This window comes from Dehalococcoidia bacterium (genome assembly GCA_025054935.1).
Classification (GTDB): domain Bacteria; phylum Chloroflexota; class Dehalococcoidia; order SpSt-223; family SpSt-223; genus JANWZD01.
This window is the reverse complement of sequence record JANWZD010000001.1, coordinates 286300-343287: the sequence shown is the minus strand read 5'-3', so window position 1 is coordinate 343287 and position 56988 is coordinate 286300. Positions and strand designations below refer to the sequence as shown.

The following is a 56988-nucleotide window of genomic DNA, read 5'->3' as shown; positions in this document are numbered from 1 at the left end:
AATACCTGGAAGTCGTGGTTCCTCATGCGAACGGGCTGGGCGATCCTCCGGATTGACTATCTGTTCTTCAGCGCCGACTTCACCGTGACCGCTGTTGCAACCGACTGCCGCCAGTCCGGGAGCGACCATTGTCTGGTCCGGGCGGTGTTTCAGCTTCCGCCGTCCGGACTGCCTTGAAGCGGGCAGGCGGTCGCGCTATAGTGCCGTCGTGCGAACCGACGCAGATCGAGGGCCTCGATGACCACGCAGGCGCCAATCGGGGTATTCGACTCGGGGGTCGGCGGCTTGACCGTCGCTCGCGAGATCCGAGCGCTTCTGCCGAATGAACATCTCATCTACTACGCTGACAATGCGCATTGTCCCTACGGCGAGCGGCCGGGCGAGGAAGTGACGGCGCTCGCTGCTGCCGCTGCTGCCCGCCTCCTTGATGAGGGCGTCAAGCTGATCGTCGTCGCCTGCAACAGCGCCTCCGGCGCGGCGCTGCATGAGCTTCGCCGCCGCTATCCCGTTCCGTTCGTCGGCATGGTTCCTGCCATCAAGCCGGCGTGCGCGCTCAGCGCCCGGGGGCGGGTCGGCGTCCTCGCCACGACCCTCACCGTCCAAGCCGAGCTGTTCTCAGACGTAGTGACCCGCTTCGCTCGCGACTGCCGGCTGACCATTCAGACGTGCCCCGGCCTCGCCGAGGCGATCGAGCGGGGGGAGATCGACACGCCGGCAACGCGCGAAATGGTCCGCGCCTATCTCCGCCCGCTCAAGGCGGCTGCGGTCGATGTGGTCGTTCTCGGGTGCACGCACTATCCCTACCTGCGGCCGACGATCGAGCGCGAGATGGGGGAGGGGGTCGTGGTCGTTGACAGCGGTGCGGCCGTGGCGCGTCAGGTGCGCCGCGTGCTGAGCGAGCGCGACTTGCTGACCGATCGCGAGGAGGCCGGCACCTTCCGGCTCTTGGCGAGCGGGCATTTGTCGGTTGCTCGGCGCTTGGCCGCAGGCTTGGGATTGGTCGAGACCCCACTGCCAGTCGGATGACCTTCGCCGAAAAACTGGCCGCGGCGGTTCGACGCAACCGCACGCTCCTCTGTCTGGGGCTCGACCCTGACCCCGCTCGGCTTCCGCTCGCCGACCCCATCGAGTTCTGTCGCCGCCTGATCGACGCCACGCGCGACCTCGTCTGCTGCTATAAGCCGAATGCCGCCTTCTTCGAGCAGTATGGGGCCGACGCCTTTCGGCTTCTTGAGAAAATTCGGCGCCTCATTCCGGATGACATTCCCGCTCTGCTCGATGCGAAGCGGGGTGATGTCGGCCATACCGCCGCTGCCTACGCCCGAGCGGCCTTCGAGGTGCTCGGGTATGACGCCTGCACCGTCTCGCCGTATCTCGGCGGCGACAGTCTCGAGCCGTGGCTCGCCTATCCGGGTCGAGCCGTTTTCGTCCTCTGCCGAACGTCGAACCCGGGCGCGCGCGACTTCCAGGACCTCCCTGTCCGCCTTCCCGACGGGCGTCTTCTTCCGCTCTACCGCGTGGTTGCAGAACGGTGCCGCGAGTGGAACAGGGGGGGGAATGTGGGGCTGGTCGTCGGCGCGACCTTCCCCGAGGAGCTGAGCGCGGTTCGAGCCATCTGCCCCGACCAGCCGATCCTCGTGCCGGGGATTGGAGTGCAGGGCGGGACGGTCGAGCGGGCGATTGCAGCTGGGCGCGGCGCCTCCCCTGAAATGCTGCTTCTCGCCGTCTCCCGCCAGATTCTCTATGCAGCAACGGGACCGGACTGGGAGCGCGCCGCGCGCGCGGAGGCAGCGCGCCTTCGCCGCGAGATCGCCGTCGCGGCCCATCTCGAGCGCTAATCTTCGGCGACGAGAACGACTTTCCCAACGACAGTGCGGTCGGCAAGCGCTTGATGCGCTGCGGCGGCCTGAGAGAGCGGAAAGCGCTTCGCAATGTGCACGATAAAGCGTCCGTCGGCCAGCCGCGGAATGACTTCTCGCTCGAAAGCGGCCCGTGTTACGGGATAGAGGTCGTCGGTGACGGCGAAGCCCTGAATGGCGAGGCGCTTGTAGGCGAGGTCGCGGACAGGCACATCGAGCGTGCCGCCTGCCGGCGCGCCGTACACCATCACTTTGCCTCCGACCCCAAGGACACGGAGCGTCTGCCTGATGGTCGGCGCGCCATTGCCGTCGAGCGCGAGCTGGCATCCCTGTCCGCCGGTCACCTCGGCGACGCGCGCGGCAACATCGTCCTGCAGATAGTCGAGCGTGAGATCGGGGGCGAGCAGCGCACGCACGAGCGCCGTCTTTGCGGGCCCGCCCGCCGCAGCAACAACGCGACAGCCTCGCGCTTTTGCGATTTGCACCCCCGCAAAGGCGACGCCGCCGCCTGCCGGGACAACGTACACCGTCCACCCCGGCTGGATGCCGCCGACTGTGACAAGCCCGTGCCAGGCGGTTTGGAAATTCACCGGCGCGGCTGCGCCGACCTCGAACGGAAGCGAATCCGGCAGCAGGAAGAAGTCCTCGGCATCGCCTGCGACCAACTCGGCGTATGTCTGGAGGGCGCGGCCGAAGACGCGGTCGCCCGGCTTGAACCGCGATACGCCCGCGCCGACTGCCTCGACCACCCCGGCGACTTCCAATCCGGGGATCTGGGGGAGAGGAAAGCGAGGGGAAAGCCCGGCACGGTTGCGCGTTTCGCCGAAGTTGACGCCGACCGCCTTTGTCCGGATCAAGATCTGGCCCGGCCCGAGTGGCGGGTCTGGCGCATCTTCCCAGACGAGCACGCTCGGCGGTCCGTGCTCGTGATAGCGCACGGCTTTCACGACGCCTCGTCGGACAGCTGGGAAAGAGCGCGGCGAAGCCGCTCGCGCGCCTCAGTAGCATCCGCCGGCAGGAGCGCGAGCGCGCGTTCGATCTCTTCCCGCGCCGAGAGCGACCGCGGCGCGGTGCGGTCGAGCCATTCCTGCCACGAAGGCAAGATGATGCGCCGCTCAACAAGGCTGGTGACGAATGCGCGGATGGTCGCTGCGGGCTCTCCTTCGCCGATCGCCGTGAAGAGGCCGCGCTCCGCGGCGCGGCGGGCAAGGCTGCGACTTTCACGCTCGGTCGGCGCGAGCGGAGGAACGGCGAGGAGAAACTTTCTCGCGGCGATAGCGCGGTCGAGCGCCTCAGCCTGAAGCTCCGGATCCTCGAAGCAGGCAACGACGGCATGAATATCTCCTGCTTCGATCATCAGCTTGGGGTCGACGCCGAACAGGCCGAGCTTGAAGCGCCGCGCAAGCGCGAGGACATCATCGCGGTCAGGGTTCCAGAGGCCGGCATCGATGATCACGCGCAGCCCGATGGGCAGGACGACCGATGCTTCGGCGTGCAGCGCCTGGATTGCAGCGATGTAGCCCGCTGCCCGTTCGCCGAAGCCGAGAACGGTGATGTTGAGCGTGGGCGCAAAACTCATACAACAATGATAGGTTATCTCGCCGGGCTCGCCGCGTGCCGCCGTCTGGTCGCGGCGGCCGGAACGCCTCCTGCTGCCGCCCAGAGCCCTTTCGATGCGGCCGGGCTACGCTTGTGTCACAATCCCGCTCTTGGAGGGAGACGCACGATGGAAGGGATCAGCGGCCTGTTTGAATACATGGTGGGCGCCTCACGTGACGGCCGGGAGGCGGCGCTCCGCTATTGGGCGGAACTCGGCTTCCGGCCGGTCTCGTGGGGGCGGCTGGACGCTGCAGCTGCTGAAGCGCGCTACGGGCACCGTTCGGGGCTGACATCCTACCGCCTTGCCCATCCCGGCTGCGCCCGCTCGGGCTGCGGCTACGTTCGGCTGATGGTATGGGATGAGCCGCGCAGCGACGGGCTGGGGATGGCTCGCCCGCTCGACATCGGGAGCCGCTGGATGGGCTTGTACACGAGCAATATCCTGATGGTCCGCGACGCGTATGCCGATGCCATCGAGAATGAGGGATGGGCTTTTCAGCTCTCGCCCATCGTTCGCGCTCCGCTCGACCCCGCCGCGCCGCCAGCAGGGTTCTTCAATCGGTGGGTCGGCCTGCGGGAGCTGTTTGTCATCGGCCCGGAAACGCGGCACGCGTTCATCCAGCGGAACAACTTCGACCGCCCGGGCTTTGGGTATTTTTCCGAGGGAACGCCGCTGCCCGTCACCGAAGGCACGCACGGCAACATCGTCCAGAAAGAGCATTCGACCGAGTTCTACCGAGAGGTGTTCGGCCTGCAGTCACTGGGCGGGGCGACGCAATCGGGCTGGCAGCGCGAGTCGACCGCCGCTGTCCTGATGCTCGAAGAGGGACAGACATTCACGGTCGAACGGCTCGGGTCGCCCAATCGGAGCAGCGGCTTCCTCCAGGTGTATGCGCCCCACTGGAATGCCCCGGACTATCGTTCCCTCTCGCGCGTCGGATCACTTGGGCTCTCGCAGTACAGCTATCAAGTCGATCACGCTGGCGGCTTGCGCGACAAGGTGATCGCGGCCGGCGCGACGGAGGTGACCGACCGGCTCCTCAATGAGTTTGGCGAGCCGACATTTTCGTTCGTGGCGCCGGATGGCATCAGCTGGACGATTGTCGGCCGAATCGTCTAGCGCATGCGGAAGGAATATATTTGACATAGTAGCGGCTGTCTGGTACGTTCTGATCTGCCGTCTGACGACAGCCCGACGCGCCGTGGGATTCCTCACAAGGAGAGTTGCTGTGGTTGATCGCCCTATTAATCCGCAGTTCAGCCGGCGAGAGCTGCTGTACGTCCTTGGACTGGTGGGGATGGCGCCGGCGGCGTCGGCACTCCTCAGCGCATGCGCGCCCGGCGGGCCGCAAACCGGCGCAGGAACACAGCCCCAAGCGCAAACGCCAGCGGCACCTCGCGTTGGCGGCGAGGTGCGCATTGATGTCACCGGTGACCCCAGCAGCCTCGACCCGCTGCGCTTCAACGCGACCGACAACCAGCGGATCTATCGCCTGATCACGAGCCAGCTTCTGACGTACAAGGACGATAAGTCGTTCGACCTCGACCTTGCCGCCTCGCTTCCGACCGTTTCCGCCGATGGCCTGACCTACACGCTCAGGCTGAAGACGGGAGTGAAGTGGCACGACGGCCAGCCGTTCGACTCCGCGGACGTCAAGTTCAGCTACGAGGCAGTGCTCAATCCGCAGAATGCCTCAGTCTGGCGCTCCGGCTGGCTATTTGTGGACTCGGTGGAGGCGCCTGACCCAACCACGGTGGTCGTGCGGCTGCGGTCGCCCTTTACGCCGATGCCGCACCTCTTCGCGCTGACGCCGATCATCAGCTCAAAGATCCAGCCGTACCAGCAGAATCAGACCTACGCGACCTCCTTGATCGGTACTGGCCCCTTCAAGTTTGTCGAGTGGCAGCGGGGCACGCAGGTCGTGCTGGAGCGCAACCCAGAATACTTCCTCCAGGGACGCCCCTATATCAACCGCGTTATCTTCCGAACGGTCCCGGATAACGCGGCGCGGGTGACGAATATCGCCAATGGCACAAGCCAAATCGTGCCGTTCCCGCCGCTCAACCAGCTCGACCTCCTGCGCGGACGCGGGGTCAATGTCGCCATCCTCCCAGAGAGCACGGTGCGGGTGTTCATGTACCCCTCCTTTGCCCCGGGCCGGCCGACGAACGACCCGAACTTCCGGCTCGCCCTGCTCTGGGCGATCGACCGCCAAGCGGTTGTCGAGCAGGTGTATGCGGGCGCGGCCGTTCCGGCCTCGACCTATCTCTCCTCGGGGACGCAGTACTTCGATGAGCGGCTGGGCATGACCTTCGGCAGCCGCCCCGACCTGACAAAGGCGCGGGACTACCTCCAACGGTCAAACTATCCCGCCGGGCGCGAACTACTGCTTGTCTACATCAACCAGCCTGACCTCGCCGATGTCGCGACGATCCTGCAAGCGAACTTCCGGGCCCTGGGCCTGAACACGCGGCTGTCGCCGGTCGAGCTTGCAGCAGTGCTGTCGGTGCTCCAATCGGGGGACTATGACTTGCTGCTGCTGAGCGCGTCGGCGCAGGTGTCGTCGGGATATTCGCCGCACTATGTCTATTTGGGCTATCTGAGCGGCGGCGTCTCGAACTTCAACCAATATAGCGACCCCCAAATGGATGACCTGCTCCGCCGCGCGGTCACCGCTCCGCCCGATCAGGCAGCGGCAGCGTGGCGGGCGGTCCAAGAGCGCGACCTCCAAAATCCCGGGCAGCTCCAAGTCGTGACCGCGCGCTACGTCGAGGCGTACGGGAAAGCGCTCCAGAACTACAAGCCGTCTGCGCTTGCGTATCAGCAGGGCCTCGTGGAGGCCTGGATCGGCTAAACTGGCGCTCGACCACGGTTCGCGGAGAGGCCCGGGCGATGGTTCGGTTGCTGGTAACCCGGCTGGCGTTTGCCGTGCCGGTCCTCTTTTTCGTGTCGGTGATCTCTTTCGTCCTGCTCCGCCTCGCCCCGGGCGACCCTGCGCGGCTGCAGGCGGGGTTCGATGCTCCTCCTGAGGCGGTTGAGGTGATCCGCCGCGATCTCGGCCTCGATCAGCCGTGGCCTGCCCAGTACGCCATTTGGATTGGCAAAGTGCTGCGCGGCGATCTCGGCGTCTCCTACACCGCCCGCGTCCCGGTCACCACGCTCATCACGGAGCGATTGCCGGTCACCGCTCAGATCGGCGCTCTTGCGCTCCTCTTCATTGTCATCATCGGCATTCCTCTCGGGATCTGGTCTGCGTTGGAAAAAGACAAGCTTCCTGATCAGATCATCCGCGTCGCCTCATTGTTTGGCATCTCAGTGCCGAATTTTGTCGTCGGCATCATCGCGATTCTCATCTTCGGCTGGTATTTCCCGAATATCCTGCCCTACGAGGGATTTGTGCCGTTTCTTGAAAATCCGATTGCGAGCTTGCAGCACAGTTTGCTCCCTGCGCTTGCGCTCGCCTCGTCGCAAGTGGGGATAATCGCGCGTTTGACCCGTTCGAGTATGCTTGAGGTGATCAATCAGGAGTACATCACGGCGGCGCGCGCCTTTGGCGTACCGGAGACCGAGATCATCTGGCGAGACGCGCTGCGGAACGCGCTGCTGCCTGTGCTGACAGTGCTCGGCGTCATCACCGGGTTCCTGCTTGGCGGCTCGGTTGTGATCGAAACGGTCTTCGGAATAGCCGGTCTCGGCCGGCTACTTGTCGAGTCGTTTACCCTGCGTGACTATCCGGTGACGATCGGTGTGATGATGTTCATCGCCTCGGTCTTCGTTCTCATCAATCTCATCGTCGACCTGCTCTATGGCATCGTCAATCCGCGGATCCGCGCCGGGTACGAATCTGGGCAGGGCTAAGCGAGGAAGCCGTGGCTACCACTACCGTCGCTCCTTCTCCGGCGCTTGCGCGCGCGACCCATCGGCCGAATGTCCTTCAGCGGATGGCCCGCAACAGGCTGTCGCTCTTCGGCATGGCCGGCGTGACGCTCATTCTCTTCTTGGCGATCTTCGGGCCGTTCCTCGCTCCGTATGACCCGACGGAACTGTCGCCCGCTCGCCTCCGTCCTCCGAGCCCGGCACATCTGATGGGAACCGAAAACTTCGGCCGAGATGTCTTCAGCCGGTTTCTGTACGGCTCGCGGATCTCGGTCTTCGTCGGCATCGGCTCAGTCGCGATGGCGTTGGTGGTCGGCGCTCTGCTCGGCATGATCGCCGGCCTCAATAGCGGCTCGCTTCTCGACACGATCATCATGCGCGCCATGGACGTGATCCTCGCGTTTCCTCTGATCGTGCTTGTCTCCGTGCTCTCGGGGGTGCTCGGCACGCGAACGCTCGAAATCGGTCCTATCACAGTCAACAATATTGTCATCGTGGCGTTCGCCATCGGCGTGGTCCTGATGCCGATTTTTGCGCGCGTCGCGCGGGCGAGCGTTCTCGCCGAGGTCCGCGAGGATTACATCCTTGCTGCTCGGTCGTTCGGCGCGCGCACGCGCGACCTCTTGTTCGGCAACCTCTTGCCCAACATCCAAGCGCCGCTCATCGTCCAAGCGGCGTTTGCCCTCGCCGTCGCAATCGCGGTGGAGGCGGCGGTCTCTTTCCTTGGTCTTGGCGTCCAGCCGCCGGAGTCGAGCTGGGGAACGATGCTCTCTGACGCGCGGCGGTATCTCCTTCTTGGCGCGTGGTGGCTCGTGCTCTTTCCTTCTCTTGCAATTGCTCTTTCGGTGCTGTCATTCAACTTGGTAGGCGATGCGCTGCGCGATGCGCTCGACCCCCGCGGGCGCTCCTCTGGAGACGCCGTCACCGCCCAAGAGACGGAGCGCAAGCTATGAATTCCACCGATGTCTTGCTCGACGTCCGCCACTTGCGCGTGGTCTACCCCACGCCGCGCGGTCTTGTGCGGGCAGTCGAAGATGTCTCGTTTCAAATCCGTCCGGGCGAGGCCGTCGGGTTAGTCGGGGAGAGCGGCTGCGGCAAGAGCACCGTCTTGCGCGCGCTTCTTGGATTGATTAAGGAGCCGGGCAAGATTGCGAGCGGCGAGGTGATCTTCAAAGGGGTTGACCTCCGAACGCTCTCCGAGCGAGAGATGCGCGAAATTCGGGGCGGGGAGATCAGCATGATCTTCCAAGACCCGGTCAACGCTTTCAACCCTTCCTTCACCATCGGTGACCAGCTGCGCCGGGTGCTGAAGCTCCATCGGAAAACTCCCCCTCCTGACGGCTATGACGCGGAGATCCTGCGCATGCTGCTGCGCGTCGGCATCGATGCCCGGGGCAAGCTCGACAGCTATCCCTTCAACTTCAGCCAAGGCCAGCTGCAGCGGATCATGATCGCGGCCGCCTGTCTTGCCGGCGAGCCGGCGCTCCTGCTCGCCGACGAACCGACTACCAGCCTCGACGTGACGATCGAAGCGCAGGTTCTGCAGCTGCTGCGCGACCTGCGGCGTGAACTGAACTTGGCGCTCATTCTCGTCACCCACAATCTCGCGATCGTCGCCGAACTGTGCGACCGCGTGCTCGTGATGTACGCCGGGCGGATCGTGGAAGAAGCCGGGATCTACGACCTCTTCGAACGCCCCAGTCATCCCTATACCGCGCAGCTGCTCCAAGCGATCCCCCGCTTTCCTCACGTCGCAGAGCGCCTCTACACGATGCGCGGCGCTGTGCCCGACCTTGCCGCCCCGCCCAAAGGGTGCCCCTTTGCTCCGCGCTGCGAGCGCTACATCGGCGCGGTCTGCGATGAGCAGCTGCCGAAGTTCCTGCCGAGCGGGGCGAACCAGCGTGCCCTCTGCCACTGGTATGACGACGCCGTGGTCGGACGCGAAGCGGCAGAGGCGAGCCGGTCGCGCGCCGGTTCTATCGGAGCTGTCGCATGAGCAGCAACGGCGCCGATCCCCTTATCCAAGTCGAAGGGCTGAAGCAGCACTTCCCTCTGCACAAAAACCTCTTCGACCGCCTCCTCAAAGGCCAGCAGTATGTCTACGCCGTCGACGGCATCGACTTGACGATCTATCGCGGCGAAACAGTTGGCCTGATCGGGGAGAGCGGGTCAGGGAAGACCACAGTCGGGCGAACGATGCTCCGCCTTTACGAGCCGACGGCGGGGCGCATCGTCTTTGACGGCGAGGATGTCACCCATCTCCGCGGCGAAAGCCTGCGGCGGCTCCGCCGCCGGATGCAGATGGTGTTCCAAAATCCGTATAGCGCTGTCAACCGCCGCAAGACCGTGCTCGATATCATCACCGAGCCGCTGCTTGTGCATGGGATCGGCACGAAACAGAGCCGGCAGCAGCGCGGGCTCGAGCTGCTTCACCTTGTCGGTCTTTCGGAGGCGTTTGCCAGCCGCTATCCCCATGAAGTGAGCGGCGGCCAACTGCAACGGGTGGGGATTGCGCGAGCACTCGCGCTCGAACCCGAGTTTATCGTCGCCGATGAGCCGACCGCGAGCCTCGATGTGTCAGTGCGCGCGCAGGTGATCAATCTCTTGTCGGACCTGCAGCAGCAGTTGGGGCTGACGCTGCTGTTTATCAGCCACGACTTGAGCATCGTCTCCTACCTTTCGGACCGGATCGCCGTGATGTATCTCGGCAAGATCGTCGAGCTCGGGCCGAAGGTCGAAATCGAGCGCGCGCCCCTGCATCCCTACACCAAGGCGTTGCTTGCTTCCATCCCGCGCCCCGACCCGCGGCAACGTCGTGAGAAGAGCGCGCCGCTCGGGGAGATCCCCAGTGCTGTCAATCCGCCGAAAGGCTGCCACTACCGCGCGCGCTGCCCGTGGGCGATGGAAATCTGCGGCCGCGACTATCCCCCGCTCGAGGAGAAGCTGCCCGGCCACTTCGCTGCCTGCCACGCCGTGATCCGAGATCCCAAAGGCGGACCGCCGACGCTCGACCCCAGCGTAGGCTCGGCAGCCGACCCTGCGGTTGTCGCCCAAGCCCAAGCCGCACCTCCCCTCTAGCGCTTCGTCCCGCCGGGCGGAGCGGCCGCGTTCGCCGCGTCAGGAAGCTGTTCCCGACCGCGCCAGTCGGACAGCATCCCGCGCCCGCGCAACAAGTCGGCGTCGTTCCAGCAGCAGCAGAACCCCGATGAACGCTGCGGCAGCAAGGCCCGCCTCGAGCGCGAAACGCAGGGGAAGGAAGACCTCGCCGGCCGCGCTCGCCACTGTCGCCGACACCGCCAAGCCGGCGGCGCCTCCCGCGAGGAACGCTGCGGCCGCCGGCACCGCAACTTCGCCGAACGCGATCGGAACGAGCGGCAGGACGAGGCGAGAGGCAAGGGTCGCCGCAACGAGGTAGGCGACTCCAACCGCGACCGCCGTTCCGACCGCGCCGCCGAGGAGAGTCAGGGGGAGACCGGCGCCAAGCAGGGTCAGCGCCCCGGTCCAAGCGGCGAGCGCCGCCCGGCGTGGCCGGCCCACTGCGCCAAGGAGGGTTGCCAGCTCCTCCGTCATCGGCCGGAGCAGCGACATCGCGATCAGCACGCGCAGAAAGAGCGCGGCCGGCGCCCACCGCGGGCCGTAGAGCAGCTCGACCACGCTTGGGGCGGCAGCAAGCAGCACCGTCCCGATCAGGAAGATGGCGCGGAGCATGAACCAGAGGGTAAGGTTCGCGGCGCGCGCCAAGCGGGCAGGATCAGCGTGCAGGCGCGCATAAGCGACATAGGCGGTCCGGCTGATGATCCCGCTCACCAAGACGCTGGGCCAGAGCGCAATCCGGTAGGCGCGGTCGTAGTAGCCAAGTTCCTCGAGGCTGACCGCGGTGCCGATCAGGAAATTGTCGAGCTGGCCGATCAGCGTCGCGGCGAGGCTCCCGAGCCCCCACGTCGCGCCGAAGCTGAGCAGCCGACGCGCCAGCGGCGCCGAGAGCCGCCAGCCGTCGCGCCAAGCGTCACCGACAGGCCCGCGGGCGAGCCACCACATGCCAAGGCAGTAGATCCCCGCCTGGGTTCCCAGTTGGATGACGAGGCTCCAATATCCCGCGCCGAGCAGCGCCGCGGCGAAGGCAGGAAGATACGAGAGCGGCAAAGCGATCGCGGTCATCAAGCTCCCGCGCCCGAACTGCAGGCGCTTGTCGAGCAGCGCTCCTGGGATCCCGCCTGCGCTCTCAACAACCCCTATGCCCGCGAGGGCGACTGCGACCACAGCGACGTCGGAGGGATAGCCCAGCAGAGGAAGGAGCAGCGCCAAGAGGAGGGTCAGCAGGACCGTGAGCAGCGCGCCCGCAAGCTCGAGCGCTGCTGCGGTCCCGAGCCCGGCCCCGTCGCTCCCGGGCCACTGGACATAGCCGCGAAGAACGTCGACTTTCGTTCGGACATGAAGCAGGCTGAAGAAGAAAGTGGCAAGCGCGACGACCCCAAACGCCTCCGGCGCGAGCAGCCGCGTCATCAGCAGGTTGGCGAGAAAGCCGACGACAACCGTGAAATACGATGCCCCCGCGATCCCAAGGCTGCCGCGAACAACCCGGGCCCCAAATCGCTCCGCCGGACCCTGCGGCGTGGGGGGCGTGGTTATGTCGCCCCCCAGGCGGGGTGACCGCATCTGGCCGTTCCTCCGTCCTGAGCACGCCGCGACGGCTGCCAGCCGCCGGAACGCGCCAAGAGGGGCGCCCTCCTCTCCGCACGGGGCCGAGACGAGCAGGGGGTCGTTGCGGGGCGTGTCAGCTCCCGCCGGCGAGCCGGCCGCTCGCCGGAAACCGCAGTTGGGACAGAGAAGCGCGCGGCATGACGCCGCGGCGGCGGCGTACACTTTGGGCTATGCAGCGCCTTCTGCCCTGGATCGCTGTTGTCGGCGCTCTTCTCGCCTGCATTCCGCCCGCCGGCTTTGCGCGGACGCCAACGCCGGCCCCCACTTTGGCCCCCGTAGACCTCTGTGCCGATTATGTTCGCGACACACAGCGAGCGTACCGCGACCTCCAGCAGACTTTGACCGCGCAAATCCAAGACCTGATGGCCGTTGCCGCAAGCGGCCGCCCGCCCGACCAGCCCACCGCCGTTCGTCTTAGCGATCGGCGCGACGACCTGCTGCGCACTGCCGTCATCTACGAGCGTCCCGCGCCGTGCCCGGAGGGCGAGCGCCCCCGCGCTCAGCTCGCAGCCGCCGCCGTTGCGATCCGTCAGGCGACCCGCTCGCTGAACGACGCGCTCGACAGCGACTCTCCTGCTGTTTTTCGAGAGGCGGCGACCGCTTATCAACGCGCCCTCCTCGAGCTGACCCGCGCCACGCCTGCTCCGTGAGGATGTCATGGCCGAATGTCAGATGCTGGCAGCGCCGAGCGGCGGGGACGGCGCGGTGCCGCCGGCTGCGCCGTGCTCAGCAGTCCGGGCGCGGGCGGCGGCAGCGTACCAGCGCAGCTCGGCACGGCGGAGGTCGGCGGTCTGGGCGTTGAGCGAGAAAAGCAGCGCTTCGCGGACCAGCCGCTGCGCCGGGTTGGTGAGCAGGTTCGCGGTGCCGCCTGTTGCCATCGCCGCGCCATGCGCGGCACGCATTCCGGCTTCAATCGCCCAGACGCGGAGACGGTAAGCGTTCTCCAGATAGGCCGGTTCTCCGAAACGAGGCTCCCAGTAGTCGGCGGCCTCCCGGATCGCCGCGCACTCGCTCTCGATTGCGTTCGCCAGCTCCGCGATCGCCGGGTCGTCTCGCGTCGCGTTCAGCTGCCGCAGGAGGGCGCTCGCTGCTGCCGCGACGCCGAGCGGAAGGGCGGTGTAGCGCAGCAGCGCGCGCTGGTCGCGCTCGGCGAGTTCTGCGGGCGTCAGGGTGCGGACATGACGGTCGAGCGAGACGCGGAGATCGTCGCAAAACAGAAAAACGGTCGATGATGCCGACGCAGCCGCAAGGCGCAGCGGCGCTGAGGCCGACAGGCCCGGTGCGTGCAGCGGTACAAGCGCGAAAAGGTACCGTCCATCGGGGAGGGTGCCCGCGAGGACAACGTCGTCCATGATGCCCCACCCTGTGAACCACGGAGCCTCGCCGCGGAAGACAAGGGCGTCGCGCTGCCTTTCGACTCGAAGCGTCGGCGGGCCGGGCCGGCGGACGTGCGAATAGGCGACGCCGCAGAACCGCTCGCCGCGCGCATAGCGCGGCAGCCACTCCTCGCGGAGGGCTTCGTTCTCCCCCCCGACGATCTGATTCACCCCAAGGACATGCTGCATCACGGTAAAGGCGGTCGTTCCGCATGCCGCCGCCAGAATTTCCAGGAAATCGCGCACCACGGTCGCTCCCGCGCCGAGGCCGCCGTAGCGCTCAGGAATGACGAGCCCCAGTAGGCCGTGGTCGCGCAGCAACTCAAAATGCGCCCGCGGCACCCGCTCCGCGCGGTCGGTCTCTGCCGCTTGCTCGGCGAAGACGGCCGCGGCGAGACGGGTCCTGCGCAGCACGTCGGCGTACTGCGCGCGTTCGGCTGCCGCGCTAGCCACGCTCGGCCTCGGGGCAGGGCGCATTGGAATAGCCCGAACGGAAGGGAACTGCCCGTCCTGTCTCCAGGTCATACCGGTGCCGCCAGATGCAGCCAATATCGCCCCCAAGGAGATGGATTGAGATGGAGGGCTCATCAGAAATGGTCGTCACGCTGTGGATATCGCCCTCCGGCGGTATCAGCACGTAGATATCGCCGGGCCCGCATTCGCGCTCGGCGAGCAGCGTCACGCCTCCGCGGTCATCCGCTTTGCGGTAGAAACGCTCTCGCTGGCGGCCGCGATACAGCCCGACTAGCCCCCAGCGTAGGTGATCGTGAACCGGCGTTGCACTCCCCGGCCCAACCACCAAGGAGAACAGCGTCAGGTCATCGTTGAAGGAGCGGAACAGCAGCCACGTTCCGATGCCGCCCCCCATCCCGCTCGACGGGTCGCCGCGCTGGAACCGCTCTTCTAGCCATCCCTCCGCTCGGAGGAGACGCTGAAAAAGCGGCCGCGCCGCCTCGAGCCGCTCTTCGATCGGGCGCGCCGCCGCGAAGATCGCGCTCACCTCCTCGATGAAGCGTCGGAGGAGGGGGCTCTCGGTCTTCCATTCGCTGTCCATAAATCGCTCCTCTCGCCTGTCTGAGCGCCGTCCAAAGAAGACTACCACCTCGGCCGCAGACAGCCGAGCGCGGACCCGTTCTCTGCCGTTTGCTCGACCGCCAAGACCGCAACCGCTCGCGAACACCCGTTCGTCTCTGGTATGCTGGAAGCAAGGAAGCAGACGGAGGACTGATGCGAGCGGTCGGCGAGCCGACACTCGGCGTGATCGGCAGCGGAGAGCCGATCGTCCCGTTCGTGAAGTGGGCAGGCGGAAAGCGGCAGCTGCTCCCGCACCTGCTGGCGCTGCGCCCTCCCCGCTTCGAGCGCTATGTCGAGCCGTTTCTCGGCGGCGGCGCGCTCTATTTTGCCCTCGCGCCCGAGCGCGCTCTGCTGGGCGACCTGAACGACGAGCTGATCGACACCTACCGCGCCATCCGCGACGACGTCGAAGGGGTGATGGCTGCTCTCGACCGCCACCGCTACGACCGCGAGCACTACTATGCCGTGCGCCGCCTCCATCCCTGGGACCTGCCGCCAGCCGAGCGGGCGGCGCGCTTCATCTACTTGAATAAGACCGGCTACAACGGCCTCTACCGCGTGAATCGGCGCGGGGAATTTAACGTGCCGTTTGGCCGCTACCGCACGCCGCCCCGTCTCTACGACCCGGCGAACCTGCGGGCGGCAGCGGCGCTGCTAGCGGGGGCCCAGCTTGTGCACGGTCCGTATGAAAAGACCCTCGCCGCCGCGCAGGCAGGCGATTTTGTCTACCTTGACCCGCCCTATCAGCCGCTCTCTCCGAGCGCGAACTTCACCCGCTACACGCGCTACGGGTTCGCCCCGGGCGATCAGCAGCGGCTTGCCCGTGAGTTCCGCCGGCTGAGTGCACTTGGCGCCTATGTGATGCTGAGCAACTCCAATACGCCGCTCGTCCGCGAGCTGTACCGCGGGTTCCATATTGTCGAGGTCGAAGCGAACCGCCTCATCAACTCGGACTCGCGGCGCCGAACGGGCATCACCGAACTGGTCATCCGGAACTACGCATGAAGAGCAGTGTCCGCCTCGAGCGCTGGCGTGAGATCGTCGAGCGCAAAGGGCTCGATCTCCGACGCCCGCTGAACATCGTCACCGCTAGCGATATCAAGGCGATCACCGGTGAGGAGCCGCGGTTGATGGCGAAGATCGACCGGCGGGAGGATCTGCCGGCAGTGTTCGCGGAAGCCGGCGTCTTTCTCCTCCCGATCGCCAACGGCGAATATGCGATCGTCCGCGGCGAGGGCTATCACGATCTCGAGCCGATCCCTGAGCCGCCGGCGCTGTTTGTCTCGCGGCTGCCGTTTCCGCTCGCCAGCGCCGGCGCGGGCGCGAGCGAGACGCAGCACATTGACTTCGCGTTCAACTCGGGGCTGATCGAGCGCTTTGCCGGCCTCGGCAGCCTCTACCTGACAATCCGGGGGCGGAAACGCGCTCCGGAATTCGAATTTCGCCTTGGGGGCCTCACCCTCCGCGCCGGCAACGTCCAGGTCGAGATTGACGCCGGGTTCGAGGGAGAACGGCACATCGTCGTCCTCGAAGGCAAAATCGGCGCGCGGGACACGTTTCACATCCGCCAGCTCTACTACCCCTTCCGCTTCTGGAGCACGCTCGTTCCCGAGAAAACGGTCGTCCCGATCTTCTTCACCTACCAGCCGGAGAAGCAGCTCTCGAGCTTCTGGGAGTATCGCTTTGCCGACCCGTTCGACTACGGCTCCATCGAACTGGTGCGGGCGCAGTCGTTCGTCATCCGGCCGGCAGACAGAAACGTTCTTGAGCCGCGGACACTGCGCCGTGTCGGGGGGCCGTCGCTCGGGCCGAACGTCATTCCCCAGGCGAACGACATGACGAAGATCATGGAACTCCCCTTCCGCGTCGCTGAGGGGCAGACCACCGTCGCTGCGCTAGCGCGCGCCTTCGAGTTCGATGAGCGCCAGAGCCGCTACTACCGCGAAGCGGGAGAGGCGTTGGGCCTGATCTGGGCGCGAAACGGCAAGATTGGGCTGACTGACACCGGCCGCGAATTCGTCTCGCTCCCGGCCCAGGGTCGGAACGAACTGCTCTTCCGTCAGATCTTTCGGCTTCCCCTCTTTTACGAACTGTTGATTGAGCTGTTTCTGGACCCGGATAAATCGCTCGCCCAAAGTCAGGTCATGGCGACCATCGAGCGCCTCTCCTGCTACCGCGGCGACACGCTCCGGCGGCGCGCGCAGACCGTCCTCGCGTGGCTGCGCTGGGCCGAGCGAGCCACAGGGGCGGTGCGCGTTGACGGTACGACCATACGGCTGATCACGCCGGCCCTCCTCACCGAAGAAAAAACGCCCGGCCGGTGAGGCCGGGCGCAAGGGTGCCGCTAGCGTCGGTTACTCGCCGGCAAGCTCCCAGGGGGCGAAGGTGAGCTGCGCAACGGCCAGCGCGCTCATCGGCGCGGGGGTCGCAACAGCGGTGCGGGGATCAAACGTCAGCTCGAGCCACTCCGCACCGAACGGCTTCGTAGCCGAGAAGAGGCGAACATCGCTCAGGACCCACGGTTCGAACGTCAGCTGATGGAGCATCCGCCAGGTGTCGGGCGACACCGTTTCCACCACCGGGGCAGGCGCCGCGGTCGCCGTCTCGGGCGCGGGGGCAAGACGCCAAGCGAACACTGACGCCACGGTAGCCGCGCCGAGAACAGCCAGAATGCCGAGCGCGACCGTGACCCGCGCAAGCGTGCGCGCAATGCTGTGCTTCATCGAACTCTCCCTCACAGATATCTTGGCAGTGAGGATTATAAACCTTTAGTTCAGATTTAGCAAGGGGTCACGGCCGTCCCACTGTCATGTGCAATCGATCTCCCCCGACCCGCTCCATGATCCAGCGGTAGTGCCGGCGGTCGATCTCCGTGAACTCGCCTCGGTAGTGGTAGCGTCTCCCCCGCTCCCCTCCGCCCCTGCCTGCGATCGGCTCGAGCGCGGCGGTGATGGTGACGGTCGCCCGGAAACGGTGCAGGTCGCCGAAGACCAGTTCCACCTCGAGGCTGTCGTGAACAGAGAGCCGCTCGAGGCAGCTGAAGTACACTCCGTCTGGCCGGATCCCCTCGAGAGCGATCGAACAGACCCGCACTGTCTGCCCGTGCGCTCCGATCAGGCGCGCCGGGATCGCGCTGAAGCGTGCCCGAATGTCCTGAGCGGTCGTCTTGCGCCGCTCAGCGACCTCCTGCATGAAGACAAACTGGACAATCCGCTGGACATCCCGCTCGGCGATCCTGCTGAAGCGGCTACGGTAGTGGCCCGGCTCTTCCCCCGGCGCGAGGACGGTCGCCACGGCGCGGATCAACTGGTCAGGCAGCAGCTGGATACTCACCGCCAGCCGATCTCCTGCCGCCAACGACTCGCTGGTCCGGAAGCGCATGCCGCCGCCCCCGATGTCCAAGATGTCGACGACCAATTCGCCGGCTGGCCGGTCGTCTTCGTCGAGGCGCGTCGCCGGCATTCCGACGATATTCACGCGCACCCGGCGGAACTGGCGGCGCTGCAGCCGCTCTGGCGCGCCAGTAACCCGCAGGTGAAGCGAGGCGCCGAGGCTGTAGAGGACTGGGGCGGTTTCCACCCGGCACGGCGCGACATAGAGGCCATTATCGAGGGGAATGCGGAGCGAAACGGTCTCTCCTGGGCGCGGCAGTGCGGCCGGGTCTCGGCACTCGGGCAGCCAGAGAGCAACGCGGTCGGTGTAGCAGTCGCCGAGCAGGCCGGCAATCACCCGCTCCTGCTCCGCCTCGGTCCAGGCCACTTTTGCCGGCATATTCGGCTTGACCCACGCGAGGTTGAGCACGGCGGCATTCACGTTCGCCTCCCCGCTCTTCAGACGCCGCCCCCTAGTGACTCTTTCGACCGCGTTCTCATGCAACGTAAGGGGGTCGCCTGCCTGTGCGGTGGGAACGTCGGTGCCCGCGCTGAGGCGCAGCCAGCGCCTCAGCGGGCGACGAGCTGGAACACCCGTCCTCCGAGGTCGAGGACATACAATTCGCCGGCGGCATCTTCGCCGAAGGAGCTGATCCGCAGCGTAGGGTCGACCAGCAGTTCAGCCGCCTGCCAGCGGCCGGTGCTCTCCCGCGCCAGCCCCCAGATGCGGCCGCTGCAGTAGTCGCCGTAGAAATAGATCCCGGCGAGCTGCGGGAAGGCTCGCCCGCGATAGACATAGCCGCCTGTCACCGAGCAGCCGAGCGCGCGGCCATATTCGGCGACTGGCATGGCAAGGCTGGCAGTCGCACAGCCGGTGCCGCGGAAGCACTGACTGCCTTCCATGATGCTCCAGCCGTAGTTGACCGGCGGGGGGGTCCCCGCCGGGGTGAAGTTGATCTCTTCGAGCGCGTTCTGGCCCACATCGGCGATCCAGAGGTCGCCGGTGGCGCGGTCGAAGCTAAACCGCCACGGATTGCGCAGACCGATTGCCCAAATCTCCGGGCGCGCTCCTGGCTGGCCGACGTACGGATTGTCGGGCGGAATGGCATAGGGCGTGCCGCGATCGACGTCGATCCGCAGCAGCTTCCCTAAGAGAGAGCCGACATTCTGCGAGGTGCGCTGCGGGTCGCCGGCGCCGCCGCCGTCGCCTGTGCCGATGTACAGCATGCCGTCCGGGCCGAACTGCAGGCTGCCGCCGTTGTGATTGGGAGCAAAATCGGGGATGGCGAGCAGAACGCGCCCGGTCGCCGGGTCGGCGCGCGCCGGGTCGGAACCGACGCGGTATTCCGCCACCGTATTGTCGCCATTCCGGGCGGTGTAGAAGACGAAGAAGCGCCCGTTCTGGGCGTAGCCAGGGTGGAAGGCGATGCCGAGCAGCCCTTGCTCTTGCCCGCTTGCGGTGATCAACGAGCGGAGATCGAGAAATGGGGTTGGAAGCAGCTGCCCGTTCGCGATCACCCGGATCAGGCCCGGACGCTCGAGGATGAACAGCCGTCCAGAGCCGTCCGGCGGAGCAGCGAGGTCGGTCGGCTGGTTGAGCCCGCTTGCGACAAGGCGAAGCGTGATGCCGACCGCGGTCGGATCGGGGCGAGCAGCCTCGATCGGGGTCGTCGACGCAGGGGGAGATGCCGTGGGGGAGGGCAGAACGGACGCAGTCGGCACCGGCGCGTCGCCCGCTGTAAGCGGCGGCGTCCCGCAGGCGGCGCTCAAGAATAGAACAGCAATGACGGCGCGTCTCACTTGTCCTCCGCTCGCACCCTGGTTCATTCGCCTATACGCCAGCAGCGCCGCAGAAGTTGCGGCTCCGCGCCGGGCCGACGCTTCTCAGGGAGGGATCATCAGGCTCGGCCGGTTCCCCGCGCTCGCCGCCAAAAGCGCGCCTGACCAGATTCCTTCCTCGCCGGCCTGGCGCTCGGCTCATCCGTGCGTGGCCCGCCCCCTTCTCGCCTGCCGCGGGACGGACCGAGCGCGCCACAGGTGTGGAGGGGCTTTGGACGGCAGTGCGGGAAGGAGCTCGGCATCCTTTGCCGTTGTCGGTCCTCGGCAGCCAGGGGAGAGAAGCGCCGTCAGTGGCGACCGGTGGCGGATCGTTGGAAGCAGAGGAACTGGGCGATGGCCGCGCGGGTGCTCCGCGGGAGGCCGCTCGCCGTCCTTCGCCCCTCCCAGAAGCATGGTCAATGCCGGCGGACGCTCTCCTGCCGGCTCAACCGTGTACAGTACCCATGACATTCGGGTGCGCAGGGAAGGAGCATGTCGATCGAGCAGAACAAGATGCTCGTCCGCCGCTGGATCGAGGAGGCGGTCAATCAGGGGAAGGAAGAGGTCCTCGATGAGATCATCCATCCCGACATGATCAACCACGAGGGGGTTACGCCCACCGGCGGACGAGAAGGCTTCAAAGAGACGATGGCCGTCTTCCGCACGGCGATTCCTGACCAGCGGATGGAGATCCTCGACCTGATCGCTGAAGAGGACAAGGTCGCCGTCCGTCTCACGTGGAGCGGGACGCCGACCAGTCCGTTCATGGGCCGTCCCGTGAATGGCAAGCCGTTCACGGTGACCCACACCCACATCTTTCACGTGCGCGATGGGATGCTCTACGAACACTGGGCGAACCGGGACGACCTCGGCATGTGGCGGCAGATCGCCGCAGAGTGAGAGGCGTCTGCGGCAGAGCGGCTATAGTTTCCTCGTATGAGCAGTCCGGACGTTGCCATTGTCGGCGGAGGCGTGATCGGCCTCGCCGTGGGGTGGCGCCTGGCGAGCGCGGGGATGCGGGTCGCCGTCTTCGAGCGCGAGCGGGTCGGCGGGCAAGCGTCAGGCGCGGCCGCGGGGCTGCTTGCGCCGGTGAGCGAGCACCTGACGCCGGATGAGTTTCTCGCCTATGGGATTGCCAGCCTCCGCGCCTACCCTGCCTTCGTGGAAGCGCTTCGGGAGGAGAGCGGGGTCGACCCCGAGCTTGTCGCCGGCGGCGTTCTCCGGGTCGCCTTGACCGCCGAGGAGGCGGAGACGCTGCATCGTCTGCCGACTGGTGACCTCAGCGCGGAGATCCTCGACAGCCGGCAGGTGCTCGAACTGGAGCCAGCGGTGGCAGCGGCCGCAGTCGGCGGCCTCCTCGTTCATGAGGAAAGTCATGTCTCCAGCCCGCGCTTGGTCGCCGCGCTCGCCGCTGCGGCCCGGCGGCGAGGAGCGCTCATCCATGAGGGAGTTCCGGTCAGCCAGTTCATTTGGCAAGGCGACCGCGTGGTGGGCATCGAAACCCCGCAGGGGCAGGTTGCTGCGGGCGAGGTTGTGGTCGCTGCCGGCGCTTGGAGCGGGCTTCTCGCCCGCCTCACGCTCCCCGTCACGCCAATCCGCGGCCAGATCGTCTCGCTCGATGTCGGCGCGCTCATGCTGTCGCGGCCGCTCTTCGGCGTCGGCGCCTACCTCGTTCCCAAACGCGATGGCACGATCGCCGTGGGCGCCACGGAGGACCGAGCAGGATTTGCCGCAACGCCCACAGCGCGCGGGGTTCGAGCGGTGCTGACAGGTGCCGAGCGGCTCGTGCCAGCGGTCGCTGACTGCGCGTTTCTTCGCGCCTGGGCCGGCCTGCGCCCGGCGACACCCGACCGGCTGCCTATCCTTGGTCGCATGACGGAGGGGCTCATCCTCGCGACTGGCCACTATCGAAACGGCATTCTCCTCGCGCCGATGACCGCCGAGTGCGTCGCCGCGCTCATTCTTAGCGGCGAGCCTCCCCTTCCGCTCGACCTCTACGCCCCCGGGCGATTCGCGCCGGTTGAGCCGTAATCACTCGCGTTTGCCGGTTAATCTCTCGCAGGGCGCGCCCGTTCATGGTATCGTCTTGCTGTCCCGAGTGGCTGGCACACGTTGCCGCGCCGGCGCGAGGGGGCGCTTGGGCCCGCTTCGCGTGAGGAGGCTTCCTTTCCTTTGCGGGAAGGGCGGCGCAGCACGCCTCTGCGAGCGGTCGCTCGCTCGTCCGAGGTCTCCAGCAGGAGAGCCCGTCACTCGGGACGCATCGTTTTGCGCTTCGGCCGACCAACGCCACCGGCAATGAGCAGCGCGCCGATGGCGACTGCCGAACTGAATGCGAAGGCGAGAAAGGCCGGGGCGTAGCTGCCTGTCAGTTCGCGAATTCCGCCGGCGAGGATCGGGCTCGCCGACGAGACGAGCGCCAAAGGAAGTCCGATCGCGCCGTAGATTGCGCCATACGCGGTGACGCCGAAGCGGTCGGCGACCACCGTTGGCTGCAGGGTCACGGTCCCTCCAAGCGAGAGGCCGTACAGCAGCGCGAACAGCCAGACCCCGCTCCCCGGCCCGGCGAGAGCAAGGAGGACAAATCCGCCGACTTGGGCCAGGTAAGCGGCAACGAGCAGCAGCACCGAGCCGAAGCGGTCGCTCAGCCATCCGAAGAGCAGCTTGCCGCCGATCGAGCAGCCCGCCATCAGGCTGATCGCTGCTGCGCCTTCGGCGCTCGTGACCCCCTTATCCCGCAGCGCCGGGAGGGCGTGAAGCCCGATCGAGTTCGAGCCGGCATGGCCGAGGGTCAGCGCGAGCGCCAGCAGCCAGAACGTCGGGCCCGCCAGCGCGACGGCAAGCGACGGCGTCTCGTCCCCGGGCGGCCGGTGGCCCCTGCCCGCCCCACGCCGTTCGGCGCCGAGCGGCAGTACCCCCCGCTCCTGCGGCGACCCGCCCATCGCGAACCAAACGACGGGGAGGACGACAAGCCAGATCCCTACGCCGAGCGCGATTACAGCGCCGCGCCACCCCACCGCCTCGATCAGCCATGTCACGAGCGGCACGAGGAGCACGCCAGCAAGGCTGATGCCGCTCACCGCGATCCCCATCGCAAGCCCGCGCTTGTCGACAAACCAGCGCGCCACCGCTGCCGAGACCGGCACCTGGCTCATGCCCGCCCGGCCGACCGCTCCCAGCCCGAAAACGATGAAGAACAGGACGATCGTTGTCACTGTGCTGAGCAGCACATAGCTCAGACCGGTGATCAGGGCTCCCACGAGGATGACGCCGCGCGCGCCGTGGCGGTCGGTCCAGCGGCCGACCAGCACGCCTGCCAGCCCCGGGAGCAGCGTGCTCACCGCATACGCGACCGAGATCGCGGTGCGAGACCAGCCTTCTTCGTTCACCCAGACAGGGAGCAGCGCGCCTAGGGCATAGCTGCCCAGCCCGCCCTGAACGAAATAGACCACGCCGGCGGCAGATGCCACCCACCATGCTGGATGCACTGCCGGCAGCGCCAGCGCCCGGAAACGGCTGGCTGCGGGCTTCTCCGTCGCTCCCTCCTGCCGCCATTGTATACGACGGGGTCAGTCCAGCGGCCCAAGGTCGTAGGGAGGCGCGACTGGGATCCCGCTCGCCGCGTCATACACGATCAGGCGGACGCCCAGCGGTCCTGCCGCGTGAGGGATCTCCAGCAGGTGGTAGGTCCGGTGCGCCTCGCCGGGCTGCCAAGCAGAGATGGGGAGGAGCTGCCCGCTGCTGACGATTTCGCGATCGTCCTGGGCCAGCGTCCTGCCAGTGCTGTCGACCAGGCGCGCCGACACCTTCAGCGGACGAGAAGGCGGCTGGTCGACGCTCCAGAGCAGGCTGATCGTGCCGACTGTGTCGCGCCGGGCGCCGGTCCAGCGGCGCAGCCAGACCTCGCCCAGCTTTGCTTCAACAGGCCGGTCGGCTGCGCGCAGCCGCCGGTCGAGGCGATAGCGAACTGTCGTGCCGGCGCTGCTCTGCCACTCTTCTGCTGCCTCGCTCGCAGAGGCAAGCAGCGTGTCAATCGCGCCCTTTGGGTCTGGCGCCGCGCCGAGGGTGAGCGCCGGGTCGGGCAGAACGATCAGAACTTCCCGCGCCTCGCCGACCGCTGCCTCGAGACGGGCGGGAAGGAGTGCGTCGTCGGTGGGGACGATCGTCAGGCCGGAACCGGCGATGAAGCGGACAACCGCGCCTAGGTCGTGGGGGTTGTAGCGGGCGTTGACGACGACGATCACCAAAGGCTCCTCGCGCCAACGCCGTGCCTCCCTGACAACGTCGGTCCAAAAGTGCAGCCGCAGGTCCTCGACTGCTGGCCAGAGCACAGCCATCCGCCATGCCGACCAGAGAAAGACCCCGGCAACAAGCGCGCCTGAAGCGAGCGCGGGCAGCACTGGCGGCGCCCCGCGGCGGATTGTCCAAGCTGCTGCTTTGGCGAGCCCAAGCGCCGGAAAGAAGAAGACTGCCGGAGCGAGGATCATGGCGTGGAGAAAGTGCGGTTTATGCTCGCGGGGCAGCGCGGCAGCGAGCGTCCCGATGGCGAGCCAGAGGAGGAGGAACCCGTAGGGCGGGCGATACCACTGCCGGAGGGCGAGGAGGAGACCGAGGAAGGCAAACGGCGCAACGGCTGCGCCGAACATCGGCTCGCCCGGCAGGTTGTGGACCGGTTTCGGGTCGCCGGCGACCACAAACATGCCGACTGTTTTCAGAAGGCGGTCCGGGAACGGCTCAACAAAACGGCTGAGAAGCTGGACGGTCCGCTGGAAGAAGAGCGCGGGCTGAGTGAGGGCGACAAGGGCGAGCGGCAGCAAAACGATCCCGGCTGCGGTTCCGAAAACCGCCCAGTTGCGTCCCCAGCGTGCCCGGGACCCGGGTGGAGCGCGGAGGAAATCGGCCAGCAGCGAGAAGCCGAAGAGGATGAGCGGCAGGAGCCGGGCGCTTGTATACGCGTACTGAGCGATCCCAGCCGCTGCGCCGGCGACCGCCCACGCCCTCCAACTCCCCTGCTCGCGAGCGCGCCAGAAGAGCAAGGCCGCAATGGCGGCGAGCAGCGGCAGCAGACTGACCCGCACGCCGAAGCGGTTTAGGAGAGCGGGAAAGAGGGAGACGCCCATGAGCGCTGCTGCGGCGACAGCAACCCCCGTTCCTCCCTCGATGGAACGGAAGAGCCGGCGGCCGAGAGCGAACGCTGCGGCGACCGACAAGACGCCGCAGAAGGCCATCGGGAGCCGAAGCGCCAGCGGCTCGCGCCCGAGGAGTGCCACCGAGGGCGCGAGAAGGAGCGCGAACAGCCCCTCGCGGCCGTTGTTCGCTGGATAGAAGGGAGCGATAACGCCCGAGAGCGCATCAAGCCCGTCCACAGCTTCGTCGGAGTGGAGGCCGGGCGGGAGCGTGCCGAGCCCCACGACGCGCAGAGCGAAGGCCGCGAGGAGCGTAACGACGAGAGCAAGGCGGACGAGGCTGATCACATCAGCTGGACGAAGCTGCGATAGGCTTCCGCTCGGTCTGGTTCCGAAGAGCAGGGGGCGAGCAGCGGCACATCAACCCCTGCCTCGCGCCATGCTGCCAGCCGCTCCCGCGCGTAGTCTGGCGGACCGCAAATCGCGACCGCGTCGAGCACCTCATCCGGGACCGGTCCCGTAAACTGCGGCAGTCCCGCGCGCGCAAATTGGCGCTGGTAGAACGGCAAGCGGGCATAGCCGAGCCCATGGCGGGCAACCTCGCGCGCCTCGGCGCGGTCAGCTCGAAGACAGACGTGAATGACGCTGTACACCCGGAGATGGGCAGGGTCGCGTCCGGCGTCGCGCGCGCTGCGCTCCAGCAGGCTGCGGAAGCGCCGGACCTGGTCGATTGTCGCGAGGCTAGTGATGATGCCGTCACCGTGGAGCCCAGCGAGGCGAACCGTGCCCGCCGTGAGCGCGGCGAGGGCGATCGGCACTCGCCGCCGCGGCGGGTAAAACAGCGAGAGTGCCCCGATCTGAAAATGGGGGTTGCGGTGGTTGATCGGACCGGCCGCGTCGAGCGATGCCCGCAGCGCGGCGAGGGTGTCGCGCAGTCGCGCTGATGCGTCCCCCCACTCGAGATGGAGCAAGCCCTCAACCGCGACCCGATGCCCCGTGCCGATGCCTAGCACCAGCCGCTCCCCAGACAGCCGATCGATCTGGGCTGCGGCGGCGGCGAGGATGTAGGGATGGCGGTGGAAAATGACGGCGATCGCCGACCCGATGGCAGCGCGGCGGGTGCGGACGGCGAGCGCGGCGAGAAGGGTCAGAACATCGTTGCGCGACTCGGTCACGAAAAGATGGTCGACCCCGGCGGCCTCCAGTTCGACGCCGAGGTCGACAAGCGACCGCGGGTCGTCGAACTCTGCTGTCAGCAGTGAGACACCGAGGCTCGGCATTGTCCCTCCATTCTCCCATCGTAGCGGATTCCGCTGCTGCCGTTGCGGAATGGAGTACCATAGGAACGCCAGAGGAGGGTTTGTGGAGCTGTATCCCCTTCTGAAGACAGCGCACATCCTGCTGATCGCGACGTGGTTTGGCGTCGACCTCGGTGTCGCGACTTGCGGGTCGTTGATGCGCAACCGCGACCTGACGCTCGAAGCGCGCGGCGCGTTCGGGCGACTTCGCCGGCTCCTCGATATCGGCCCGCAAGTGAGCATGCTGCTCACCGTCCCAGTCGCTGTTGCCCTCATTCTTGTCGGCCGCTGGGTCACCTTGCCGCCGGAGTGGCAGCCGCCGCTCTTCTGGGGCTCCGTCGCGGTCGGCCTCGTCTGGGCAGGGGTGACCGCTTACGGCCACTTCCACCCCGAGCGGTGGGGCGCTCCCCTCGCTGCAGCTGATGTGGTCATCCGGCTCGGCATCGCGGCCGCCTTCCTCATCCCCGCGGCGCTTGCTCTCGCCAGCGCGAGCGGATGGTTCTGGCTGAACCTCAAATCGGTTATCTTCGGCATTATCGTCGCGTGCATGGTTTGGGTGCGGCTGGCGACACGCGAGACGAACGCAACCATTGTCGCCATCGCCGGCGGCGAGAAGGAGCGGGAGCCGCGTCTCGATGCCCAACTGCGCGCGATCGGGGTCCCCATTGCGATTATCTGGGTAGGGATTGTGGTCAACGTCTTTCTTGCCGTGCTGAAGGTGAGCTGATGGCGCTCGACTATCAACTGCTGAAGGCGCTGCATATCCTGCTCGTGATCATCTGGCTCGGCACTGATATCGCGACGATGGCCTCGTTTTACGGTATGCTGAACAGCCGCTACCACATCACGACGCGGCTGGCAATGAGCCGCCTCTCCGACCTGATGGATATGGGGCCGCGCTCGGCGCTGGTGCTTCTCCTGATGCTGGGCATTTACCTCACCTATCGCGGAGAGTGGGGGCTTGAAGGGCCGGTCGGCGAAGCGATAGCCGTCGCGAGTGCCGTCATCGGCGTTCTCTGGTTCGCCGGCGTCTGGCATCAGTATTGGGTGACCCACGGCCACATTGCCGGCAGCCGTCATGCGGCGTTTCAGCAGTTCTTCCGCCGCTTCGACCTCGGGTGGCGGGTTCTCGTCTCAGGCGCCCTCGCCGTCGCAGCTGTCTTCTCCCTGTTCGTGCCGGGCGCCCCATTCAATGCGCTCTGGCTCTCTCTCAAGCTCATTCTGTTTGCAGGGATCGTTCTGATTGGAGTGTACCTGCGGGTGCTCCTTCCCCAGATCGGGGCCGCGGTCGGTGAAATCGTGAAGTACGGCTCCACCCCCGAACGCGAAGCTGTGCTGTGGAAGCCCTCCCTGCGCGCCATCGTTTCGGTGTGGGGCATTTGGGTGCTGATCGCGGCGATTGTCTACCTCGCGGTCGCCAAGATCTAAGGAGCGCGATGGTCTTGACGAGTGAGGAGGTTGGGCGGGGTGGCAGCCCTCTCAGCGTCGCGATCGTCGGCGTTGAGCGGCTGGAGTCATCGCTCACCTTCTACCGCGATATTCTCGGCCTCGACGCCAGCCCCGAAACCTGCTGGAGAGGGCCGGCCTTCGAGCATCATTGGCGGCTGCCTGCCGGGTCGAGCGCCCGCGCCGTTCTGCTCGCCTTTCCGGGGAGCACCGTCGGGCGGATCCTCCTGCTTGAGTTCGACGCCCCGCACCGGCAGGTTGTGCGGCGGCCCGGCGAAGACCGTCCCTACGGGATCTGGAACCTCAATTTTTACACCTACGACATCGCCCGCGCGGCGCGCGACATCGAGGCAAACGGCTACCAGCTATGGAGCCGCCCGACTGCGCACGTGATCACTGCGAGCGCGGGCGCTGCCGCTGTCGGCGAGCCGACCGAGGTGCTGTTCGAGGGCCCCGACGGTGTCGTGATCAACCTCGTCCAGCTGCCGGCCGGAGAAGGCACCCGCGTCGGCGAGATGCGCCGCTACCTCGACCAGCACGGCACGACGCCGACCGGCTACACCGAGGTTGTCACCAGCGCTCACACCGTTCGCGACATGACAGCAGCGGTGCGCTTCTATCAGGAGGTGCTCGGAATGGGCGTCCTGATCGATGCGGTGCTCGAGTCGCCGGTCAGCAACAGCTTTCTCCACCTCCCTCCGCACGCGCGGACTCACTCGGTCTTCGTCAAGGGCGACCACATGTTCGGGAAGATCGCCCTTGGCCAGCCGCTGAACTATGAAGCGCTCGACCTTGTCGGCCGCGCTGTGCCCCCCAATATCGGCTATCTCGCGATGGGCTTCCGCACCCCCGACCTTGCTGCTGCCGAGGCAGCCTGCCGCCGCATCGGCGTCCAGTTTTTCAGCGAGCCGATCGTGGTCGACCTGCCGGGGGAGGGCTGGCGCCGCGCCATGGTCGTCCATGCCCCGGCGAGCGGGGCGCTGATGCAGATCGCCGAAGGGCCGCGGCACTGATGGCGCTCATCGCGGGGATCCACGCCGTCGTCATCACCGTCCGCGATCTCGAGGCGAGCGCGTCGTGCTACTGCGCGGCACTCGGCTGGGAGGCCGTCGCCGAGACAGACCTTCCGGCAACAGTCGTCGAGCGCCTTTGGGGGGGCTGTTCGGCAGCGCGGCTGCGGGTCCTCACCGCAGCCGGCGCGGAGAGCGGTCGTGTCCATCTCGTCCAGTTCGCCGGCAGCGCGCCGGCATCGATCGGCTTTCCCGACGCCGATGCCTATGGGCTGTTCGCCATCGATGTCTACGTTCGCGACCTCGACGTCGCTCGTCAGCGCTGTGACGATGCAGGCGCCGTCTGGGTCGGCGGGCCGGCGACGTGGCATCTCGGCGAGCCGCCGAATCAGGTTACCGTCCAGCAAGGCTTCGTCCACTTCCCAGACGACGTGAATCTCACCTTGGTCGTCCCTGCCCGTCCCCGCCGGACGCTTGCTTGGGAGCGCGACCCGGCCGCCGCTGCCACGGAGCTGACCTCGGTTGTTGTCTGCGCGGAAGATGTTGAGGCATCGAAAGCGTTCTGGGGAACGCTCGGGCTCGGCCTTGTCGAGCAGTACGATGCCGAGTTTGCCCAGCCGGCGATGGCGCGGATGGTTGGCCGGCCGGAGACGTTCGCCCAGCGGATGGCGTTCCTGGTCGGGTCAGCAACCGCTCGACTCGAAGTGACAGGCCGGCCTCGGCGCTTCTCAGATGCGGCGTGGCGCTCCCTCGACAACCGCCCGCACCAGCGTCCCGGCCGGTCGCTCGGCCAGGGCGCTTGGGTCGTCGTTACCGATCGCCTCGAGGAGGCGATCCAGGTCGCCCTTGCGCGCGGCGGACGCCTGCTCACGCCCCCGTTCGCCGTCGACGGCGAGGTGTATTGCGGCCGGCGGGTCGCGGTCGTCGAAACCCCTGAGCAGACCCTCCTTGAGATTTGGGGGCCACTGCCGGCAGCGTCGGCGGAGCTACTCCTCGGCCGCTAGCCGCTCGCGGAGCGAGGGAAGCGCTCCGGTGCGGCTGAGGAGAGCGAGCAGCACGGCGCGCTCTTCCTCCGACAGCAACAGCGGTGTCGCTCCGCGAGCCCCGCGCTCAAGGAGCGCCAGATAGTCTTCTGCCTCGGCACGGAGCGGGTAGCGCGCTTCGAGAGCGCGGAAGGCAGGACCGTGACCAGGCTCAAGCAGATGGCACAGTTCGTGATGAATGACCGCTTGCCGCACCCAGGAGGGGACGTGAGCGAGGCGGCGGCTAATCCGGATCTCGCCTGCTGCTGGCGTGCAGCTGCCGCGGCGGGTGGTCATCGTGGCGTAGCGGATGGCAGCGATGCGCAAGGCGCCGCCAAAGTACCGCTCGTTGAGCGCCTCCGCTTCCTGACGCAAGGTCGCATCATCGGCGGCGTGCCGGGACGGTCGTTCAGCGCGTTCGCGAGCGAGCGCAATCACCCGCTCGATCTCTGCCCTCGAGGCGCGGGCGGGGACGCGCAGGACAAGCGTTCCATCCACCCACCGCCAAGCGAAAGTACGCCGCCGCGCTCGGCTCTTGATCACGGTTGCGCCGTCGATTTCGACGACGGTCTCGCGCTTAGCTGCCATGCTGACCCCGTGTCCCAAGCAGCACTGCCGTCAGCGCTGCTGCGAAGGGCGTAGCGGCCCCAGCAGCGGGACGAACCGGCTTTCCGTCGAAGCGGCTCATCTCCCCCTCGTCCGGCGGAACACCGGCCGCGCGCGCTTCAACGCGCGTGAGGCGGAGATGATCAGCCGCCGGACCGCCGGCCTGAACTGTCAAGCCGGGATGATCAGCTGCCTCGTCGCGAGCCCCGCTGCTGTCAGGAAGCCGCCGCTGAGCGTCGCCGGTCTTGGTAGGCCGGCTAGTCAGCGGTTCGCCGAGCTGCCCTTGCGGAGAGGCGGTGCTGCGCTGACCCTGCTCGGCAGGAAGGGAGGAGAACACTGCCTTAGCGCCCTCTCGCGGCGACCCCGCTCCCGGCTGGACGGGGCCCGTCTCGAGACGAAGCAGCATCCAACTGGCGAGAACGGCGGCAACGAGCAGCGGCACGACTGCGCGCACCGCCGCCAGGGGGTCGCCGAAGCGCTCCTCGAGCCCCGCTGCTGCCGCTCCCGCGAGCGCGGCCAGCGCCAGCGCCGCCGCCTCGAGCGCGCGCCACGGGATCTCCATCAGCATGGCGCCCGGGAGTGCCGCCCAGAGCGGCGCGGCGAGCGGCGTCGCCAACGCCGCGAGAGCGGCAGCCGCAGCGGCGAAAACCGTCGCGGTCCGCCGCGCACGACGCGGGATCGAAAGTGGGCTGCCGACCAGCGCGAACCCGCCGAGCCCGAGCGCGGCGATGCCGAGCTGCACTCCGAGGGCTGGCGCCGACTCGCCGCCTGCTGCGCGCACATCGCGGTACGGCGCCACCAGTTGGACGGGGTGTACGAACAGTGCCGGGCTGTTCACGGCAGCCGCTGCCGGCCCAGGCTGCCTCGATGGAGGAAGGGAAGCGATCAGCGGCAGCCACCAGACTGCCGCTATCCCTGCAGCAAGCGCCAGCGCTGCCCCAGCTCGGCCGAGCATCGACCCCACTGCCCGCCGCGGCGCTCCTTCCTCGACGGCTCGCCAAGCGACGAGGGCCGCCGCCACGGGGAGGACGAGCGCAACGAGGAGCGGGTCTGTCAGCATCCCTGCGCCGAGAACGCCTCCAGCGACGGCGACGGCGCCCACCGCTCCCCACCGCGATCGCGGGCGACCGCGCGCGGCCGGCTCGAGCTGCAGCAGCGACCAGGGGATGAGCGGCAGCCAAACGAAGGCGACCACTTCAGAGAGCGCTGCTCGCTCATAGACAGCGAACAGATAAACGGGGAGATAAACGAAGACGACGGCAGCGACCACTCCCGAGACGGAGCCGTACAGCCGGCGGCCGAGAAGGTACATCGCGACCGCAGCGGCGACCACGGCGATGATCATCGCGGCCTTCAGGGCGCCCCAATAGCCGATGCCCAGAAGCACTCCCCCCTCAGCAAGGGCGTAGGCGAGCGGCGGCGCCGTGAACAGCGGGACACCGCTCGGCGTCTCGTCGGCCCAGCGCGACCAGAGCGTGCCCTCGCGCAGTGCGCGATCGAACGCGATCAGCGCAGCGAGGCTCCGCTCAGCTGCCTCACCGCCCGCCACGCGCCCGTCGAGCAGCGGCACAGCAGCGAGCAGCGAGAGGAGCGCGGCGACCGCCATCCCCCGGTCGAGCCGTCGCGCGAACTGAGCGATCACCGGTGCCCTCCCGGCTCGGCCGGCCCAGGGGCGCGGGGCGGTGAGGCGGCCGAAAACGGGCGAGCGCGCTGCTGGTTCCAGAAGGACCACGCAGCAAGCGCAGCGAGCGCGAGCGCCATCGCGCCGCTCACAATCTGGCCGACGGTTCGCGGCGGCGTATCGACGAACTGAAGGCGCACGATGGATTCTCCCGCGGGCAGGTCGACGGTGATCAGCCCATAGGGGCCGGTCGGCACGATCTCGGCTGGGCTGCCGTTGACCGTCGCCGTCCAGCCCGGATAGTGCTGGGTATAGAAGCCGAGCCGGAACGGCTCCGGCGACCAAACGCGTACTTCATCGAGGACTGTCGTATGACGCAGTGTCTCCGCGCTCGCGCCGGCAGGGAGTGTCGTGGGATCGACTTTCGACGTGATCGGCAGGCCCGCCTCGTAGAGCGGCTTCAGCGGCGACCCTGTCGGCTTGATCTGGTTCCAGCGCGTCAGTCCGACCAGTTCGCCGCTGCTTTGCTGAAAGCGCATCAGCGCCCCGAGCGAGACAGGCCCCTCCGCGGGCTCGATCATCGGCGGGGAGAGAAACGGCGCCGCGGCGATGACGACCACGAGGAGGAGGGCGCCGAGCCCGACGCGATCGCGGGCGTCCGCGGTTCGGTCGCTGCCTGCTGGGTCGCCTGTCGCCGCAAGGCCGGCAAGGAAGGCGAGCGCGAGCGCGCTCCAGCCGAGCATTCGCCAAGGGAATTGCAGGAGCGAGGCGAGTCCAAGCGCTTCCCAGAGCGGAGCGGCGGCCGGCAGCATCAGCACGATCGCTCCGCCGCCAAGCAGGGCAAAGAAGAGGCGGTCCGCGGTGATCCCCGGCTGGCGGTTCGCGATTAGGCCGACCAGCGCCAGCGCAAGAGCGGCTACCCCGAGCTGGAATGGCATGTCGTCATCTGGGCCGGGACGTGACAGCCCGTAGCCCCAAAACGATGAGAGCAGCTGATGCGGGTAGACGAAATGATTGCGGTAGTCATAGTCGGCGGTGGTCCACTGGTCAACGCGGACGAAGGAGTACTCGAAGGCAAGCGGAACCCAGAAGATCGCCGACAATCCCAGCGCCGCGACGCCAGCTGCCAAGCTCCATCCTGCGGCGGGCAGCAGCGACCGAACCGCGCTGAACGGCCGCTGTCCATCGGCCCAGAGCGAGCGCCCGATGCGAAGAAGATGCCACGCGACGTAGAGGGCCGCGATCGGCAGCATCGTCAGGGCGAGGGTGTGAGTCAAGATCAGCCCTGCGAGCGCCACTGCGGCGACGAGGGCGCGGGGCGCAAGATGGGGCGCGGCTGGGCCGGCGCCGTAGACGAGCCGAAGCTCGGCAGCCGCGAGCAGCCTGCGGAAGGCGCCGAGCACGAGCGGAAGGAAGACGAAGGCGACGCTTTCCGAGAGCGCCCCGCGGACGTAGATGTCGACGATCCGGTAAGGGACATACATGTAGACGACGGCGGCGAGCACTGCGCCGCGCGCGCCGATTGCGTCCTTCGCGAACCAGTACATGGTGAGCCCGCTCAGGACGACGCTCAAGCCGAAGACGATCTTGACTGCGGTCACGGGGTCGAAGCCGAGAAGATGGAACGCTTCGCCGATAAAGTAGGCAAGCGGCGCGTAGATGTTGAAGATCGGGTAGCCGTAGCCGAAGGTGAAGTCCGGCGCCCAGCGGGGCCAGAGGATCCCATCGCGGATCGAGCGGTCGAACTGCACCAGAAAGTAGACCGAGTGCCGTCCGTCGTGGGCGCCCCAGAAGTAGAGCGGATGCAGAAGCGGCGCGATCGCGAAAAGCGAAAGGAGAACGACGAGCCGCTTCATCGGATCTCAATCTCCCCGAGCATGATCGCGTCCGACGTTCGCCCGTTCGGCGCGAGGATCCCGACGCGGTCGCCCGTTGCCGGGAGATACATCCCGGCTACCACCTGATAGCGCCCCGGCGGCAGCGGGGAAGGAATGCGGATCGGATGGAGGTCGAGGTGGGGCTCGCCGGGACGCCAGCCGCTTGTCGGCCGCTTCCCCTCGACGGGCGGACCGTCATGCTGCGCTACCACCACGTGGGCACTGTTCTGGAGATGGGTGAACACGGTCAAGTCGCGGCCGATCGGCCGGCGTCCCTGCCAGACGAGGACGACCGTCAGCGTCCCGCCCGGCCGAACGTCTTCGGCCTGCAGGCTCGCTTCAAGGAGCAGGATGTCGCGGTCAACTAGGTACGGAGTGAAGCTGGTCGGCTCGCGAACGGCGAGCGGCTGCGCCGCGAAGACGGGCGCGCCCGCGACGAGCGCCATCACCGCAAGCGCAGTGGCGGCCATCGGCCGTCCGAGATCGAGCGCGCGAACGAGCTGCGCTCCCGCGACGGCAAGCGCAATGCCGGCGACGCCGAGGAGCTGCGAAGGCGAGCTGAGGAGCGCAGGAAGGCGCTGCCAAATCGGCGCAGCGAACGACAGGGAAAGCGCGATCAGTGCGGCCGCAGCGAGCGCAAGCGCAGCCGGCCGACGGACGCCGAGCGGCGCCACGGAGAGGAGAAGGAGAATCGCGGCGACCGGACCGAGCGAGCGGGCGGCGGCGGGGGAGAAAGGCGGGGCGAAGACCTGCGCGAGGTCAAGCGGGGGAGCTGGCGGCATCCCGAGCGTAATCGGGTGACGAGCAGCGATCACCAGCCACACTGCGCCGGCGAGGACGACCCCGCCTGCCGGGCCGGTCCATCCCTCCGGGCGAGGGCGCAGCGCCGCCAGCACAAACAGCCCGGCGAGCATCAGCCCGACATGGGCGAGCCCAATTGCTGCCCACAGCACGGCTCCGATCACGATTGTGGGCACGTCTGGCTCGCGCTCCTCCCCAACGACGCGCGCTGCGGCGAGGCTGGTCCAGAGCGCGAAGGGGAGCAGGCCGAGCGCCCAGACTTCGGCAAGGTTGCCGCGAACGTAGAGTGCGTCGGCGAGAGCGGGAAGCGCGGCGACGATCGCGGCGGCGACCAGCGCCGGCCAGCAGACGGGCTCGGGCTGGTCGCGCGGTGCGCGGACAACGCGCCGCGCCAAGATGTAGACGCCGACTGCGGCGAGGATGAGGCTGCCCCCAAACACTGCCTTGACTGCCCCGCTCGGAGAGAGGCCAGCGAGCAGCAAGATGCGGGCTGCCCAGTAGGGTGCAGGTCCTTGAGCGAGCGTCGGGTCGTCGGCAAGTCGAGGAAGCCACGTGGGGCTTGGGCGCTCCGCGAGGCCCACAACCTCGTAGGGCACGATCAGGCCGCGCTCAGAGAGAAAGAACCCGGGATAGAACAGCGGTCCTATCGCGAACAGCGTCAGCAGCGCTGCCAGCAGGACACCCCGATCGAGCGCGCGGCGAGAAGCTGGACGGTCGGGATGGTCCGGCTGCACCGGCGGCGGTAGCGGCTTCGCTTGAGTCTCGACCACGCGCGTCTTTCGCCCCTCGCGCTAGGGTCGCGCGGATTATCGCAAAGCCGCTCCGCCGATCCAATCAGCTTGACGGCAACGATGGAGGGGCTGATCGTTCGGCGGTCGCTTTGCCGTCGCCGCGCTTCATCTGCCCGCACGCCGGGATCAAGAGCTGTCGCGCCTGTACTGCCGGCAGCACCCGCCCGGAGGCAATGTCTTCGAGCGGCAGCGTGCCGAGCCGTCTTCCCACTTCGTCCGGAACGCTCAGCGATCCCGTGCGGCTGATGCGCCGCGCCATCGCTTGATGGCAGGCGCTCTGACCAGTCGCCCTTCACTCGGCAGCTATCCGCTTGCTGTCGTTCCCGGCCGAGAAAGCGCACCATTTCCTTCTCCGGCAGGCGCGAGTGACGAGGGCGCTGCCTCATCCCGAGTGCAGAGAACGGCGGCGAACTGCGCGATGCGCTGCCTTGACCGAACAGCGCATAACCCGGCAGGATCGCCGCATCCTTCCGCAGGAGAGAGCCGATGATCATCGACGCCCAAGTACATCTCTGGGAAGCCGATCGGCCGGACCGCCCAATGGACCCGAATGCAAAGCCGCACCTCCCTGAGCCGATGACCGCGGAGCGCATGCTCGCCTTGATGGATGAGGCGGGGATCGATCGCGCCGTGATCTCGCCTCTCTATCTGCCCGGCAACGCGCCGGACTACGCGCTCGAAGTGGCAGCGCGGTATCCCGACCGTTTCCGCGTCATGGGGTGGTATCAGCCGTCGGACCCAACGCACTTCGCGAAGCTGGAGCGGTGGCTCGATCAGCCCGGCATGTGCAGCATTCGGCTGTCGCTCAACGAGCCGCACGGCTCGAAGCTGCTTGCTGAGGGAACGCTTGAACCCTTCTGGGCAGCCGCGGAACGGCTGCAGATTCCGGTGGCGGTCTTCCGTCTCGGCGGGATCGCCGAGGTGATGGAGCCGATCCTCGAGCGCTACCCGGATTTCCGGCTGATCGTCGATCACCTGAACATGCCGATTTCGCCCGAGGTGCGCGATGCGCGCATGGCGAGCCTCGAGCGGCTTGCGCGGTTCCCGAACGTGACGGTCAAGGTGTCGGCGCTGCCGCTTTTCTCGCAGGAGCCGCCGCCGTTCGCTGACCTGCAGCCGATGATCCAGCGCGTTCATGCCGCCTTCGGTGCGCAACGGATGATGTGGGGCTCCGACCAGACACAGCAGATCGCGCGCAACAAGTGCACGTACCGCGAGAACTTGGACATCATCCGCGTCGAGGCGGCACGCTGGCTGCCGCCCGGCGATGTTGACTGGATCCTCGGCAAGACTGCGGCTCGTGTCTTCAACTGGCCCGAGCCGTCGGCAGCCTAGGGAATGGGCACGCCTCGGCTCGGGATGCTCTCCGGGACCGAGAGGAGCGCCGCCGAAGCACTCGGCTGCACGGGACTCCGTCCGGGAGCAGTGCCCTGAATGGCGCAAGGGACCGTTCTGCCCCTCACCAGCAGCGCTCTCCCTGCTCCCTGCGCGGAGGGGGTCTGCGCTCCGACAAATTCGCTCGGTGGGAGCACCAGTCCGCTGCCGCGCCGCGCGCAAGGACTGCGCTTAGTGGCCGACCGTCCCCTCTGACGACAGGACGGTCGTAGAGCACCTCCGGACGAGGAAGTTGCCATGGCTGGCCTGAAGACCATCGCCTTGGCGCAACGGATCCCTAAGCGGCCGTGGCGTCGTTGCGCGCCGACGCAGCAGGCGCGGCAATCCCGGCCGCAGCAGGGCCGCTTCTCGTGGGGCGGAGGCGGCTATGGTCGGGATTGCCGCGGCCCTCGCTGCGCTCGGGCCTCGCAATGACGGAGAGCAGGCTGGTATCGAGGCCGCACGACCCCCGGGGGAGGAGCGAAGAGAAACGGCTCGCTCGATGACGGAGAGCAGGCCGGTATCGAGGCCGCACGACCCCCGGGGGAGGAGCGAAGAGAAATGGCTCGCTCGCGATGCCGGGGAGCGGGGTGTCATCGAGGCTGCGCCCCTCAGGCGGGGCAAGAGAAACGGCTTGCTCATACTGACGGGGAGATGGCTGCTGTCGTGCGCCAGAGCGCGGGCAGGGGTTCGCTGCAATCCAGCAGGATGCGGTCAAGCACCGCCGCAAGTGCCGTGCGTGAGAGAGGGCGGGCGGGAGCAGTTGCAATGGGAGAAGGCGGCGCCGCGATGAGCCGCCATGCCGGCCGCGCCGCAGCCTCACCCCGTCGCGCTGCGCCGAAGCCGCGCCACTCAGGCGAGCGTCTGCCTAGTGCGCCAGCTCTCGCGGCGGTACCGTTGCGCACCTTCTGCCGGCGGACGGCGATGGTGCTGCAAGCTGCCGAGGGCGAGGGGCGCGAGCGTGGCGTGCGGGCTTGGCCGCCTTGGGAAAGGCTGCCGGCGCAGGCGGCCAACGGCACCGCACCTTAGTGCCGGTGAAGGAGCACGGCCATTGCAGAGGAAGACCGCGCCGCCGCCTCGCGTCGGCCGGCCCAGGCCGCGAGCACGGTGGTAAGCGGCACCGCGAGGATGACACCGACACTTCCGGCAACCGTCCGAACGACCTCATCGCCGACAAGTTCGCTGTTGAACAAGACCCAATAGGGGAGGTGCGAGGGGTTGAGAACGAAGAAGATGACAACGCCGAGCGCCGTCCCAGAGTAGGCGAGGACGAGGGTGTTGACCAGCGAGACGATATGCTCTCGTCCGACGAGAAAGCCTTCGCGCACCAGTTCCGCAAGGCTCGCTCGCGGCTTCGCCTGCGCGAGCGTGAAGAGGGTCGCTGCCTGCGTCGTAGTGACATCGTTCAGAGCGCCGAGCGTGCCGATCAAGATGCCGCCCAGCAGGAGACCGCGCAAGTTGATCACCGAGGTCGGCCCGATCTGGAGCATGGCGGCATCTTCGCTGCCAAGGCCCGCCAGCCCGGTCAGATGAACGGCGACGATCGCGAGCACTCCTGTCGTCGCGAGCGCAAGGCAAGTCGACACAACCGCCACCGTCGTCTGCTTCGAGATGCCATGCGCAAGGTAGGTGGTGACAACAAGAATCACCGAACAGCCGACGATCGAGATCAGCAGCGGGTCGCGGCCGAGGAGCAGCTGCGGGACGATAAATTGCACGATGATCGTAAACGACACTGCGAGGCCGAAGAGCGAGCCGATCCCTTTCAGCCCTGCGCTCAAGATGATCAGCGCGATAAAGACGGCCACGACGCCGAGAAGCGCCGGCAGACGGTAGTGGTCGGCGACCCGGTAGCTGCCGTTCGGATCCCGAATGAGCACGGCCGTCTGTCCAGCCGAAAACTGCTGCTCCGCCGTGATTTTGATCTGCCCGCCATACTCGACAAGCACCTCTCGGCCGCGATCCGGTCCGTCAAGGAGGCCGACCCGAAGAAGCTGGTAGCGGCTGCTCGTCCCAAAGACATCGCGCATCCCCTGCTCGACAACCGCCAGAACTTCGCCTCGGACATACTGCTCATTCGGCAATGCCTCCGGCGGCAGGCGCAGGTCGGCGAGGGCGCGCCCCGTGTCGACGAAGAGAAGAAGCAGCGGCGCCAGCAGCAGCAGGTAGAGGAGCGGGCGGAGACGACGCATCGCGACGGAATCTAGCAGCCAGCGCCCGCAAGGAACAGCCGTTCAGCTTAGGGCTCGTCCGGCTGCGGGGAAGCGAACTCTCCCCGCTGCCCCGTTCTCGCTCCTCGCGCTCGGGGCACCCTTCCTGACGCGTACTGGAGGAGGAAGTCAGCGAACTCGCGAAGCGCCTCGCGCTGCTCGAGGCTGAGCCGGGCGAGCCGCTGTTCCCAGGCCGGATATTCTCCCTCCCCGAGGATGGGCACGACTGCCTGCGGCGGGATGTCGAGTTCGTCGTCGGTCATCGTCAGTTCCGGTCGCTCGGCCGCGTTAACATGCCCGTCGGAACGACAAGCGGCGGCGAGAGCTGAATAGTGTACTGGATGGTTGCCTGCGCAGAAGGACAGCAGAGCGGGTCCTGCGGCGTGTAGCGGTGGAAGATAACGAGGACCTCCTCGTGCAGCCCGAAGAAGTTGACGGACGGTGCGGAGGGGTCGAGACGGGCGTTCATCGGCTGTGGGGCAAGCGTGCCAGCTAAATACTCCGAAGACGAAATAGTTCTATTCCCAGGCCGGCACATGCCATCAATGCTCGTCTGCGCAGGGATGATCTTAACGCCGTAGCCGGCTTGATAGAGCAGCGCGAGCGACCAGCTGTTCGCCGTCAACTGCCGGTCTTCCGCCGTCTCTGCGTGGCACAGCAAGGCGAGATACGGCGCCGGCCGTTCGGTCGATCTTCCTCCAAGCCGCCGGGAGCGATCGGCTGCGGCGTCGGGAGAGGCATGCCCGGTCGACCCCAGTTTGCGAGCGGCGGCTGGTTGAGCCACCTTCCCTGCTGCACACCCGAAGGAGCAGGCGCTGCCAGCACGAGGGATCCTGCCCCGATTGCTGGGATGGCGACCGGCGCGACGCGGCGCAACGGCAGCACAGTCCCCACTCTCTCGGCATCTCCCTGAAGACCGCCGAGGCGTAGCGTACCGGATACGGGAAGGGGAGGGGATGTCTCGCGCGGACAGAGCGGCGAGAAGGGGCGCGGCGCTTTCGGAAGAGAGCGCACATCTTCTCTGAGGACCGACAGCCGCCTCGTCTCAGCAGGCTGCTTCTCAATTCGGTATCCTCCTGCTCTCTGCCTGATCGCGAGGTGGCTGTGCGCAGTGTCCTCCTTCCCGCTCGCACCTTCGACCGTTCTGCACCAGAAGCGGTCTTCTGGCGCATCCCGCGCGCTGCCGTCTCGCGCCGGGCAAGGCATCAGCGCGCGACTCGGCGCGGCTCCGGGCGAGGGGTCGCATGACCTTGCCTCAGGCCGGCGTTCGAAGTTCTGCGCCTCGTTTCCGCCGCCGCTCGCTCCAACTGATGAGCCTCACCGTCTTTCTCTTTTGGGCATCGCTGTATGTTTACGTACCGATCCTTCCCGTCCACGCAGAGCGGCTCGGGGCATCGTTCGCGGGGGTCGGCGTCGTAGTGGCGGCCTACGGGCTGCCCCAGCTGCTCTTCCGCATTCCCATCGGGCTGTGGTCCGACCGGATAGGGCGCCGGCGTCCCTTCGGTCTCATGGCACTCGTCGCTTGCGCTGTTGGGGCAGCAGGGCTGGCGTTTGCGCCAGACCCGCTGACACTGACAGCGGCGCGTTTTGTTACCGGCATCGCCGCAGCCTTCTGGGTCATTCTTTCGATCCACTACGCGCTCCATTTCCCCCCTCATCAGTCGGTGCTGGCCATGGGGCGCGCCAATGCGCTCAACTCGTTCGCCCAAGTCGGCGCTGCCCTCGCGGGTGGCGCGATCGCCGGGCTGGGGGACCTGCGGCTAGTGTTCCTCGCCGGCCTTGCGCTCGCCATCGTCGGCGTCGGCGCCTATGCGGGGGTTGAGGATCGGCCTGCCGGCAGCGCGGCAGCAGCGCCGTTTTCCCGAAGGGGGCTTCCGGTTGGCGATCTTGCGCGCTATTCGACCATCATGGCTCTGGCAGTCGGGGTCGGCTTCGCGACGACCTTCGGCTTCCTCCCTCTGCTCGCGCGCGATGTCGGCACGCCGACTGAACTGCTAGGCACGCTGGCGGCGGTGCGCGTTCTTGCGCTCGGCATCACGGCGCTCTTCGTCCATCAGGTTGTGGTTCGGCTTGGCCACAACCCTAGCATCGCTCTCGGACTGCTCCTTCTCGGCGTAACGACCGCCCTCTCGGCTCTCGCGCCGGAGCCGGTCTCTTTGATCCTGCTCCAGGTAGTCGGCGGCGTGGGGTTTGGGTTGATCAGCCCGCTGACGATGAGCGGCGCCGTTCAGGCCGCGGCCGCAGGGTCGCGCGCGACGGCGATGGGGGTCTACCAAGCAACCTACAGCGTCGGCATGACCGGAATGCCGCTGGCTGCCGGTCTTCTCGCGAGCGCCTTCGGCCTCCGGAGCGTCTTCTTCGCCTGTGGTGCGCTCTGTCTGTTCGCGATGCTGCTCTGCTTTTCGGGGGCGCGCCGGCCTCGCTAGGGGAGGGCGAGATGCTCAGTGCGCTCTTTCATCGCCGCGCGCAGCTGCTTCACCAGCGCCCGCTGAGTGCGAAGAAGGCGCGACAACCACGGACGAAGCGGCGACCGGCCGATGACTCGCCCTAGCTGCCGCGCTTGTCGGTGCGCCGCCTCGAGCTCGTGCAGCGTCGCGGCAAGGTCGTAATACGTCACCATCCTCGGTTCGATCAGCGTGGCGACGGACGCAGCGCGCGCCGTTGCCGCATCGAGCGTCACGCACTCGTACAGGGCTTCGTACGGGTCAAGGGAAACGCGTGCGTTCATGGCTGACCCCCTCCCGGCCAATAGTAGCCCTCCAACAGATAGACAATAACACGGGGCGGCAAATCTCTGGCAGGCCGTTCGGCCTAGAAGGAGGGTGCCGCTTGGGGGAATTTAGCGGCGCCGTTTCATGAGCACGGTCGACCTCAGGCCCTCGCGCCGGAACCCCTTCGGGATCTCGAGCAAGAGGGTCTGCCAGGTCTCGGGGTTCCGTCCGCACTCGACAACGAGGTAGTGCGCCGCTGCGGGATTGCTCGGCCGGCCGATGTGGTCGGCCCAGCCGATCACTTTCGCCAGCCGCCGCTCACCGTTTTCAAGCCGGAGAACGGCAAACTCTCTTCCGCCAACGATATAGCGATGACCGACGAGGAGTTCAGGATCGCGCACGGTGGAACCCTTTTCCGTTGGAGCGCTGGCATCCGACGCCCAGCACGCGCCATAACGATGGCGTACTCGTTGTCGGCTGTCAAGGCCGCTAGGGGCGCTCTCCGACGGTCACGAGGATCGCCTCAGGCATTCCGTTGCTCCGGATCACCTCGACGGTGACCGTTTGGCCGGGGAGGAGCCGATCGAGAGCGAGCTGAAGGTCTTCCCGGGAGCGCACAGGCATGCCCTCGATCGCGATGATGGTGTCCCCTTCGACAAGGCCTGCCCGGCCGGCCGGTCCCGCCGGGACGAGCGCTTCGATGTACGCGCCGCGCGAGTGGCGAAGGCCGAGCCGGCTTGCGCCTTGGGGGGTGAGGGTCGAGACATACACGCCCAAGAACGGGCGCGCGATCTTCCCGTGCAGCACCAGCAAGTTGGCGATTGTTTGAACGCGATTGCTGGGGATATGGAGAAATTCATTCCACGTTCCCGACGGGTCGTCGCGCCGGCGCATCACGTTCATCCCGACTACGTTCCCCGCCGCGTCGAGCAGCGCCCCGCCGCTGTCGCCGGGATAGAGCTCGATCGACGAGCGGATGAGCTCCCGGTGGACCGAGCCGCTGATCATGATGGTTGACCCATCAAGGCCGAGCACCACCCCCGGCCGTCCCTCGTACGGGCGGTCGAGAAGCGGCGTATGCCCGATGACAACGACCGGCTGTCCCGGGACCAGCGAGGACGAGTCTCCCCACTTTGCGACCGGGAGGTCCGGCGCGCTCACCTGGACCACAGCGACATCCGTGTACCGGTCCATCCCGATCACGACCCCCTCGAGCCGCCGACCGTCGATCAGGTCGACCGTCACCGTGCCGGACGAGCGTTCCACGACGTGGGCGTTGGTGGCAATGTAGCCTCGCCGGTCGAAGATGATGCCGGACCCGACCGATGTCGAGCGCCGCACCCGGCCGAGCGGGTCGGTCTCGAAAACGACGTAAGAGATCCGCACGACGGCCGGCCGCACCGTCGCCGCCGCTTGCTCGAGTTCTGGCCCTTGAGCATGAACAGGCAGGGGAGCAACGAGGACCCCAGTCGCCAGCGCTGCCCCCACCAGCCACTGCGCGAAGCGCCGACCCCAGCTCATTTCGCCCTCTTTTCCTCGTTCAAGCGCTCGGCAGGGCAGCGCCCCGCCGAGCGACCGCTTGCCAACCGCTCCTCGCGACCTCAGGACTGTGCTACCCTTTTGCCGAGGCTCGCGCGCGTGGTACGCCATTGCAGCGGCAAAAGTTTCATCCCCGCGCCTGAGCAGTATAGCAATCGACCGTCTCGTCACGAGTGATTTCGGCATCCGGCCGGGGGAGGAGGAGCCAGTGCGGTTCAGCACGTTCCACGTCGGCCAAGTACGCCCCGGGATCGCTGCCGCCGACGACCTCGCTGATGCCATTGAGAGCGCCGTCCTTGCCGAACAGCTCGGCTTCGAGGTGTGCTGGGTCGCCGAGCATCACTTCACTCCGTACGGCACCTTCGGCTCGCCCACCCCGGTGCTTGCAGCGATGGCGATGCGCACGTCGCGCATTCGTTTGGGCTCGGGCATCGCGATCATGCCCCTGCAACATCCCATCCGTCTCGCCGAGGAATTTGCCCTGATCGACAACCTCAGCCGAGGCCGGCTTATCGCCGGAGTAGGACCCGGGCTCTCGCCGCGCGACTTCCGCGGCTTTGCAGTCTCGCTCGACGAGCGTCGCCAACGCTTTACCGAGGGGGTCGAGCTGATGCGCCTCTGCTGGACGGAGCCGGTGGTCTCCTTCCAGGGGCGCTATTTTCAGGTGGAGGGAGTTTCGGTCTACCCGCGCCCCTTCCAGCATCCTCACCCGCCAATCGTCCACGCGGCCACCAAGCCCGAGTCGCAGGTCCGCGCCGCCCAGCTCGGTCGCCCCATTCTCATCGGACGGCTGGGGGAAGAAGGTGCCTACGAGAGCATCCAACGCTATGTTCAGGCGCGCCGCGCCGCCGGCCACGACGAAGCGACGATCGTCCGGTCGCTCGAGCTGTGCGGCGTTCTTCGCCATATCCTCATCGCCGAAACGAGCGCCGAGGCGTGGCGGATCGCGCGCCGCACCGCCGAGCAGTACCTTTCGGTCGCCGCCGATCTCCAAGTGACGCCGGCACAGCCGCCGCAGCGTCCTGAAACCCCAGAGGAGCTGATCGAGCGCGGCGTTCTCGTCGGCTCGCCAGAGGAAATCGCGGAGCAGATCGACCGCCTCCATGCCCTCGGGGTTCGCCACCTCATCTGCTGGTTCGATTGGGGCGGCCTCGACCGGGAGTTCGTGCGCCATTCGATGCGTCTCTTTGCCGAGCGGGTGATGCCTGAGCACGCACCGCTGACGCCGATTGCCGTTGCAGTCTGATCTCGCTGCTTGGGGCCTTCCACGCGCCGGCCGGTTCGGGCGCGACGCCGTCGTGCTCGCGAGGACATCCAGCACGATGGATGAGGTCTGGGCGCGCGCTGCCGCCGCAGAGGAAGGACTGGTCGTTCTCGCCGAGGAGCAGACGGGCGGCCGCGGTCGCTTTCAGCGGCCGTGGCTCTCGCCGCCGGGCGGCTCGCTCATGCTCTCGGTTTTGATCCGGCCTCCAGCCCCCGTGCTTCCTCTTCTTCCAATGCTGCTTGCTCTCGCGGCCGCCGACGCGATCGAGCACGTCACCGGCCTCCCCGTCCGGCTGAAGTGGCCGAACGACCTGCTCCTCGCGGGCTTGAAGACTGGCGGGATCCTCGTTGAGAGCCGGCTGAGCGGCGACCGCGCCACGGCCGTCGGCGGCGTCGGGATTAATGTCAATTTCGATCCCCGGCGCGTGCCGGGCATCCCAGAGCAGGCGACGAGCCTGTCGCGCGCTGCTGGCCGCCCGATCGAACGGCGCGTGTTGCTCAACGCCCTGCTGGAGCGGCTCGATGCCCATTACGACCGTCTGCTCGCCGGTCACACTCTGGTCCCCGCGTGGCGGGAGCGGCTCGAAACGCTCGGCCAGTCGGTGGAGATCCGCGCCGGCGGCCGCGTGACGCGGGGCCGCGCAGTCGAGGTCGACCAGCTGGGGCGCCTGCTTGTTCAGCTGCCGAACGGCGAGATCGAGGCGTTCGCGGCGGGAGAGGTTACTCTTCAGGTATGACTGCTGGACAATCGCCCTCCTCGTTTCCGCGCCGCACGGTCCGGCTGGAAGCGCTCGTCCACGGCGGAGCGGCCATCGGGCGTGATGAGGGCCGGGTCATCTTTGTCCCGTTTGGTCTGCCGGGCGAGCTCGTCGTCATCGACATCGTTGAAGAGCGGCAGGATTACCTGCGCGGACGGCTGGTGGAGGTCGTGGAACCTTCCCCCGACCGCGTACCTGCCCCGTGCCTTTACTTTGGCGAGTGCGGCGGCTGCCAGTGGCAGCATCTTGCCTATCCTGCTCAGCTGGAGGCGAAACGACGTATCGTCGTCGAACAGCTGGAGCGGATTGGGAAGTTCAGCGCTCCGCCGGTGCGCCCGACTATCGGCTGCACCGACCCGTGGCACTATCGTAACCACGCGCGCTTCTCGGTGCGCCGGTCGGGACATCTCGGTTTTACGCGCAGTGACCATCGGCGTTTCCTCGCCGTTGACTACTGTCTCCTGATGCAGCCGCCGATCAACGCCGTGCTTGCCGAGCTCCAAGGAAAAGCGCTCGGCCGTCGGCTCCATCAGGTTGTCGTGCGGACGGGCGCGCGGACGGGCGACGTGCTGGTAGGGCCGAAGATCGGCGATGGCGAGACGCCTCTCCCTTCCGGTCAGCCTTCGTACCGCGAGACGATGCTCGGCCGGGAATTCGTCGTCTCTCCCTCCTCCTTTTTTCAGGTGAACACGCGTCCTGACCGCCGCGACCTCTCGTCGCTCGTGGCCGACCCCCCTGCCGACGTCAGCCAGGCCGAGCTGCTGGTGCTGCTGGCGCGCGACCGCCTTGGCTTGAGCGGCCGAGAATGGCTTGTCGATGCCTACTGCGGGGTCGGTCTGTTCGCGCTGCTGCTCGCTCCCTACTGCGCAGGAGTGGTCGGCATCGAAGAATCGGCCTCAGCGCTCCGCGACGCACGTCGCAATGGGAGCGACGTTCAGAACGTGATGTTTCTCCAGGCCAAAGTGGAAGACGCGTTGCCGAAGCTGGACGGTCCCCTCGATGCCCTCATCATCGACCCGCCGCGCGCCGGATGCAGACCCGAGGTCTTGCGCGCCATTCTCGCCCGCCGCCCGCCACGGGTCTTCTATGTCTCCTGCGAGCCCGCAACCCTCGCGCGCGATCTGCGCCTCCTAGTGGACGGCGGGTATCGGCTCGAGGAAGTGCAGCCGGTTGACCTCTTCCCGCAGACCTACCATATCGAGACCTGTACGACACTTGTCTGGGAAGGAGCTCGGTAGGATGGCGAAACCCTACCAGCATGCGATTGTTTCCGCTCTTCTCGCAGCGGGAACCTACGCGATCACGCGCCGCCCGCTTGCCGCTGCGGCCGCGCTTGCGGCTGGCACCCTCATCGATGCCGACCACCTCGTGGACTATGCCGTCTGCAAGGTGACCCGCACGCGCGATTGGTTGATCCTCCCCCTCCACGGCTGGGAGTTCGGCGCTCTCGGGGTAGTCGCCGCGCTCCGCTATCCCCTCGTTCTCCCAGCCATGGTCAGCTACCTCGTCCACCTGACAATGGATCATCTGTTCAATGGATTGGGACGCCCCTTTGCATATTCGATCCTCTGGCGAGCTGGTCACCAGTTCCATGTGCCGCGGCTGCAGGTGAAGGTCACTCCCCACTCGTGGGTCGAGGACCCGCCGTGGAAGTGGTTTCATTGAGCTTTGGCGGGCGTCCGGCCGATACTCCCGCTGTTCGGCAGCGCTCCTCAGCCTGCCGGCCGCGCGATTGGCGGATGCAGCAGAAGACGCGCGGGCTTCTTCGGAGCGCCCTGCTCTCATCAGCCGGCAGCGCTTCCGCCCCCTTCTCCGTTATGATGGCGTCGAGGAGGAGCAATGCGGCTGTTGGTGAGCTGGGCGATTATTGCGGTCTCGGTCGCGCTTGCGGCGCTGCTCATCCCCGGCATCACGATCGTCGATACCAACGGCTGGCTGGCAGTGATAGTGATGGCCGCCGTTCTCGGCATCGTCAACGCCGTCATCCGGCCCATTCTGCGGCTGCTCTCCTGCGGGCTGATCATCCTGACGCTCGGGCTCTTCTCGTTGGTGATCAACGCTGCCACCTTCGCCCTCGCCTCGTGGCTCGCCGTCACCCTCTTTGGCGCCGGCTTCTATATCGACGGCTTCTGGTCGGCGTTTTTCGGCGCGCTTATTGTCAGCGTCGTGTCGACAATCTTGGGCGCGCTCTTCCTCGGCAACAGCTGACGCGCAGCGCAAAGAAAACGGCCGCTCGAGCGAGCGGCCGTTCCGGCTGGGGAACGAGGATTCGAACCTCGGCTAACAGATCCAGAGTCTGCTGTCCTACCGCTAGACGATTCCCCACCGCAACCAATGCTACTCTACCACAGCCGTCACCCGTCTGCAACGGGGGCAGAGCGGCGCGCTCGAGTGCGCCGCCGCGGCATACCCACTCGCTCCAGGCGCTCACTGCAGCCAAGCTAACGGCTTGAACCAGCCAAGCAAGCTGTGTAGAGTGGCAGCAAATGCGGGAAGGCCGCCTACCTGCAGAGTACGCGCAGTGCGCCTTCCAACTGCGATGGGAGCGCGAAGACCAGATGCTCGAGCGGCTCGTCGATTTCCTCAATGATCTTGAGGCGAACAACTACTCCCCTGAGACCATCTACAACTATCGCCGCGATCTCGAAGAATTTGACCGCTTTCTTCGCGCCCGTGCGATCGCTTTTGCCGCTGTCGATCGCAAAGTACTGACGAGCTACAAGGCGTATCTCGCTTCGACCCGGCGCGGGCAGCCGGCAGGAGCGGGAAGGCGGCCCAGCGCCGGCAAGCGCCTCTCCGCCCGCTCAATCAATCGGATGCTGAGCAGCCTGCGGTCGTACCTGCGGTTTCTGATCGAGGCGGGGGAGACGCCGCCCGTTCCGCCGGATGCAGTCAAGCTGGTCAAGGCGGAGAAGCGGGAATCGCAAGTCGCGGAGCTGCCCGATCTGGTGCGGCTGATCGAGGCGCCGACTGCGCTCGAGCACGACCCAAAGGTGGCGCTGCGCAATCGCGCTGTGCTCGAGGTGCTGTTCGCGACCGGCATGCGGATCTCGGAACTGGTCGCTCTCGACCGCCACCAAGTGGACGACCGCGGCCGCATTTACATCCTCGGGAAAGGCAAAAAGCGCCGCTTCGTCTACCTGACGCCCCGAGCGCAGCACCATCTGCGGGCCTATTTCGCGACGCGCACCGACGACCTGCCGGCGGTGTTTGTTCCCTACCGCGGCGGGCGCAACGGGGAAAAGGGGGAGCGGCTGTCGGCAAACTACATCCAATCGAAGATCAAGGAATACCGCGAGAAGCTCGGCATTCCGGTGCCGACCACGGCGCATTCGCTCCGTCACGGCTTTGCGACCTATCTCGCCGAGGAGGGGGCGAACCCGGCGGCGATCCAAATCCTGCTCGGCCATGAGTCGCTGAGCACCACCAACCGCTACGTCCACGCCTCTGACCAGTTTGCTGAATATACCCACCGCAAATATCACCCCTTGCCCTCGGCCATGGAAGAGGGAGCGCACGCGCGCACCGGCTAGGCCGCGCAAGAGGCGTCTCCCGCCTCAGACGCCGTCGGCGACCGGCCTCGCACGAACGCTCCGTGCTTCTGCGGCGAGCGCCGGCGGGAGAAACGGGCAACGCCCATCAACTTCCGTATACTGAGGACGAACCGGTGTATACACTGGATCGGGTCAGGTTGGAGGTTCGATGCGGTCACTTCCGTTCGCCGGAGCAGCTTGCTTTCTCCTTGGAACTGTGCTCGCCTGCGCTCCCGCCGCTTCTCCCACCCCCTCAACTGGCGCCGCCACGCAGCCGACGCTCCAGCTCGCCGCGGACCAATCGATCAGCGTCGGGGTCCACAACATTTTTGCCACCATGGACCCGATGACCACGCTCGGGACAAACCCCAACCGCTACGGGGTGTACGAATCGCTGATCGGGCAGGATGACGATGGCAAGCTGATCCCGCAGCTCGCGCTCGAGTGGCGGCAGCTCGACGAGACGACCTGGCAGTTCAAACTGGCGACAAACCATCGGTGGCACGACGGCACGCCGGTAACGGCGGACGACGTCGTCTTTACCTACGCTCGGGCGCTTGATCCTGCGCGACGGTCACCGATCGTCAGCCGAATGGGGCGGATCAGCGGCGCGACGAGGGTCGACCAGCATACGGTCAACGTCACGGTCGCCGAGCCTGACCCGCTGCTGCTGGTGCGCGTGCGGATGGTGCCGATCCTGCCCAAGGCCTATATCGAGCGGGTCGGCGACGCCGAGTTTGAAGCAAAGCCGATTGGCTCGGGCCCCTTCAAGGTCGTCTTCTGGAAGCCGCAGGATCGCATCACCATCGAACGCAACCCCGACCACCCTACTGTCAAGCCGACCCTCGAGCGCATCACCGTCCGCTATATTCCCGAGGCATCGGCTCGGCTCGCTGGTCTCCGCTCGGGCGAGCTTGACGCCATCAACCAAACCCCCGTCGACCAAGTAGACGCCCTTCGCGCCGCCGGCTTTGTCATCGTTCCCTTCAACACCGGCTCAAGCTGGGGCGCGTGGATGGACAGCATCATCGAAGGCTCCCCTACCCGCGATAAGCGCGTCCGGCAAGCCATCAACTACGCCATCGACAAAGAGGCGATCGCGCGGGTGATCTTCAAGGGACTGACTATCCCCGACCAGGGCCAAGTGATTCAGCGGGAGACGTTCGGGTTCAACCCAAACCTGAAGCCGTATCCCTACGACCCGGCGAAGGCGCGGCAGCTGCTCGCTGAAGCAGGCTACCCCAACGGCTTCACCATCCGCATGGATGCCTATCTGTTCAACGCGGAGATGCATCAAGTCTATCCCTTCATCCAAGCGCAGCTGCGCGAGGTCGGGATCGAAACCCAGATCACGCAATATTCGGACTCGGGGTCGAACTCCGACCGCTTCTTCGGCCGGGTGGCACGGGCGCCAATTACGGGGGTCTCCTTGACCAACTTGCCGGCTCTCGACGCCGACTTCGCTCTTACTTGGTTCAGTCCTTCCCAGCAGACCGGCGGCGCGCGCCGCTACGACAACATGGAGTTCGACCGGCTGTTCACCGCCTCTCAGCGCGAGATGGACCCGAAGAAGCGCGAGAAACTGCTTCAGGACGCCGTTGCCGTGATGCATGAGGACCCGCCGTATCTCTTCCTCGTTCAGGGGACGATCGTCTGGGCGCACAGCCCGAAGCTGGACAACTTCAACCGGCGGGCCGACGGCGACCCGCCCTACTACAAGATCCGCAAGCTTGCCTGACCGCGGCGTGGTATACTCCCCCAGCCGCTCCCATCGTCTAGGGGCCTAGGACACCACCCTTTCAAGGTGGGTACAGGGGTTCGAATCCCCTTGGGAGCACTGCCGGGAGGGCGAACGAAGGGGCCGGCCCATCTGGGTCGGCCCCGTTTCGCTCGGTAGGCCATGCGGCGTCTCCGGACCGTCCGGCGTCGCAGGAAGGTTAGGGCAAGGGGAGCGCGATCGCGTCGCGCCCATCCGGCGCGCGAAGGCGCTCCCCGGTCTCCCCGTCATACAGCCCCACGAGCAGGCCGACCGCTCCGCGCGCAAGGGGAATGAGCCGCCGATCGATCCGTTCGCGCGCCGCCGGCGTCGTCGGGCGCAGCGGCCCATCGCTCTGGGCGAGCAGTTGGCCCTCCTCGCCGATAAGGTGCGCAAAAAGGCGGAGGTCGCGCGGCCCCGCTTCTCCAATCGCCCAGCGCGTCGACACGACCACGCTCGGAGGCACCACGTCCTCCTTCTCCAGCCGGGTTACGGAAGAGCCGAGCAGCGCATGGCCGCCGAGATGAGCCGTCATCGGCTGCCACGGCTGCAAGACCGGCAAGAAGAACGTGCTGTGCGAGCCGGGCCGCAGGGCGGCGAAGACGCCAACCGGCGCCAGTTCGACGGCAAGCCGCTCAAGCGTGGGAGGATCGGCTCCGAGCACCCGCCAGAAAGGCCGCTCGGCGAGGGCATGGGACGCCAGCATGCCGGCGACCGGCCGGAGGATGGGCACGGACGTATAGGGGGTGAGCTGGCGGAAGCGCTCCTCGGAGGCGGCGAGAAGGCCGCCAGAGCGCGGGGTGTCGGTAAGGCTCGTCCAGAGCGGGTCGTCGGGCTCGAGCCAGAGCGTCCGGTAGTGCGCGAGCGCCAAGACGATGAGCGGAAGGAGCGCAGCCGGCGCGAGCGCGAGCGCGGAGGCGGCGGCGGAGGCCAGCCGCGGCCGCGGTGGGAGGGGAAGCCCGATGGCGAGGAGTTCGACGACGAGCGCGCCGAGCGCGGCCGTCCGCCAGACGACCGCAACCGCCAACGGCCACGCCTCCCCATCGAGGAGCAGAAGCGCGAACGGATATTCCAAGCTGTTCGCCGCTGCCAGCGTGACGGCGTAGACCAGCGCCCGCCGAGCAGGAAGGAGGAGAAAGACGAGTCCAAGCGGGTAGACAATGAATTGCGGGCTCCAGCCCTTCGAGATCGTCAGCAGGCCGAGCAGGGCAGCGGCGGCGAGAGCAAGCGCGCGCCGCGGCGCAAGGGGACGGCGAGCGCGCAGCAGCAGGAGGAGATAGCCTCCCGCGCTGGCGACCGCCACCGGGAGCCATGGCACTGCGGAAGGCCGCGCCGTCGCCGCAACCGTCGCCGGATCGGTCCGGGCGCGAGGAGGCACCAGTTCGCCGCCGCGGTAGTACCCGTCGGCGAGCGCCCAGACCGTCTCCCACGATCCCCGGGTCGTCAGACTGGCTGCGGAGGCCAAGGCAAGACGCGGGTTGACAGCAACGACTGGAAGCAGGATGACGATCAGGGTCGCTCCGAACGCTGCGAGCAGGCGAACGGCGCTGCGGCGGCCTACTGCCAGCATCAGCGCCGGCACGACGGCCGCCGGCAGCACCTTGGTCGCGGCGCCGAGCCCCGTCCACACCCCGGCGCGCCCAGGCCGGCCAGTGAGGGCCGCCGCGAGACCAAGCAGCGTGAACGCGAGCACCATCCCATCGAACCCGGCGGTCCAGAAGAACAGCGCCGGGAACGACAGCACGTATGCCCAGCTTGCTGTCGCGGCGCCTGCGGGCGCATCGGCTCGCGCGGCGATCCGGCGCGCAGCAAGAAGCGCCGCGATCTCTGCCGGAAAGGTGAGCAGGCCGAGCGCGAGGTTAAACCACGCCCGCTCCTCTGGCAGCGCCGGGAAACGCTGCGCGATCTGATAGGCAACAACGACGAGCGAGGGGAAGACCGGCGGATGCTCCATCCAAAAATCCCGAAACGGGAGCAGGCCCTCGTCGGCCAGCCGCGCCCAGCCAAGGAAGAAATTGAAGTCGTTCCATTCGCCGAAATAGCCGAACGGCCGCAAGAGTAGGAGCGCGCCAAGCCGCAGCGTAACGAAGGCGATCCCCTGCGCTGCGGCGCCGCCGTCGTCCGTCAGACCAGCAGCCCGCCGCGACGCTATCACGAGGGCACCTGCAATGCCGCTTGCGGTGCCGAGCAGCGTCGGGAGCGCGCGCTCCCCGACCGCGGCGGCGAGCCAGACTGTGCCGGCGAGCCCCAGGACCGCCGAAAGGAGCGCCGCCGGAACAAGCCGGAGCGTCAGAAGAGCAAGGGCGGCAAGGATCAAGAGGATCTCAGGACCGGCAAGCGGACCGACCAGACCGCCGGCAGCGACGAGGAGCGCCGTCCCTTCGGCGAGGCCGAGACGCATGCGCCGCGCTGCGAGCCCCGCGAGCAGCACCAAGCCGATCGCGAGCAGCCACTCGCCTCCGGGTGTCGGCGCGAGCGCGGGGTCGAGGCGGCGCTCGGTCGCCGTGAAGAGGGGCGCGCCTCCTGTCGCAATCGTGGCTGCCGCGGAGGCCCAAGCGTGGCCGCGTGCCACCGCTGCTGCGCCCACTGCTCCGAGCAGGGGGGCAGCCGCGAGGAACGTAAGGAGCCGGCGCTGGACGAGCACTCCCCAGGCGAGATGGACGAGCAGCAACAGCGGGCCGACCGCGAACGGCGAGACCGTCGCGAGGAGCGTCGCAGCACGCCGATGGGATGCGCCCTCCAGCGCAACCCACCCCAAGACGAAAGCCAGCAGCAGCGGCCCGTCGCTTGCGATGGCGGAGGCGAGGAGGCCGAGCGAAGCGCCGAGCACGGCGAGCCGGATCGGCGAGAGGAGGCGGCCGGCAAGCGCGAGCGCAGCGAGGCCGCCCGCAAGACCTGCGAGTCCGTCGAAGAGCGCGAAGAACAGCCGCCAGTCGTGCCACGGGGGAAGCAGCAGGCTGGCGCGATAGGCAAGCCACGACCAGCCGGCCATGACCGGCGGCCGCTCCACCCACAGGTCCCGGTAGGGGATGAAGCCGGCGTCGGTCAGCGCAAGCCAATTCAGGTCGAGCAGGCGCGCTTCACTGTCGGTAAGGTAGCCCCCGAGCTTGTACAGCAGCAGCGACAGGATGAGCAGAAGCGCGCTCAGAACAAGAACGACCCGGCGGTCGGGGTGCTGGTCCACGAGGGGAGTTCTATAGCAGATGGCCGAGAGATCGGGCGTGATCTACGATAGACCTGACAGACGGCGGCGCGAGGCCGACACCTCCCTGCTTCCCCGCAACGCTGCGACAAGACAGGAGATGATGATGCAGACCCACCGCGACCCGTTCGGCGCTCGAGCAACCCTCGATGCCGGCGGGCAGACCGTGTCGTTCTATCGTCTCGAAGCGCTCGAGCAGGCCGGCTTGACAAACCTCGACCGGCTTCCTTTCACCGTCCGGATCCTCCTCGAAAATCTGCTGCGCCACGCTGACGGCGGCTTGGCGACGCCGGAGCAGGTGGCGGCGATGGCGGCGTGGGGGAAGGAGCCAGCCTCCGACCGGGAGTTCCCTTTTCTCCCGGGCCGGGTCATTCTGCAGGACTTCACCGGCGTGCCGGTCGTTGTCTCGCTGGCATCGATGCGTTCGGCGCTCGCCCGTCTCGGCGGGGATCCCCAGTGGGTCAATCCGCTAATGCCGGTCGACCTCGTCATCGACCACTCCGTCCAAGTTGACCGCTTCGGGACACGCGATGCCTACCAGTACAACGTCGAGAAAGAGTACGAACGGAACGGCGAACGCTACGCCCTCCTCCGCTGGGCTCAGCAGGCGTTCCGCAATTTCCGCGTCGTTCCTCCCGGTGCCGGCATCGTCCACCAAGTCAATCTTGAGTACCTGGCAAAAGTCGTCTCCGTCAACGAGCACGGCGTGGCCTATCCCGATACTCTCGTCGGCACCGACTCCCACACGACGATGATCAACGGGCTTGGCGTGCTCGGCTGGGGGGTCGGGGGCATCGAAGCGGAGGCAGCGATGCTCGGGCAGCCGCTCTATCTGCTCCCTCCCGTCGTGGTCGGCTTCCGCTTCCGCGGCCAACTGCGCGAAGGAGTGACCGCGACCGATCTCGTCCTGACCGTCACCCAGATGCTGCGCCGCCACGGCGTGGTTGACAAGTTCGTCGAGTACTACGGCCCCGGGCTGAGCACACTCTCGCTTGCGGACCGTGCGACGATCGCCAATATGGCGCCCGAATACGGCGCGACGGCTGGGCTTTTCCCGGTTGACGAGGAAACCTTGCGCTACTTGCGCATGACCGGCCGGAGCGACGAGCACGTCCAGCTCGTCGAGCGCTACTGCAAAGAACAGCGGCTGTTTCGAACCGACACCCAGCCCGAGCCGGAATACAGCGAGACGCTTGAACTCGACCTATCGACCGTCGAGCCGTCGATCGCCGGTCCCCGCCGGCCGCAAGATCGGCTGACGCTCCGCGAGGTGAAGCGCAATTTCCATGCCGTCTTTCCGCAGGTCGATAAGCAGCAGACGGGCTCGGGCAATGTCGCGGTCGCTCAGAAGACGGCGGTCGATCACGGGAGTGTCGTCATTGCTGCTATCACAAGCTGCACGAACACGTCCAACCCCTCGGTTATGCTCGGAGCCGGGCTGCTCGCTAAGAAGGCAGTTGAGCGCGGGCTGCGCGTTCCTTCCACGGTCAAAACAAGCCTCTCGCCCGGTTCCCAAGTCGTGATGGACTATCTCGACAATGCCGGCTTGACGCCGTACCTCGAGCAGCTAGGGTTCGCGCTCACCGGGTTCGGCTGCATGACCTGCATCGGCAACAGCGGTCCGCTGCCGGACGACGTCGCGGGGGAGATCCAAGCCCGCGACCTTGTCGTCGCGGCCGTCCTGAGCGGGAACCGGAACTTTGAGGGCCGCATTCACCCCCTCGTCCGTGCTGCCTACCTCGCCTCGCCGCCCCTCGTTGTCGCGTATGCGCTCGCCGGCACCGTCGACCGCGACCTGACGAGTGAGCCAGTTGGCCTCGACCCCGCTGGCCAGCCAGTGATGCTGGCCGATATTTGGCCGTCTCCACGGGAGATCGCGGACGCGATCGCTGCTCACGTCCGGCCCGAAGACTTTCGGAAGCGGTACAGCGCTATTTTCGCGGGCGATGAGCGCTGGCGCAGCCTGCCGGTGCCGGCAGGCGCGCTCATGGCGTGGGATCCCCGCTCCACCTACGTTCGGGAGGCGCCGTTCTTCACGAACTTCAGCCTCGACCCGCCGCCGCTGCAGAACATCATCGGCGCGCGGGCACTCGTCGTGGTGGGCGACTCGGTCACGACCGACCATATTTCGCCCGCCGGCGCGATCGAGCGGACGAGCCCGGCCGGGCGCTATCTCATCGAGCAGGGCGTTGACCCTGCAGACTTCAACAGCTATGGCGCCCGGCGAGGGAACCACGAAGTGATGATGCGGGGGACTTTCGCCAACGTCCGCCTCCGCAATGCCCTTGCCGACGGCAGGGAGGGCAACTTCACGACCTACCTGCCCACCGGCGAGGTGATGAGCATTTACGAGGCGGCGATGCGCTACGCGGCGGCTGGCATCCCCCTCATCGTGATCGGCGGGAAAGAGTACGGATCCGGGTCCTCTCGCGACTGGGCAGCAAAAGGGCCGGCACTGCTGGGCGTCCGGGCGGTGCTCGCCGAGAGTTTCGAGCGTATCCACCGCTCCAACCTGGTCGGGATGGGGGTCCTGCCTCTGCAGTTTCTCCCTGGCCAGAACCTGAGCGCGCTTGGGCTCACCGGCCGCGAGACCTTCTCCATTGAAGGCATCAGCGATGGCATTGCTCCGCGCGAAACGGTGACCGTTCGCGCCGTTCGCGCGGACGGCAGCGAGGTGGCGTTCTCGGCGATCGCCCGGATCGATAATCAGGTCGAGGTGGAGTACTACCGCCACGGCGGGATCTTGCCGATGGTGCTCCGCCAGATGATCCGCGCCAATCAGCCCGAGCGCGCGCCCGGCGCCTCGTGACGCAGGCGGGCGTCGGCCAGCAGCAGCGCGAGCGCCGTCGGGCCGCAGCGGATTGTGCCGGCTCGGACCAGACGGACCGCTTCCTCGAGCGGCACCCAGAACGGCTCGAGGTGCTCACCTTCCTCGGCACGGCCTATCCCGGCGCGGAGATCGCGCGCGAGAAACAGATGCGCAAGCTCGTTCGACACGCCGTCGGACGTATAAAACTGGCCGAGCGGCTCGAGCCGGCCGGCACGCAGGCCAGTCTCCTCTTCGAGTTCGCGCGCTGCGCACGCGGCGGGGGTCTCGCCCGGGTCAATACCGCCGGCCGGCACTTCGATCGCCCACTCGCCGATGGCGTGGCGATACTGTCGCAGCAGAAGCACTTGCCCCGCTTCATCGACCGGGACGACGACCGCGCAGCCGGGATGCTCCACAACATCAACCTCGCGGAGGCTGCCGTCCGCGAGGGCAACAAGGTCGCGCCGCACGCGCACTTTGCGGCCGCGGTACGCCGGCGTAGAAGAGAGCGTCCGAGGGAGTGGGCGGAAGTCGCTCATTCCACTCCCGCGCCTCCGAGGTCG

52 protein-coding genes and 2 tRNA genes (2 of these 54 cut by a window edge) are annotated in these 56988 nt (G+C 67.1%); 29 read left to right on the top strand and 25 right to left on the bottom strand.

Annotated features, from left to right (window positions below; all coding sequences use genetic code 11):
• The 3 genes in view from NZ773_01510 to pyrF are tightly spaced (at most 60 nt apart) and all read left to right on the top strand, a layout consistent with a single transcriptional unit that may run on beyond the window.
• A protein-coding gene (locus NZ773_01510; GenBank protein ID MCS6800608.1) for an endonuclease/exonuclease/phosphatase family protein crosses the window boundary here: on the top strand, window positions 1–177 show its final stretch. It extends 885 nt beyond the left edge of the window; the window shows 177 of its 1062 coding nt (coding positions 886–1062); its start codon lies beyond the left edge, outside the window; it ends in the stop codon at window positions 175–177.
• Between the two features lie 60 nt (window positions 178–237).
• Entirely contained in the window at window positions 238–1026 is a 789-nt protein-coding gene (gene murI, locus NZ773_01505; GenBank protein MCS6800607.1) for a glutamate racemase, read from the top strand.
• Complete coding sequence (pyrF, locus tag NZ773_01500) at window positions 1023–1838, top strand: orotidine-5'-phosphate decarboxylase (GenBank protein ID MCS6800606.1); 816 nt, start codon at window positions 1023–1025, stop codon at window positions 1836–1838. The genes murI and pyrF overlap by 4 nt, the downstream gene beginning before the upstream one ends.
• On the opposite strand, the gene NZ773_01495 is transcribed toward pyrF, so the two are convergent.
• Window positions 1835–2806 carry an NADPH:quinone reductase gene (locus NZ773_01495; GenBank protein MCS6800605.1) on the bottom strand — a complete coding sequence of 324 codons (972 nt, stop codon included), beginning with the start codon at window positions 2804–2806 and terminating at the stop codon, window positions 1835–1837. The genes pyrF and NZ773_01495 overlap by 4 nt on opposite strands.
• Entirely contained in the window at window positions 2803–3438 is a 636-nt protein-coding gene (locus NZ773_01490) for a hypothetical protein (GenBank protein ID MCS6800604.1), read from the bottom strand. Before NZ773_01490 ends, NZ773_01495 begins: the two co-directional genes overlap by 4 nt.
• A 147-nt stretch (window positions 3439–3585) precedes the next feature.
• Here NZ773_01490 and NZ773_01485 point away from each other — a divergent pair, with 147 nt between their 5' ends.
• The 6 genes from NZ773_01485 to NZ773_01460 all read left to right on the top strand — a co-directional run bounded on the left by NZ773_01485 (window position 3586) and on the right by NZ773_01460 (window position 10413).
• Window positions 3586–4578: a hypothetical protein gene (locus NZ773_01485; GenBank protein ID MCS6800603.1), complete on the top strand. Its 993-nt coding sequence runs from the start codon at window positions 3586–3588 to the stop codon at window positions 4576–4578.
• Between the two features lie 109 nt (window positions 4579–4687).
• Window positions 4688–6313, top strand: a complete 1626-nt coding sequence (locus NZ773_01480) for an ABC transporter substrate-binding protein (protein ID MCS6800602.1) — start codon at window positions 4688–4690, stop codon at window positions 6311–6313.
• A 38-nt stretch (window positions 6314–6351) separates the two neighbouring features.
• Window positions 6352–7317 (top strand): ABC transporter permease, encoded by a 966-nt coding sequence (locus NZ773_01475; GenBank protein MCS6800601.1) that lies wholly within the window; start codon window positions 6352–6354, stop codon window positions 7315–7317.
• Between the two features lie 11 nt (window positions 7318–7328).
• Entirely contained in the window at window positions 7329–8288 is a 960-nt protein-coding gene (locus NZ773_01470) for an ABC transporter permease (GenBank protein MCS6800600.1), read from the top strand.
• Window positions 8285–9331: an ABC transporter ATP-binding protein gene (locus NZ773_01465; protein MCS6800599.1), complete on the top strand. Its 1047-nt coding sequence runs from the start codon at window positions 8285–8287 to the stop codon at window positions 9329–9331. Before NZ773_01470 ends, NZ773_01465 begins: the two co-directional genes overlap by 4 nt.
• Entirely contained in the window at window positions 9328–10413 is a 1086-nt protein-coding gene (locus NZ773_01460; GenBank protein ID MCS6800598.1) for an ABC transporter ATP-binding protein, read from the top strand. Before NZ773_01465 ends, NZ773_01460 begins: the two co-directional genes overlap by 4 nt.
• A 39-nt stretch (window positions 10414–10452) precedes the next feature.
• On the opposite strand, the gene NZ773_01455 is transcribed toward NZ773_01460, so the two are convergent.
• Window positions 10453–11991: an oligosaccharide flippase family protein gene (locus NZ773_01455; protein ID MCS6800597.1), complete on the bottom strand. Its 1539-nt coding sequence runs from the start codon at window positions 11989–11991 to the stop codon at window positions 10453–10455.
• Between the two features lie 215 nt (window positions 11992–12206).
• Between NZ773_01455 and NZ773_01450 the strand changes: the two genes are divergently transcribed.
• Window positions 12207–12686: a hypothetical protein gene (locus NZ773_01450; protein ID MCS6800596.1), complete on the top strand. Its 480-nt coding sequence runs from the start codon at window positions 12207–12209 to the stop codon at window positions 12684–12686.
• An 18-nt stretch (window positions 12687–12704) separates the two neighbouring features.
• On the opposite strand, the gene NZ773_01445 is transcribed toward NZ773_01450, so the two are convergent.
• Together NZ773_01445 and NZ773_01440 are read right to left on the bottom strand one after the other, a co-directional pair.
• Entirely contained in the window at window positions 12705–13865 is a 1161-nt protein-coding gene (locus tag NZ773_01445; GenBank protein MCS6800595.1) for an acyl-CoA/acyl-ACP dehydrogenase, read from the bottom strand.
• Window positions 13858–14466, bottom strand: a complete 609-nt coding sequence (locus NZ773_01440) for a hypothetical protein (GenBank protein ID MCS6800594.1) — start codon at window positions 14464–14466, stop codon at window positions 13858–13860. The genes NZ773_01445 and NZ773_01440 overlap by 8 nt, the downstream gene beginning before the upstream one ends.
• 173 nt (window positions 14467–14639) lie before the next feature.
• On the opposite strand from NZ773_01440, the gene NZ773_01435 reads away from it, so the two are divergent.
• Window positions 14640–15491 (top strand): DNA adenine methylase, encoded by an 852-nt coding sequence (locus NZ773_01435; protein MCS6800593.1) that lies wholly within the window; start codon window positions 14640–14642, stop codon window positions 15489–15491.
• The gene (locus tag NZ773_01430) at window positions 15488–16810 is read left to right on the top strand and encodes an AAA-associated domain-containing protein (protein MCS6800592.1); all 1323 of its coding nucleotides are present in this window, start codon (window positions 15488–15490) and stop codon (window positions 16808–16810) included. The genes NZ773_01435 and NZ773_01430 overlap by 4 nt, the downstream gene beginning before the upstream one ends.
• 30 nt (window positions 16811–16840) lie before the next feature.
• Here the strand turns inward: NZ773_01430 and NZ773_01425 are convergent, their stop codons facing one another.
• From NZ773_01425 to NZ773_01415, 3 genes are all read right to left on the bottom strand, one after another.
• The gene (locus NZ773_01425) at window positions 16841–17209 is read right to left on the bottom strand and encodes a hypothetical protein (protein MCS6800591.1); all 369 of its coding nucleotides are present in this window, start codon (window positions 17207–17209) and stop codon (window positions 16841–16843) included.
• Between the two features lie 67 nt (window positions 17210–17276).
• Complete coding sequence (locus NZ773_01420; GenBank protein ID MCS6800590.1) at window positions 17277–18299, bottom strand: PilZ domain-containing protein; 1023 nt, start codon at window positions 18297–18299, stop codon at window positions 17277–17279.
• A gap of 128 nt (window positions 18300–18427) precedes the next feature.
• Window positions 18428–19579, bottom strand: a complete 1152-nt coding sequence (locus NZ773_01415) for a PQQ-dependent sugar dehydrogenase (protein ID MCS6800589.1) — start codon at window positions 19577–19579, stop codon at window positions 18428–18430.
• Between the two features lie 588 nt (window positions 19580–20167).
• Here NZ773_01415 and NZ773_01410 point away from each other — a divergent pair.
• On the top strand, window positions 20168–20575 hold the full coding sequence (locus tag NZ773_01410) for an ester cyclase (GenBank protein MCS6800588.1): 408 nt from the start codon (window positions 20168–20170) through the stop codon (window positions 20573–20575).
• 36 nt (window positions 20576–20611) lie between these two features.
• Window positions 20612–21706 carry a glycine oxidase ThiO gene (thiO, locus tag NZ773_01405; GenBank protein ID MCS6800587.1) on the top strand — a complete coding sequence of 365 codons (1095 nt, stop codon included), beginning with the start codon at window positions 20612–20614 and terminating at the stop codon, window positions 21704–21706.
• A 215-nt stretch (window positions 21707–21921) separates the two neighbouring features.
• Here thiO and NZ773_01400 read toward each other — a convergent pair whose 3' ends face one another.
• From NZ773_01400 to NZ773_01390, 3 genes are all read right to left on the bottom strand, one after another.
• A complete protein-coding gene (locus NZ773_01400; protein ID MCS6800586.1) occupies window positions 21922–23142 on the bottom strand; it encodes an MFS transporter in 1221 nt (406 codons plus the stop codon).
• 99 nt (window positions 23143–23241) lie between these two features.
• Window positions 23242–25146, bottom strand: a complete 1905-nt coding sequence (locus NZ773_01395; protein ID MCS6800585.1) for a glycosyltransferase family 39 protein — start codon at window positions 25144–25146, stop codon at window positions 23242–23244.
• Window positions 25143–26078: an LLM class flavin-dependent oxidoreductase gene (locus NZ773_01390; GenBank protein ID MCS6800584.1), complete on the bottom strand. Its 936-nt coding sequence runs from the start codon at window positions 26076–26078 to the stop codon at window positions 25143–25145. The genes NZ773_01395 and NZ773_01390 overlap by 4 nt, the downstream gene beginning before the upstream one ends.
• An 82-nt stretch (window positions 26079–26160) precedes the next feature.
• Here NZ773_01390 and NZ773_01385 point away from each other — a divergent pair, with 82 nt between their 5' ends.
• From NZ773_01385 to NZ773_01370, 4 genes are read left to right on the top strand one after another with little or no spacing between them, the layout of a single operon-like run.
• Window positions 26161–26823, top strand: a complete 663-nt coding sequence (locus tag NZ773_01385) for a hypothetical protein (protein ID MCS6800583.1) — start codon at window positions 26161–26163, stop codon at window positions 26821–26823.
• Window positions 26823–27524 (top strand): hypothetical protein, encoded by a 702-nt coding sequence (locus NZ773_01380; protein MCS6800582.1) that lies wholly within the window; start codon window positions 26823–26825, stop codon window positions 27522–27524. The genes NZ773_01385 and NZ773_01380 overlap by 1 nt, the downstream gene beginning before the upstream one ends.
• Window positions 27525–27532: 8 nt before the next feature.
• A complete protein-coding gene (locus tag NZ773_01375; GenBank protein ID MCS6800581.1) occupies window positions 27533–28555 on the top strand; it encodes a VOC family protein in 1023 nt (340 codons plus the stop codon).
• Entirely contained in the window at window positions 28555–29556 is a 1002-nt protein-coding gene (locus NZ773_01370; protein ID MCS6800580.1) for a VOC family protein, read from the top strand. The genes NZ773_01375 and NZ773_01370 overlap by 1 nt, the downstream gene beginning before the upstream one ends.
• Here NZ773_01370 and NZ773_01365 read toward each other — a convergent pair.
• The 4 genes from NZ773_01365 to NZ773_01350 are packed head-to-tail and all read right to left on the bottom strand — an operon-like array spanning window position 29539 to window position 35249.
• Window positions 29539–30162, bottom strand: a complete 624-nt coding sequence (locus NZ773_01365; GenBank protein ID MCS6800579.1) for a M48 family metallopeptidase — start codon at window positions 30160–30162, stop codon at window positions 29539–29541. The genes NZ773_01370 and NZ773_01365 overlap by 18 nt on opposite strands.
• A complete protein-coding gene (locus NZ773_01360; protein MCS6800578.1) occupies window positions 30152–31822 on the bottom strand; it encodes a hypothetical protein in 1671 nt (556 codons plus the stop codon). The genes NZ773_01365 and NZ773_01360 overlap by 11 nt, the downstream gene beginning before the upstream one ends.
• Window positions 31819–33657 (bottom strand): hypothetical protein, encoded by a 1839-nt coding sequence (locus tag NZ773_01355; GenBank protein ID MCS6800577.1) that lies wholly within the window; start codon window positions 33655–33657, stop codon window positions 31819–31821. The genes NZ773_01360 and NZ773_01355 overlap by 4 nt, the downstream gene beginning before the upstream one ends.
• The gene (locus NZ773_01350) at window positions 33654–35249 is read right to left on the bottom strand and encodes a hypothetical protein (protein MCS6800576.1); all 1596 of its coding nucleotides are present in this window, start codon (window positions 35247–35249) and stop codon (window positions 33654–33656) included. The genes NZ773_01355 and NZ773_01350 overlap by 4 nt, the downstream gene beginning before the upstream one ends.
• Before the next feature lie 507 nt (window positions 35250–35756).
• On the opposite strand from NZ773_01350, the gene NZ773_01345 reads away from it, so the two are divergent.
• Window positions 35757–36605 (top strand): amidohydrolase, encoded by an 849-nt coding sequence (locus NZ773_01345; GenBank protein MCS6800575.1) that lies wholly within the window; start codon window positions 35757–35759, stop codon window positions 36603–36605.
• A gap of 1064 nt (window positions 36606–37669) precedes the next feature.
• On the opposite strand, the gene NZ773_01340 is transcribed toward NZ773_01345, so the two are convergent.
• From NZ773_01340 to NZ773_01330, 3 genes are read right to left on the bottom strand one after another with little or no spacing between them, the layout of a single operon-like run.
• Window positions 37670–38836 carry a YibE/F family protein gene (locus NZ773_01340; protein ID MCS6800574.1) on the bottom strand — a complete coding sequence of 389 codons (1167 nt, stop codon included), beginning with the start codon at window positions 38834–38836 and terminating at the stop codon, window positions 37670–37672.
• A gap of 47 nt (window positions 38837–38883) precedes the next feature.
• Entirely contained in the window at window positions 38884–39117 is a 234-nt protein-coding gene (locus NZ773_01335; protein ID MCS6800573.1) for a hypothetical protein, read from the bottom strand.
• 2 nt (window positions 39118–39119) lie between these two features.
• Window positions 39120–39638, bottom strand: a complete 519-nt coding sequence (locus NZ773_01330; GenBank protein MCS6800572.1) for an LppP/LprE family lipoprotein — start codon at window positions 39636–39638, stop codon at window positions 39120–39122.
• Between the two features lie 460 nt (window positions 39639–40098).
• Here NZ773_01330 and NZ773_01325 point away from each other — a divergent pair, with 460 nt between their 5' ends.
• Window positions 40099–41280: an MFS transporter gene (locus tag NZ773_01325; GenBank protein MCS6800571.1), complete on the top strand. Its 1182-nt coding sequence runs from the start codon at window positions 40099–40101 to the stop codon at window positions 41278–41280.
• Here the strand turns inward: NZ773_01325 and NZ773_01320 are convergent.
• From NZ773_01320 to NZ773_01310, 3 genes are all read right to left on the bottom strand, one after another.
• Window positions 41277–41582, bottom strand: a complete 306-nt coding sequence (locus NZ773_01320) for a hypothetical protein (protein MCS6800570.1) — start codon at window positions 41580–41582, stop codon at window positions 41277–41279. The genes NZ773_01325 and NZ773_01320 overlap by 4 nt on opposite strands.
• A gap of 111 nt (window positions 41583–41693) precedes the next feature.
• Window positions 41694–41966 (bottom strand): hypothetical protein, encoded by a 273-nt coding sequence (locus NZ773_01315; GenBank protein MCS6800569.1) that lies wholly within the window; start codon window positions 41964–41966, stop codon window positions 41694–41696.
• Between the two features lie 88 nt (window positions 41967–42054).
• On the bottom strand, window positions 42055–43086 hold the full coding sequence (locus tag NZ773_01310; GenBank protein ID MCS6800568.1) for a S1C family serine protease: 1032 nt from the start codon (window positions 43084–43086) through the stop codon (window positions 42055–42057).
• Between the two features lie 226 nt (window positions 43087–43312).
• Between NZ773_01310 and NZ773_01305 the strand changes: the two genes are divergently transcribed.
• From NZ773_01305 to NZ773_01285, 5 genes are all read left to right on the top strand, one after another.
• Window positions 43313–44350 carry an LLM class flavin-dependent oxidoreductase gene (locus tag NZ773_01305; GenBank protein ID MCS6800567.1) on the top strand — a complete coding sequence of 346 codons (1038 nt, stop codon included), beginning with the start codon at window positions 43313–43315 and terminating at the stop codon, window positions 44348–44350.
• Between the two features lie 52 nt (window positions 44351–44402).
• Window positions 44403–45104, top strand: a complete 702-nt coding sequence (locus tag NZ773_01300; GenBank protein ID MCS6800566.1) for a biotin--[acetyl-CoA-carboxylase] ligase — start codon at window positions 44403–44405, stop codon at window positions 45102–45104.
• Window positions 45101–46363, top strand: coding sequence for a class I SAM-dependent RNA methyltransferase (locus tag NZ773_01295; GenBank protein ID MCS6800565.1), 1263 nt, complete (start codon window positions 45101–45103; stop codon window positions 46361–46363). Before NZ773_01300 ends, NZ773_01295 begins: the two co-directional genes overlap by 4 nt.
• Window position 46364: 1 nt before the next feature.
• Window positions 46365–46790, top strand: coding sequence for a hypothetical protein (locus tag NZ773_01290; GenBank protein ID MCS6800564.1), 426 nt, complete (start codon window positions 46365–46367; stop codon window positions 46788–46790).
• A 174-nt stretch (window positions 46791–46964) separates the two neighbouring features.
• A complete protein-coding gene (locus NZ773_01285; protein ID MCS6800563.1) occupies window positions 46965–47333 on the top strand; it encodes a phage holin family protein in 369 nt (122 codons plus the stop codon).
• A 46-nt stretch (window positions 47334–47379) separates the two neighbouring features.
• Here the strand turns inward: NZ773_01285 and NZ773_01280 are convergent.
• Window positions 47380–47450 (bottom strand) — tRNA-Gln (locus tag NZ773_01280).
• A gap of 233 nt (window positions 47451–47683) precedes the next feature.
• Between NZ773_01280 and NZ773_01275 the strand changes: the two genes are divergently transcribed.
• From NZ773_01275 to NZ773_01265, 3 genes are all read left to right on the top strand, one after another.
• Complete coding sequence (locus NZ773_01275; GenBank protein MCS6800562.1) at window positions 47684–48658, top strand: tyrosine-type recombinase/integrase; 975 nt, start codon at window positions 47684–47686, stop codon at window positions 48656–48658.
• Window positions 48659–48827: 169 nt separating this feature from the next.
• On the top strand, window positions 48828–50396 hold the full coding sequence (locus NZ773_01270; protein MCS6800561.1) for an ABC transporter substrate-binding protein: 1569 nt from the start codon (window positions 48828–48830) through the stop codon (window positions 50394–50396).
• Window positions 50397–50422: 26 nt separating this feature from the next.
• Window positions 50423–50495: transfer RNA gene (locus NZ773_01265), tRNA-Glu, on the top strand.
• Between the two features lie 100 nt (window positions 50496–50595).
• Here NZ773_01265 and NZ773_01260 read toward each other — a convergent pair.
• On the bottom strand, window positions 50596–53598 hold the full coding sequence (locus NZ773_01260; GenBank protein MCS6800560.1) for a hypothetical protein: 3003 nt from the start codon (window positions 53596–53598) through the stop codon (window positions 50596–50598).
• 124 nt (window positions 53599–53722) lie between these two features.
• Here NZ773_01260 and acnA point away from each other — a divergent pair, with 124 nt between their 5' ends.
• A complete protein-coding gene (gene acnA, locus NZ773_01255) occupies window positions 53723–56425 on the top strand; it encodes an aconitate hydratase AcnA (GenBank protein MCS6800559.1) in 2703 nt (900 codons plus the stop codon).
• On the opposite strand, the gene NZ773_01250 is transcribed toward acnA, so the two are convergent.
• Together NZ773_01250 and NZ773_01245 are read right to left on the bottom strand one after the other, a co-directional pair.
• Window positions 56395–56964 (bottom strand): NUDIX hydrolase, encoded by a 570-nt coding sequence (locus tag NZ773_01250; GenBank protein ID MCS6800558.1) that lies wholly within the window; start codon window positions 56962–56964, stop codon window positions 56395–56397. The two genes, acnA and NZ773_01250, sit on opposite strands and share 31 nt — an antisense overlap.
• Window positions 56961–56988, bottom strand: the 3' portion of a protein-coding gene (locus tag NZ773_01245) for a DUF1684 domain-containing protein (GenBank protein ID MCS6800557.1). 710 nt of this gene lie beyond the right edge of the window; 28 of the gene's 738 nt are visible here — the last part of the coding sequence; its start codon lies beyond the right edge, outside the window; its stop codon occupies window positions 56961–56963. Before NZ773_01245 ends, NZ773_01250 begins: the two co-directional genes overlap by 4 nt.

Coding starts and splice junctions, on each gene's coding strand:
- acnA (MCS6800559.1), top strand. CDS start 53,723: ATGCAGACCCACCGCGACCCGTTCGGCGCTCGAGCAACCCTCGATGCC.
- NZ773_01290 (MCS6800564.1), top strand. CDS start 46,365: ATGGCGAAACCCTACCAGCATGCGATTGTTTCCGCTCTTCTCGCAGCG.
- NZ773_01465 (MCS6800599.1), top strand. CDS start 8,285: ATGAATTCCACCGATGTCTTGCTCGACGTCCGCCACTTGCGCGTGGTC.
- NZ773_01345 (MCS6800575.1), top strand. CDS start 35,757: ATGATCATCGACGCCCAAGTACATCTCTGGGAAGCCGATCGGCCGGAC.
- NZ773_01460 (MCS6800598.1), top strand. CDS start 9,328: ATGAGCAGCAACGGCGCCGATCCCCTTATCCAAGTCGAAGGGCTGAAG.
- NZ773_01435 (MCS6800593.1), top strand. CDS start 14,640: ATGCGAGCGGTCGGCGAGCCGACACTCGGCGTGATCGGCAGCGGAGAG.
- NZ773_01295 (MCS6800565.1), top strand. CDS start 45,101: ATGACTGCTGGACAATCGCCCTCCTCGTTTCCGCGCCGCACGGTCCGG.
- NZ773_01390 (MCS6800584.1), bottom strand. CDS start 26,078: ATGCCGAGCCTCGGTGTCTCACTGCTGACAGCAGAGTTCGACGACCCG.
- thiO (MCS6800587.1), top strand. CDS start 20,612: ATGAGCAGTCCGGACGTTGCCATTGTCGGCGGAGGCGTGATCGGCCTC.
- NZ773_01335 (MCS6800573.1), bottom strand. CDS start 39,117: ATGACCGACGACGAACTCGACATCCCGCCGCAGGCAGTCGTGCCCATC.
- NZ773_01355 (MCS6800577.1), bottom strand. CDS start 33,657: ATGAAGCGGCTCGTCGTTCTCCTTTCGCTTTTCGCGATCGCGCCGCTT.
- NZ773_01250 (MCS6800558.1), bottom strand. CDS start 56,964: ATGAGCGACTTCCGCCCACTCCCTCGGACGCTCTCTTCTACGCCGGCG.
- NZ773_01370 (MCS6800580.1), top strand. CDS start 28,555: ATGGCGCTCATCGCGGGGATCCACGCCGTCGTCATCACCGTCCGCGAT.
- NZ773_01375 (MCS6800581.1), top strand. CDS start 27,533: ATGGTCTTGACGAGTGAGGAGGTTGGGCGGGGTGGCAGCCCTCTCAGC.
- NZ773_01275 (MCS6800562.1), top strand. CDS start 47,684: ATGCTCGAGCGGCTCGTCGATTTCCTCAATGATCTTGAGGCGAACAAC.
- NZ773_01485 (MCS6800603.1), top strand. CDS start 3,586: ATGGAAGGGATCAGCGGCCTGTTTGAATACATGGTGGGCGCCTCACGT.
- NZ773_01325 (MCS6800571.1), top strand. CDS start 40,099: ATGACCTTGCCTCAGGCCGGCGTTCGAAGTTCTGCGCCTCGTTTCCGC.
- NZ773_01365 (MCS6800579.1), bottom strand. CDS start 30,162: ATGGCAGCTAAGCGCGAGACCGTCGTCGAAATCGACGGCGCAACCGTG.
- murI (MCS6800607.1), top strand. CDS start 238: ATGACCACGCAGGCGCCAATCGGGGTATTCGACTCGGGGGTCGGCGGC.
- NZ773_01440 (MCS6800594.1), bottom strand. CDS start 14,466: ATGGACAGCGAATGGAAGACCGAGAGCCCCCTCCTCCGACGCTTCATC.
- NZ773_01310 (MCS6800568.1), bottom strand. CDS start 43,086: ATGAGCTGGGGTCGGCGCTTCGCGCAGTGGCTGGTGGGGGCAGCGCTG.
- NZ773_01320 (MCS6800570.1), bottom strand. CDS start 41,582: ATGAACGCACGCGTTTCCCTTGACCCGTACGAAGCCCTGTACGAGTGC.
- NZ773_01380 (MCS6800582.1), top strand. CDS start 26,823: ATGGCGCTCGACTATCAACTGCTGAAGGCGCTGCATATCCTGCTCGTG.
- NZ773_01475 (MCS6800601.1), top strand. CDS start 6,352: ATGGTTCGGTTGCTGGTAACCCGGCTGGCGTTTGCCGTGCCGGTCCTC.
- NZ773_01430 (MCS6800592.1), top strand. CDS start 15,488: ATGAAGAGCAGTGTCCGCCTCGAGCGCTGGCGTGAGATCGTCGAGCGC.
- NZ773_01425 (MCS6800591.1), bottom strand. CDS start 17,209: ATGAAGCACAGCATTGCGCGCACGCTTGCGCGGGTCACGGTCGCGCTC.
- NZ773_01270 (MCS6800561.1), top strand. CDS start 48,828: ATGCGGTCACTTCCGTTCGCCGGAGCAGCTTGCTTTCTCCTTGGAACT.
- NZ773_01410 (MCS6800588.1), top strand. CDS start 20,168: ATGTCGATCGAGCAGAACAAGATGCTCGTCCGCCGCTGGATCGAGGAG.
- pyrF (MCS6800606.1), top strand. CDS start 1,023: ATGACCTTCGCCGAAAAACTGGCCGCGGCGGTTCGACGCAACCGCACG.
- NZ773_01285 (MCS6800563.1), top strand. CDS start 46,965: ATGCGGCTGTTGGTGAGCTGGGCGATTATTGCGGTCTCGGTCGCGCTT.
- NZ773_01455 (MCS6800597.1), bottom strand. CDS start 11,991: ATGCGGTCACCCCGCCTGGGGGGCGACATAACCACGCCCCCCACGCCG.
- NZ773_01450 (MCS6800596.1), top strand. CDS start 12,207: ATGCAGCGCCTTCTGCCCTGGATCGCTGTTGTCGGCGCTCTTCTCGCC.
- NZ773_01340 (MCS6800574.1), bottom strand. CDS start 38,836: ATGCGTCGTCTCCGCCCGCTCCTCTACCTGCTGCTGCTGGCGCCGCTG.
- NZ773_01490 (MCS6800604.1), bottom strand. CDS start 3,438: ATGAGTTTTGCGCCCACGCTCAACATCACCGTTCTCGGCTTCGGCGAA.